50 protein-coding genes and 1 pseudogene are annotated in these 57,671 nt (G+C 41.4%); 16 read left to right on the forward strand and 35 right to left on the reverse strand.

Features of this window, described 5'->3' with window-relative positions:
- The first annotated feature begins 149 nt into the window (after positions 1-149).
- Positions 150-1,805: a dipeptide ABC transporter ATP-binding protein gene (locus NCWK1_RS14655; protein WP_103125217.1), complete on the forward strand. Its 1,656-nt coding sequence runs from the start codon at positions 150-152 to the stop codon at positions 1,803-1,805.
- Here the strand turns inward: NCWK1_RS14655 and NCWK1_RS14660 are convergent.
- From NCWK1_RS14660 to NCWK1_RS14715, 12 genes and pseudogenes are all read right to left on the reverse strand, one after another.
- On the reverse strand, positions 1,802-2,440 hold the full coding sequence (locus tag NCWK1_RS14660) for a restriction endonuclease subunit R (RefSeq protein WP_103125218.1): 639 nt from the start codon (positions 2,438-2,440) through the stop codon (positions 1,802-1,804). The two genes, NCWK1_RS14655 and NCWK1_RS14660, sit on opposite strands and share 4 nt — an antisense overlap.
- A gap of 37 nt (positions 2,441-2,477) precedes the next feature.
- Positions 2,478-3,587, reverse strand: a complete 1,110-nt coding sequence (gene proB / locus NCWK1_RS14665; RefSeq protein ID WP_103125219.1) for a glutamate 5-kinase — start codon at positions 3,585-3,587, stop codon at positions 2,478-2,480.
- 370 nt (positions 3,588-3,957) lie between these two features.
- Positions 3,958-4,497, reverse strand: a complete 540-nt coding sequence (locus tag NCWK1_RS14670) for a YqeG family HAD IIIA-type phosphatase (RefSeq protein WP_096581508.1) — start codon at positions 4,495-4,497, stop codon at positions 3,958-3,960.
- A gap of 302 nt (positions 4,498-4,799) precedes the next feature.
- The gene (locus NCWK1_RS14675; RefSeq protein ID WP_096581510.1) at positions 4,800-5,372 is read right to left on the reverse strand and encodes a DUF3727 domain-containing protein; all 573 of its coding nucleotides are present in this window, start codon (positions 5,370-5,372) and stop codon (positions 4,800-4,802) included.
- A gap of 131 nt (positions 5,373-5,503) precedes the next feature.
- Positions 5,504-5,977, reverse strand: coding sequence for a Holliday junction resolvase RuvX (gene ruvX, locus NCWK1_RS14680; protein ID WP_103125220.1), 474 nt, complete (start codon positions 5,975-5,977; stop codon positions 5,504-5,506).
- A 93-nt stretch (positions 5,978-6,070) separates the two neighbouring features.
- Positions 6,071-7,309 (reverse strand): GNAT family N-acetyltransferase, encoded by a 1,239-nt coding sequence (locus tag NCWK1_RS14685; protein ID WP_103125221.1) that lies wholly within the window; start codon positions 7,307-7,309, stop codon positions 6,071-6,073.
- Between the two features lie 223 nt (positions 7,310-7,532).
- Positions 7,533-7,733 carry a hypothetical protein gene (locus NCWK1_RS14690; protein WP_096585419.1) on the reverse strand — a complete coding sequence of 67 codons (201 nt, stop codon included), beginning with the start codon at positions 7,731-7,733 and terminating at the stop codon, positions 7,533-7,535.
- A 107-nt stretch (positions 7,734-7,840) separates the two neighbouring features.
- Positions 7,841-8,515 carry a response regulator transcription factor gene (locus NCWK1_RS14695; protein ID WP_096581516.1) on the reverse strand — a complete coding sequence of 225 codons (675 nt, stop codon included), beginning with the start codon at positions 8,513-8,515 and terminating at the stop codon, positions 7,841-7,843.
- A 165-nt stretch (positions 8,516-8,680) separates the two neighbouring features.
- Positions 8,681-8,767, reverse strand: a pseudogene (locus NCWK1_RS14700) (Mo-dependent nitrogenase C-terminal domain-containing protein); the annotation flags it as partial.
- Positions 8,768-8,918: 151 nt separating this feature from the next.
- Positions 8,919-10,085 carry a pyridoxal phosphate-dependent aminotransferase gene (locus tag NCWK1_RS14705; protein ID WP_103125222.1) on the reverse strand — a complete coding sequence of 389 codons (1,167 nt, stop codon included), beginning with the start codon at positions 10,083-10,085 and terminating at the stop codon, positions 8,919-8,921.
- 219 nt (positions 10,086-10,304) lie between these two features.
- Entirely contained in the window at positions 10,305-10,967 is a 663-nt protein-coding gene (locus tag NCWK1_RS14710) for a CAP domain-containing protein (RefSeq protein WP_096581520.1), read from the reverse strand.
- Positions 10,968-11,099: 132 nt separating this feature from the next.
- Positions 11,100-13,046, reverse strand: a complete 1,947-nt coding sequence (locus NCWK1_RS14715; RefSeq protein ID WP_103125304.1) for an APC family permease — start codon at positions 13,044-13,046, stop codon at positions 11,100-11,102.
- 188 nt (positions 13,047-13,234) lie between these two features.
- Here NCWK1_RS14715 and NCWK1_RS14720 point away from each other — a divergent pair, with 188 nt between their 5' ends.
- The gene (locus NCWK1_RS14720) at positions 13,235-14,275 is read left to right on the forward strand and encodes a ribonuclease T2 family protein (RefSeq protein ID WP_103125223.1); all 1,041 of its coding nucleotides are present in this window, start codon (positions 13,235-13,237) and stop codon (positions 14,273-14,275) included.
- Between the two features lie 93 nt (positions 14,276-14,368).
- Here NCWK1_RS14720 and kdpC read toward each other — a convergent pair whose 3' ends face one another.
- The 4 genes from kdpC to kdpA are packed head-to-tail and all read right to left on the reverse strand — an operon-like array spanning position 14,369 to position 19,217.
- Complete coding sequence (gene kdpC, locus NCWK1_RS14725; RefSeq protein ID WP_103125224.1) at positions 14,369-15,013, reverse strand: K(+)-transporting ATPase subunit C; 645 nt, start codon at positions 15,011-15,013, stop codon at positions 14,369-14,371.
- The gene (locus NCWK1_RS14730) at positions 15,013-15,264 is read right to left on the reverse strand and encodes a potassium-transporting ATPase subunit F (RefSeq protein WP_187308151.1); all 252 of its coding nucleotides are present in this window, start codon (positions 15,262-15,264) and stop codon (positions 15,013-15,015) included. Before NCWK1_RS14730 ends, kdpC begins: the two co-directional genes overlap by 1 nt.
- A 22-nt stretch (positions 15,265-15,286) precedes the next feature.
- The gene (gene kdpB / locus NCWK1_RS14735; protein ID WP_103125225.1) at positions 15,287-17,419 is read right to left on the reverse strand and encodes a potassium-transporting ATPase subunit KdpB; all 2,133 of its coding nucleotides are present in this window, start codon (positions 17,417-17,419) and stop codon (positions 15,287-15,289) included.
- Positions 17,420-17,471: 52 nt separating this feature from the next.
- Complete coding sequence (gene kdpA / locus NCWK1_RS14740) at positions 17,472-19,217, reverse strand: potassium-transporting ATPase subunit KdpA (RefSeq protein ID WP_103125226.1); 1,746 nt, start codon at positions 19,215-19,217, stop codon at positions 17,472-17,474.
- Between the two features lie 271 nt (positions 19,218-19,488).
- On the opposite strand from kdpA, the gene NCWK1_RS14745 reads away from it, so the two are divergent.
- From NCWK1_RS14745 to NCWK1_RS14755, 3 genes are all read left to right on the forward strand, one after another.
- Complete coding sequence (locus tag NCWK1_RS14745) at positions 19,489-20,592, forward strand: sensor histidine kinase (protein WP_103125227.1); 1,104 nt, start codon at positions 19,489-19,491, stop codon at positions 20,590-20,592.
- Position 20,593: 1 nt separating this feature from the next.
- Positions 20,594-21,283 (forward strand): response regulator transcription factor, encoded by a 690-nt coding sequence (locus NCWK1_RS14750; RefSeq protein ID WP_103125228.1) that lies wholly within the window; start codon positions 20,594-20,596, stop codon positions 21,281-21,283.
- Between the two features lie 292 nt (positions 21,284-21,575).
- Complete coding sequence (locus NCWK1_RS14755) at positions 21,576-22,415, forward strand: SGNH/GDSL hydrolase family protein (RefSeq protein ID WP_245894903.1); 840 nt, start codon at positions 21,576-21,578, stop codon at positions 22,413-22,415.
- On the opposite strand, the gene NCWK1_RS14760 is transcribed toward NCWK1_RS14755, so the two are convergent.
- On the reverse strand, positions 22,384-23,226 hold the full coding sequence (locus tag NCWK1_RS14760) for a methyltransferase domain-containing protein (protein WP_103125230.1): 843 nt from the start codon (positions 23,224-23,226) through the stop codon (positions 22,384-22,386). The two genes, NCWK1_RS14755 and NCWK1_RS14760, sit on opposite strands and share 32 nt — an antisense overlap.
- Positions 23,227-23,666: 440 nt before the next feature.
- Here NCWK1_RS14760 and NCWK1_RS14765 point away from each other — a divergent pair, with 440 nt between their 5' ends.
- The 3 genes from NCWK1_RS14765 (at position 23,667) to NCWK1_RS14775 (ending at position 26,390) form a co-directional block, all read left to right on the forward strand.
- Positions 23,667-25,001 (forward strand): TrkH family potassium uptake protein, encoded by a 1,335-nt coding sequence (locus tag NCWK1_RS14765; RefSeq protein ID WP_103125231.1) that lies wholly within the window; start codon positions 23,667-23,669, stop codon positions 24,999-25,001.
- 225 nt (positions 25,002-25,226) lie between these two features.
- Positions 25,227-25,922, forward strand: a complete 696-nt coding sequence (locus tag NCWK1_RS14770; RefSeq protein ID WP_096581543.1) for a potassium channel family protein — start codon at positions 25,227-25,229, stop codon at positions 25,920-25,922.
- An 84-nt stretch (positions 25,923-26,006) separates the two neighbouring features.
- Positions 26,007-26,390, forward strand: coding sequence for a DUF4346 domain-containing protein (locus tag NCWK1_RS14775; RefSeq protein ID WP_103125232.1), 384 nt, complete (start codon positions 26,007-26,009; stop codon positions 26,388-26,390).
- A 56-nt stretch (positions 26,391-26,446) separates the two neighbouring features.
- On the opposite strand, the gene psb32 is transcribed toward NCWK1_RS14775, so the two are convergent.
- Positions 26,447-27,181 (reverse strand): photosystem II repair protein Psb32, encoded by a 735-nt coding sequence (psb32, locus tag NCWK1_RS14780; RefSeq protein WP_096581547.1) that lies wholly within the window; start codon positions 27,179-27,181, stop codon positions 26,447-26,449.
- 312 nt (positions 27,182-27,493) lie between these two features.
- Between psb32 and NCWK1_RS14785 the strand changes: the two genes are divergently transcribed.
- Complete coding sequence (locus NCWK1_RS14785; RefSeq protein ID WP_103125233.1) at positions 27,494-28,684, forward strand: MFS transporter; 1,191 nt, start codon at positions 27,494-27,496, stop codon at positions 28,682-28,684.
- A gap of 197 nt (positions 28,685-28,881) precedes the next feature.
- Here NCWK1_RS14785 and lnt read toward each other — a convergent pair whose 3' ends face one another.
- Complete coding sequence (gene lnt, locus NCWK1_RS14790; protein WP_103125234.1) at positions 28,882-30,549, reverse strand: apolipoprotein N-acyltransferase; 1,668 nt, start codon at positions 30,547-30,549, stop codon at positions 28,882-28,884.
- Complete coding sequence (gene gyrA / locus NCWK1_RS14795) at positions 30,530-33,118, reverse strand: DNA gyrase subunit A (RefSeq protein ID WP_103125235.1); 2,589 nt, start codon at positions 33,116-33,118, stop codon at positions 30,530-30,532. Before gyrA ends, lnt begins: the two co-directional genes overlap by 20 nt.
- Before the next feature lie 458 nt (positions 33,119-33,576).
- Here gyrA and NCWK1_RS14800 point away from each other — a divergent pair, with 458 nt between their 5' ends.
- On the forward strand, positions 33,577-33,789 hold the full coding sequence (locus tag NCWK1_RS14800) for a hypothetical protein (RefSeq protein ID WP_096581555.1): 213 nt from the start codon (positions 33,577-33,579) through the stop codon (positions 33,787-33,789).
- 24 nt (positions 33,790-33,813) lie between these two features.
- Here NCWK1_RS14800 and NCWK1_RS14805 read toward each other — a convergent pair whose 3' ends face one another.
- A complete protein-coding gene (locus NCWK1_RS14805; RefSeq protein ID WP_245894904.1) occupies positions 33,814-35,109 on the reverse strand; it encodes a chloride channel protein in 1,296 nt (431 codons plus the stop codon).
- A 179-nt stretch (positions 35,110-35,288) separates the two neighbouring features.
- Here NCWK1_RS14805 and NCWK1_RS14810 point away from each other — a divergent pair, with 179 nt between their 5' ends.
- Positions 35,289-35,966, forward strand: a complete 678-nt coding sequence (locus NCWK1_RS14810; RefSeq protein ID WP_103125236.1) for a glycosyltransferase family 2 protein — start codon at positions 35,289-35,291, stop codon at positions 35,964-35,966.
- 56 nt (positions 35,967-36,022) lie between these two features.
- Here the strand turns inward: NCWK1_RS14810 and NCWK1_RS14815 are convergent, their stop codons facing one another.
- The 6 genes from NCWK1_RS14815 to NCWK1_RS14840 form a co-directional block, all read right to left on the reverse strand.
- Positions 36,023-37,168, reverse strand: a complete 1,146-nt coding sequence (locus NCWK1_RS14815) for a serine/threonine-protein kinase (RefSeq protein ID WP_103125237.1) — start codon at positions 37,166-37,168, stop codon at positions 36,023-36,025.
- Positions 37,169-37,297: 129 nt separating this feature from the next.
- A complete protein-coding gene (locus tag NCWK1_RS14820) occupies positions 37,298-37,531 on the reverse strand; it encodes a hypothetical protein (protein WP_096581561.1) in 234 nt (77 codons plus the stop codon).
- A 305-nt stretch (positions 37,532-37,836) separates the two neighbouring features.
- Positions 37,837-39,681, reverse strand: coding sequence for a tetratricopeptide repeat protein (locus NCWK1_RS14825; RefSeq protein ID WP_096581563.1), 1,845 nt, complete (start codon positions 39,679-39,681; stop codon positions 37,837-37,839).
- A 217-nt stretch (positions 39,682-39,898) separates the two neighbouring features.
- On the reverse strand, positions 39,899-40,591 hold the full coding sequence (locus NCWK1_RS14830; RefSeq protein ID WP_103125238.1) for a DevA family ABC transporter ATP-binding protein: 693 nt from the start codon (positions 40,589-40,591) through the stop codon (positions 39,899-39,901).
- Positions 40,592-40,742: 151 nt separating this feature from the next.
- Positions 40,743-41,915 carry an ABC transporter permease DevC gene (gene devC / locus NCWK1_RS14835; protein ID WP_103125239.1) on the reverse strand — a complete coding sequence of 391 codons (1,173 nt, stop codon included), beginning with the start codon at positions 41,913-41,915 and terminating at the stop codon, positions 40,743-40,745.
- 106 nt (positions 41,916-42,021) lie between these two features.
- Positions 42,022-43,218: an ABC exporter membrane fusion protein gene (locus NCWK1_RS14840; RefSeq protein WP_103125240.1), complete on the reverse strand. Its 1,197-nt coding sequence runs from the start codon at positions 43,216-43,218 to the stop codon at positions 42,022-42,024.
- 464 nt (positions 43,219-43,682) lie between these two features.
- On the opposite strand from NCWK1_RS14840, the gene NCWK1_RS14845 reads away from it, so the two are divergent.
- On the forward strand, positions 43,683-44,300 hold the full coding sequence (locus NCWK1_RS14845; protein WP_096581569.1) for a TetR/AcrR family transcriptional regulator: 618 nt from the start codon (positions 43,683-43,685) through the stop codon (positions 44,298-44,300).
- Here NCWK1_RS14845 and NCWK1_RS14850 read toward each other — a convergent pair.
- The 4 genes from NCWK1_RS14850 to NCWK1_RS14865 all read right to left on the reverse strand — a co-directional run bounded on the left by NCWK1_RS14850 (position 44,284) and on the right by NCWK1_RS14865 (position 49,566).
- The gene (locus NCWK1_RS14850) at positions 44,284-45,897 is read right to left on the reverse strand and encodes a glycosyltransferase family 39 protein (protein WP_103125241.1); all 1,614 of its coding nucleotides are present in this window, start codon (positions 45,895-45,897) and stop codon (positions 44,284-44,286) included. The two genes, NCWK1_RS14845 and NCWK1_RS14850, sit on opposite strands and share 17 nt — an antisense overlap.
- A 665-nt stretch (positions 45,898-46,562) precedes the next feature.
- On the reverse strand, positions 46,563-46,988 hold the full coding sequence (locus tag NCWK1_RS14855) for an ATP-binding protein (RefSeq protein WP_096581573.1): 426 nt from the start codon (positions 46,986-46,988) through the stop codon (positions 46,563-46,565).
- Between the two features lie 3 nt (positions 46,989-46,991).
- Positions 46,992-48,662 carry a SpoIIE family protein phosphatase gene (locus NCWK1_RS14860; protein ID WP_103125242.1) on the reverse strand — a complete coding sequence of 557 codons (1,671 nt, stop codon included), beginning with the start codon at positions 48,660-48,662 and terminating at the stop codon, positions 46,992-46,994.
- Between the two features lie 187 nt (positions 48,663-48,849).
- Positions 48,850-49,566, reverse strand: a complete 717-nt coding sequence (locus tag NCWK1_RS14865; RefSeq protein WP_096581577.1) for a response regulator transcription factor — start codon at positions 49,564-49,566, stop codon at positions 48,850-48,852.
- A gap of 651 nt (positions 49,567-50,217) precedes the next feature.
- Between NCWK1_RS14865 and NCWK1_RS14870 the strand changes: the two genes are divergently transcribed.
- Positions 50,218-50,970 carry a WecB/TagA/CpsF family glycosyltransferase gene (locus NCWK1_RS14870; protein WP_103125243.1) on the forward strand — a complete coding sequence of 251 codons (753 nt, stop codon included), beginning with the start codon at positions 50,218-50,220 and terminating at the stop codon, positions 50,968-50,970.
- A 262-nt stretch (positions 50,971-51,232) separates the two neighbouring features.
- Positions 51,233-51,982, forward strand: a complete 750-nt coding sequence (gene ftsE, locus NCWK1_RS14875) for a cell division ATP-binding protein FtsE (RefSeq protein WP_103125244.1) — start codon at positions 51,233-51,235, stop codon at positions 51,980-51,982.
- Positions 51,983-52,019: 37 nt separating this feature from the next.
- Here ftsE and NCWK1_RS14880 read toward each other — a convergent pair whose 3' ends face one another.
- The gene (locus NCWK1_RS14880; RefSeq protein ID WP_103125245.1) at positions 52,020-52,811 is read right to left on the reverse strand and encodes a hypothetical protein; all 792 of its coding nucleotides are present in this window, start codon (positions 52,809-52,811) and stop codon (positions 52,020-52,022) included.
- Positions 52,812-52,974: 163 nt separating this feature from the next.
- Positions 52,975-53,550 carry a hypothetical protein gene (locus NCWK1_RS14885; RefSeq protein WP_096585435.1) on the reverse strand — a complete coding sequence of 192 codons (576 nt, stop codon included), beginning with the start codon at positions 53,548-53,550 and terminating at the stop codon, positions 52,975-52,977.
- Positions 53,551-54,008: 458 nt separating this feature from the next.
- Here NCWK1_RS14885 and NCWK1_RS14890 point away from each other — a divergent pair, with 458 nt between their 5' ends.
- Positions 54,009-54,911 (forward strand): alpha/beta fold hydrolase, encoded by a 903-nt coding sequence (locus NCWK1_RS14890; RefSeq protein ID WP_103125246.1) that lies wholly within the window; start codon positions 54,009-54,011, stop codon positions 54,909-54,911.
- A 143-nt stretch (positions 54,912-55,054) separates the two neighbouring features.
- Here NCWK1_RS14890 and NCWK1_RS14895 read toward each other — a convergent pair whose 3' ends face one another.
- On the reverse strand, positions 55,055-55,588 hold the full coding sequence (locus NCWK1_RS14895) for a DUF4330 domain-containing protein (RefSeq protein ID WP_103125247.1): 534 nt from the start codon (positions 55,586-55,588) through the stop codon (positions 55,055-55,057).
- A 337-nt stretch (positions 55,589-55,925) separates the two neighbouring features.
- Between NCWK1_RS14895 and NCWK1_RS14900 the strand changes: the two genes are divergently transcribed.
- A complete protein-coding gene (locus tag NCWK1_RS14900) occupies positions 55,926-56,780 on the forward strand; it encodes a M48 family metallopeptidase (protein WP_103125248.1) in 855 nt (284 codons plus the stop codon).
- Positions 56,781-56,812: 32 nt separating this feature from the next.
- On the opposite strand, the gene NCWK1_RS14905 is transcribed toward NCWK1_RS14900, so the two are convergent.
- Positions 56,813-57,571 carry a metallophosphoesterase family protein gene (locus NCWK1_RS14905; protein WP_096581591.1) on the reverse strand — a complete coding sequence of 253 codons (759 nt, stop codon included), beginning with the start codon at positions 57,569-57,571 and terminating at the stop codon, positions 56,813-56,815.
- Positions 57,572-57,671 lie beyond the last annotated feature (100 nt).

Consider the following 57,671-nt stretch of genomic DNA (forward strand, 5'->3'; position numbering starts at 1 on the left):
GAGGAGAGCGCCTTTTTAGTTTGGGTTTGTGAGCATTTTAAAATGCAGAGTTTTTTATCAGTCACTGAGAGCAGGAACTTTAGGGAATTTGATACACTAGCTAAAATTTGAAATTATTCCAGCTGGTAGCTCTAGGCTGATAAATAAATATGAGTGACGCTTTATTTTGTATAGAAAATTTACGAGTTGCTTATCCTCAGCGCTGTGGGGAAGAACTTAGTTGGGCGGTGGATGATGTATCTTTGACACTACAACCTGGGGAAAGAATGGGTTTGGTGGGGGAGTCTGGGTGTGGTAAATCTACTTTGGGAAGGGCAGTAATGCGGTTGTTACCGTCATCCAGCCGGATTGAGGGACGAGTAACTTTTCAAGGAGAGCCAGTATTTGATTTAACACCAACTCAGTTGCGGAAATTTCGGGGAGAAGTAGTAGCATTAATTTTCCAAGATCCGATGACGCGCCTTGACCCGTTAATGACGATTGGTAAACATTGTCTGGAAACTTTGCAAGCACATTCACCAGAATTATCAGCCAAGGAAGCAAAGGAAAAAGCGCTGGCGACTTTAGAAAAGGTAAAAATTCCGGCTAGTAGGTGGAATCAGTACCCTCATGAGTTTAGCGGTGGGATGCGACAACGGGTAGCGATCGCCTTGGCACTGCTTCTTAATCCTAAGTTAATTGTGGCTGATGAACCTACCACTAGTTTGGATGTGACTGTCTCAGCGCAGATTTTACAAGAATTAACCCGTTTGTGTGCTGAAGAAAATATGGCGCTGCTGCTGATTTCTCACGATTTGGCAATGGTAGCAGAATATTGCGATCGCATCGGTGTAATGTACCGCGGCAAAATGGTAGAAATGGGGGCAACTACATCGGTATTTGGCAATCCTCAGCATGAATATACGCGATCGCTTCTACAAGCCGCTTTGCATATTCAAACAGTAGATGAGGTAACTGAGGACTGGGGATTAGGTAATGATGAAAGTATTTCCGAATCGCCTATCTTGAGGATTACAGAACTAAAGCAACACTACACAATCGAGCCTAATTTGATTGAACGGCTGTTTAAAGCGGAGAATCAAACAATCAAAGCAGTAGATGGTATTAACCTTGATTTATTTCCCGGAGAAATTTTAGGCTTAGTTGGTGAGTCGGGCTGTGGTAAAAGCACACTGTCGCGGACTATCTTACAGCTAATTCGTCCGACATCTGGCAAGGTGGAATTTTTGGGTAAGGATTTAACCAAGCTATCACGGCAAGAAATTCGCTCTTCCCGCCGACAGATGCAAATGGTGTTTCAAGACCCCCATGCTTGTTTAAATCCAGCGATGACTGTAGGGCAGAGTATAGGAGATCCTTTGTTAATTCACAATCTGGCTGATGCGGCTAAGGCCAAAGAAGAAGTATTGTGGATGTTGCAAAAAGTTGGGTTAACACCGCCAGAAGTTTATTATCAACGTTACCCATCAGATTTATCTGGCGGACAGCAGCAAAGAGTGGCGATCGCGCGGGCTTTAATTACTCGCCCTAAACTGTTGATTTGCGATGAACCTGTGAGTATGTTAGATGCAAGCGTGCAGTCGCAAGTGTTGGATTTGATGTTGCAGTTAAAAGAAGAATTTGAGTTAACTTATCTATTTATTACTCATGACTTGTGGTTAGCACGATTTTTATGCGATCGCATTGCGGTGATGAATGGCGGCAAAATCGTTGAACTCGGCCCAACAAAACAAATTTTTGCCAATCCGCAACATCCTTATACTCAAACACTATTAGCTGCGGCTCCTCTTTTGGCTCGTACTTAATCCAAATGGTCTTGTCCAACAATCTCAGCCAAGCGCTTTAAGATTTGCAACACTCGCTCTAGGTCATGATCTTGTCCTAAGATAAACTGGCGTGATCGCCCATATCTTGGCACATCTTGACAAAGGAGTTTCAAAAATATGAAATCTGTGCAATTGGTAACAAGCCCATAACGGGAACGATTACCGTTGGGAGCCGCCAGCATATAGGGCAATACTTGCGGGATACCGACCTTGAGAGAAAATTCTTCTGCTCGCTTTGACTCAATCACTAACACCCAAAGTTGTTCTTTGAGAACTAGGACATCGATTCGCCCCCGGACTACGATATCCTCATCAGTGGTAGCAATTTCTACTGAGTCTTCTGTGCTAACGTAAAACGGAGGCAAAAACAGCCCTGATAAATCCAACAAGGGAGCAACTACAGCCAGCTTAACTGTATTTTCTAGCACTGAACGCCGTTCTAAATTAGCAACTATGGCCTCTACTCTTATAAGCCGCTGTTTTTCAGTATCAGTTAGCTCAGGTAAACTTTCTTGCCATTCAAAGAAAAATGACTCATCTTGCGTTTGTTGCAATTTGAAACGCTGCTTCAAATCATAGAGCGTTATCCTCTCCGCAGCGATTGTTTGTACCATTTGGATGTATCTATCTTTCCCGATATTCTAATTCTATTTAAGTCAAAACCAAGTTATCTCGATGCACTACGGTATCTGTGCCAACATACCCTAGAATTTCGGGAATTTCTCTGGAGTGACGGCCACAAATTTTTTGCAGTTCATCGTTGCTGTAGTTTACTAGCCCTCTAGCAATTTCGTTACCGTTGGTGTCGCACAATTGCACAGCTGCTTGGGTGTCAAATTCTCCTTCTACTGCTTTGATACCTGCTGCTAATAATGATTTTCCGGCTTGCGATATGGCTATAATCGCACCTTGATCTAAATACAATTTTCCCGCTGGCACAAGTCCGTAAGCTATCCAGCGTTTTCTGGCTGATGTGGGTTCTGGTTGCGGTTCAAAGTGCGTTCCTAAAGGTTCCCCTTGTAAAATTTTTTCGAGATTGCGGGGAAATCGCCCTTGCGTGATTACCGTTCGTACTCCCGCCGCGATCGCAATTCTGGCGGCAGAGATTTTTGTTACCATCCCACCAGTACCCCATTGTGAGCCTTGTCCGCCTGTTTGGATTTGCAGTTTTGCCAATTCTTTAATATTACTGACCAAGGAAATGGGTTTGGCATCGGGTACAGAACGGGGATCGGCTGAGTATAATCTGTCTACGTCGGTAAGTAAAAATAGCCAATCGGCTTCTACTAAACTCGCTACTAATGCTGATAGGGTATCGTTATCACCAAATTTCAGTTCCTCTACAGCTACGGTGTCATTTTCATTAACTACGGGAATTACACCCAGTCCCAGCAATTCTTTAAAGGTGTTGTAAACGTTAAGGTATCGGCTACGCTGTACTAAATCGCTGCGAGTTAGCAAAACTTGGGCAATCGGCTGTTGCAAGGTAGTAAACAAATCATCATATATCCGCATTAACCGCCCTTGACCAACTGCGGCTACTGCTTGTTTGAGGGCGATCGCTTTGGGGCGTTCTGTTAAACCCAATCTTGCACAACCAACACCCACTGCACCAGAGGACACCAAAATCACTCGATTGCCCTGCTGCCTTAAATTGCAAAGTGTTTCTGTTAAAGTTGCGATCGTAGAAAGTGCTAATTGCCCTGTTTCTGGTTGGGTCAGGCTAGAAGTGCCGATTTTAACGACAATCGTTTTGGTCATGGTCAATGGTCAATGGTCAATGGTGAGCCAGCGCGGTCTTCTCCCAAAGGGAGAGGCTAACGCCAAGGGGGTTTCCCCCATGAGCGACTGGTGTTAGCGCAGCGTTAGCGACGTTAGGAGCGTCACCCCGAAGGGGTCAATGGTCAATGGGTCAATGGTTACTTTTGACTTTAGACTCTTGACTCTGGACTAAAAAGTAAAGCGCCAATCCTTCTATAGTGAAGGTGACGCTTTACCAGTTTATAGTTATTTGCTATTTACTAGGGTCTTTTTTGGCTGACCCCATGTTATTAATACTTATAATCTCCCATTTTGTGTGTTTCTAAATCATCCTTAATTATTTCTTTAGCTTTCTTTTCCTGACGATTTGTTACTTTTTGTGAATTGTGTTTTGCTTGGGAGTGATAGAGGCTCCCAAAATTTCGGAAAACCAAACTTCAAAATTTCTCACAGGATGGGAACGCAGTGCAGCATCAGGGTGAATAATCGGTTCTACGAGAATTGTAAACATTCCCAGACGATTCCCGGCTAAAACATCAGTAAATAAGCGATCGCCCACCATACCCACTTGATGTGCAGGTAAATCCATTGATTGCAGAGCCGCTCTAATTTTCCGGCGAGAGGGCTTGGCTGCACCTAAGTAGTAAGGTAAGTTCAAAGAACGGGCAATGCTGCCAATGCGAGATTCACTTAAGTTATTGCTCACTAACCACAAATCAACGTTCATGCGGATTTCTTCTACCCATTGTCTCAATTCTGGTGAAGGAGTCCCGACTGTAAAGGGAACTAAAGTTTCATCTACATCTAAAACTAGTCCCTTCAGCCCATATTGTTGAATAATTTTTTTAGTCAATCGCAATACTGAACCGTGTAAAATCAAGTCAGGCTGTAAGAGATTGTTCCAAGTCATAGACAATATTTAAGGATCACAATGAGAAATGCTCTTGCTTTAGAGCATTTGTTTAATATTTCAGAAGTAATAGAGAAATACCCATAAATCTGGTAATAAGCGCTTATGGGTATTTTAGATAATTGGTATTATTCAATTTTAATCAGGGGAGCAGAGCTTTGCTCTCCTATTTAGCGCCCAGAGAAAAATTGTTTTACGCGTTTTTTATGGAAAGTGCTTAAACTCCTGCGGAATTATGCTGATAAAAATTCGCAATTAAAAATCTAAGAATGTGATGTTTTTAATTTTGAATTTTTACAGTTTTATTCCACTTCGTTAAAAAGTTGTTCTTCTAGTAGTGGTTGTACTTGGCGAAATTCTTCTGGAGAGAGTAATTCAGGATTACCTTCTTTGGTAATCCTGGCAAAAAAGAGCAAGGGGTCGAGGGGGGTATAAATAGCATACTCCTGTTCTTCGTGATAGAAGCTGGCGAGTAACTGTAATTGCTCTGGCTCTAAATCTGTTTCGTCGTCTTCTATTTCTAATGTAAAAAGTTCCGACTCATCTACAGCAGGTAATTCACCAGCAACGGTTAAAGCGTAAGCTGTATTTTTGAGAATCAAGTTTTGCTCAGATAAGACTGCTTGGGCGGTGCTAAAAATTTCGTCAAGGATGGCATCATCTTCTACTAAAACGGCTTCTTCTTCCTCGTCTTCACCTTCCCAAGCGAAAACTTCTATGGGTGAGTCCACAGGAAGAAGTAAGACGTATTCTTGCCCATCTACAGAGAGCGAATGTTCTATGTAACATTCGAGAGTTCGCCCTGTGTCATCAGTCAAGGTGATGGAAACTGTACGATCGCGATCGTTATCTTCAGAAAATGGAGAGGAAAACATAGCCGATTAGTTAAACTTTAATCTTTACCCGCAACTGTGAAAACTGCTTTCCTGTTGAATGACAAATAATGTCAAGCCAATAGTTTCACATTCAGACACAACTACTAGGTAATTGCTTTCAGAATATCATGTCAAAAGCTATCCATACTCGACAGCATCTTAACTGCGGTAGCTCGTCGAGTATCCAGCCATTGTTGTAAAATTAGTGCTGCTGCTTTGCGGTCAATTAAACCTTTATTCCGAGATGGTGAGACTTTTTCTGCAATCAGCATTTGCTCTGCTTGATAAGAAGTCAAGCGCTCATCAACATATTCAATGGGTAGTTTGAGAGCCTTACCCAGTCTATTGGCAAATTTCTGCACTTGACGCGCCTGAAATCCCAAAGAGCCATCCATTGAATAAGGTAAACCAACTACTAAGATTTCTACCTCACGTTCATTAACTATATTTTGGAATTGCTCAACATCGCGCTCAAAAGATGAGCGTTCAACTGTTGTAATTCCGGTCGCAATTAAACCAGTGCGATCGCATCCAGCTACGCCGATGCGCTTGAGTCCGACATCTAATCCTAGTGCTGAAATATACTGCTTTGTGGTCATTGTCATAAGTTTTGAGTGACTTCGGCGTGAGCGCTCAGTCGAACGCTAAGTAGTGAGTGCTGCGTCATATATTCTTTCTTTACTATCCTGTTGATTTCACTACTTTTCCTGCTGACCATCTACGGATTCATTTTGGCAAGAGGCTTCAATGTTACAGTTGTTGCACTTAAAGGTAATAGGCTCTGATTTATTTGGCACTGGTATATCTGAAGATTGTGGCTGTACTGTTTTTGCCCAAGACATACCACCTGGAATTGGCTTACGCGCTGGTTGCAAACCTTGCAGTACATCAGTCCATTGAATGCCTTCTAGGGAGACAAATTTTGATTCTCGGAGTTTGTGCCACACTGAGCGAGACATGATCAAAGTGTGTTCAGTGCGTTTCGCACCAATCCGTTCTAAATATTCTTCTCGTTCTGGCTGGTAGTCTAAAGAAGCCAGCCGCAAACCCTGTTGGGGAAAGTCTTGTGCTATCCGCGCCAATTGCGACAGCAATTCTGGATACAACCAAGTGTATGCAGGATGAACTGTCAGCGTAGCTACATGAGGAGTTTCGCCTTTGCGGTCAAGCTGCACTTGAAAATAGCCAATTGCGGCTTTGCGTTGAGGTTCAAACACATAACCACTGACAACTTCAGTTTTGGTTATCCACTGCTTGACTGCATCAGTTAAGGCTCCGAACAAGCTGGTTTTAAAATCGCGGGTGTTGCGGTCAAATACCTGACGCACTAAAGGCGGCATGGATGCTGTATCTAGTTGATAGAGCAACTGAGCATCTGCGTTACTGACTGGGAGCAAGTTAGGTAAATCTGGTTCTGCTTGTGCTAATTCCGCTAGTAAATCAGCTTCAATTTTCCAGTATGTAATTTCTGCTAGACGTTGAAATCCATTTTGCCGATACAGTGCAAGGGCATCGACATCATTAATATTTACTTCTAATAACCAAGTCCGAGCTTCTAAAATCGACTCAAAACAGTGACGCAACAATTGTGAGCCAATTCCTTGCTTATCCGCGGTGCGATCTAGCAGCACCCGATCAATGCGCCAAGTACTACGGGTGCGGTTAAATGGTGACACCTGAATCATGCCTAAAAGCATCCGTCCCTGTTCAGCTACGAATGCACAGAAACGATACTGTAGGGGATTAGGAAACCAACTCAAAAATTTGAGTAATCCATACCAGCGACGCAGCGATTGCATCTGATGGTTGGCACAACTAGACTCGTTAGGAGTCATTGCAGTGAATGACTCTTGAGTTAATCGCTCAATTCCATCCAGATCCCGAAAGTGGACTGGCCGGATGACAACGCTGAGATTTCGAGGAAGTAATGAAGTCATTTTGATTCAAGCGGCCATGTAGCCTTAACTAACTGCTCTTGGGTGGAACTGATGCAATAATAATTTTAACGGCTTTCCGTTGTGGGCTATTGCTTCAAAAGGTTGATTTTGGTGATTAAATATTTAAAAAAGCAAAAAAAGCAGATTTGATGAGTGCGCTATAGGCGTTAACCCAACAATACCTGCTTTTATTTTATTTGACTTTTAGTTAAATTTCCTATATTTACAAACCTTGCCGAGAAATTAACTTTTCAAAGTTGGCTTGGGTTTGATGGAGGAGTTGTTGTCTACTATCTTCTACGGTATGGTGGAGGGTTGGAACCAGATTGCGAGCTTGTAGAGTCATGTGCAGCTGTAAGTGGGCGACATATTCGCTAAAATCTTCGTTTTGTACAGCTTTGCCCGTGAGTAAGTTGGATTCCATTGCCACTGTGTTCTCCTTATAGCGCTGTTGCTTCACATCATCAAAACTTATCATGTTGCTCGGATTACCTTTTTATTTTGCAATGAAGTTTAACGGTTGTTTGCAATCTACTCTCGTAGGACGTAGCCAACACCGCGGACGGTTTGAATCAGGCGCTTTTCTTGATTGATTTCGAGTTTGAGGCGCAAGTAACGGACATAAACTTCGATAATGTTGGAATCGCCCATGAAGTCGTAACCCCAGACTTCTTCTAAAATGCGATCGCGGGTAATTACCTGTCGGGGATGGGAAAGTAAATAATCGAGCAAGTCAAATTCTTTGGCTGTTAATTCAATTAATCTGTCACCGCGATAAACTTCTCTAGTCCGGCGATTTAAGCTGAGATCTTCAAATTCTAAGATATCGGCTGCGTCTGCTTCTTGATTGCGACGCAGATGAGCGCGGACTCTGGCTAAGAGTTCTTCAACGCTAAACGGTTTTACTACATAATCATCAGCACCAGCATCTAAACCGGCAACGCGATCGCTGACTTCATCTTTAGCAGTTAATAATATTACTGGGACTTTATCACCAGTACTCCGTAGGCGACGACAAATTTCTAATCCTGATAACCCAGGTAACATCCAATCTAAAATAACTAAATCTGGATGTAACTCCCGCGCCGCAGTCAGCGCAGTTAATCCATCGTAGGCGACACTGACTTGATAACCTTCGTAATTCAGTTCCAATTCGATAAATCGCGCCAGTTTGACCTCATCTTCTACAAGTAAGATGTGTGTCATATTGATGATTTTAATGATTTCAGCAAGGTAAGGCAGTAATTGATACAGACTGAGAACCAGTTCGACACATATCTAATTAGTTCTAAAATAGCTTAGTATAGATTGAATCAGATAACAAGTGTGCGTCTGTAATTACCGATAGCTGCTGTTTGTGACTTTCAAAGTTTAACAATAAACAGTTACATCTTCACCACATTCATCAGTAAGATAACACAGCGCTCGAAAACGCAGACTTACTAGTGGCTGATACAACAACAAGGTTCAGATAAGAATATTTAACCGCCGATGTACTTTAATAGACATCTCTGGAAAAGATTGTAGAGACGTTTCATGAAACGTCTCTACAAGGTTTCTAAGAAACGCACATTTAACTTTCAAAGATGTCGAATAACAAATGACAACTCTAAATGTGAGTCCGCACAAATTTTTCTAACCTATCTAATCCCTTTTCGATTGTGGTTAAATCAGTGGCGTAGGAAAGACGAATGTTATTATCTGCACCAAAGGCAATTCCAGGAATGACTGCAACTTGATGTTCTTCAATCAAAGCGTTGCAAAAGTCTAAGGATTTCAGTCCGGTTTTGCTGATATCGGGAAACAGATAAAAAGCACCATCTGGTTTGGGACAATTCAGTCCAGGAATGGCGTTGATTCTCTCTAGCATAACTTGTCGCCGTTTGGTGAAAGCTGCCAGCATTTCGGCTACACAGTCTTGAGATTCTTGTAAGGCTGCGATCGCCCCATATTGAGCAAAGGTACAAACATTAGATGTACTATGCCCTTGTATGGAATTGGCGGCTTTAATAATTTCTATTGGCCCAGCTAAGTAACCCAAGCGCCAACCTGTCATAGAGTAAGCTTTAGCAAAGCCGTTACTAATAAAGGTGCGCTGAAAAATTTCTGGACTGAGAGAACCAATGCTAATGTGTTCTGCACCGTCGTAGAGAATTTTTTCGTAAATCTCATCGGAAACTACATAGATATCTGCATCAACTACTACTTGCGCCAAAGCTTTAATTTCCTCTGGCGTGTATACCATCCCTGTTGGGTTAGATGGAGAATTGAGGACAAATAACTTAGTTTTGGGGGTAATGGCTTGGCGCAGTTGTTCCGGTGTAATTTTATAGCCTGTGGAAGCATCAGTGTTGACAATTACTGATACACCACCTGCCAAAGTTACCATTTCGGGATAACTCAGCCAATAGGGAGCCGGAATAATTACCTCATCACCTGGATCGATGAGTGACAAGATCAAGTTGTACAAAGAATGTTTACCGCCATTGGTGACGATGACATTTTCTGCTTTGTAATCTAAACCGTTATCAGTTTTCAGCTTTTGGGCGATCGCTTCCCTTAACTTTGGTTCTCCAGCTGCGGGGCCATACTTGGTTTTGCCTTCTTCCAAAGCTTTTGCTGCTGCGGCTTTAATATGCGCTGGTGTGTCAAAATCCGGTTCGCCAGCGCTAAAACTACAAACATCTATACCTTCTGCCTTCATGGCCTTAGCTTTAGCTGCGATCGCTAAGGTTAAAGAAGGTTTTACCTGACTTACTCTTGCTGCCAGTTTCATTCTTACTTATTCTTTGGCAAATCTCTCACTTATTTAAGGATATCCCAGAAACTCTACCGAGTTTTGCCTTTGGGTGAATTCCTTTGCATCTGTGTGTGCATCACAGAAATCTCGCAAAATTCTGTGGCTAATCACACGCATTTAAATTTCTTTAATTGTCTGTACATTTTTACCTCCCTATGAAGCTAGATATTATGTTTTGAGTCTATCATCCAAAAATTAATCGCTAAACATTTGCACTGCATAAATTTGACCAGTTTTACCGACTGCTATACCATAGCCAAATTTTTTGTATTCACGGGTGAGGAGGTTGGTGCGGTGGTTGTTGCTGTACATCCAACTGCGTTGAAAATTTTCGACTGTGCCGTAAGTTAACCCTAAACCTTGCACACTATCTTTAATAATATTTTCGCCAACTCCGACACGCCGATTACCGCTAACGGCAATATAGCGATCGCGGGGATTTTTCCCATCGAGGGAAATATGATTAAAATATTGCTGCTCCAGCATATCTTGGGCGTGGAGTTTTGCGGCTAATGAAAGTAAAGAGTCGGCTTTTAGTGGTTTTAAATTATTGAGGGTGCGATCGCGATTTACCAATTCTAAGGCAAACTGTCTCAACTCTGGCTCATCACGCAACTGTTGGGCATTCCAAATGGTAACTTTTGGCTGGCCAATTTTCCAATCAGCGCCACCATTCCCGTTATAAAGACCTTGTTTTAGCAGTCCAAAGGGAGAAAGTTCTGTCCAAAAATAATTAATATCCACTGGGTGTCCCCGCAAAGCCTGGTGGATGAAATAGGTAGTTGGCCTAAATGCTAAAACTACCGTAAACAAAACAACGTATCTCCACCAAATGTTGACTTTGCTCTTTGTATCCATTGTCTTGATTCAAGGTTAGGGATGCACAAACCACTAAACTATTTTTACATCTGGGTACTAACTAATTACGTAAAAATTTAGCACTTGTTTAACCTTGATAGAGACGCTGCAAGGCAACGCCTCTATGATTTCTCAACCACCGACATGGATTCCTGGTCGCCTATGGGGATTTTTTTCGGCGCGACGCAGTACTTCACGGGTAACTACGGCAATATCACCTTCACCAAATAAAATAAACCGCAGTAAATATTGGATGGGATTTCCTTCTACCCAGCCGAAATAAGCGTGCGGAATTTTACCAGTTTGGTCACGAATATACAGTAATAAAGCGGCGATCGCATTGGGTACTGCGGCACTTTCAGCACGTAAAATTCGATAATCACCAACTTGTACACCTTTGACTCGAATCACATCAGTAAAATCTGACGCATCAGATATCAAAATTTCTAGAAAGATCACTGGATCTGTCGGCGGAATGTGGTTATCTTCCCGTACCTCTTTTTCCTTTAACAAATATTCTTGTTCATCACCCACATTTAATCGATTAGCAATGATGCGGATTGCACCTTGGCTTTCTTCAGCAATGAATTGGCGGGCATTTTCATCAACTTCTATTTGTTCTACTCGCAGTTCTGTGGAGCGCCAAACGCGGGAAACTAGGGAAGTACAAATAATTGCACCAATAAAGAACGCGGCGATTTTAATCCCTTCTGGTCTCTCAATAATATTTACAATTGTTGTATAGATAAAGACCAGTGTTATCAATGCAAAAATGAATCTTCCTTTTGGAGAATTTTGACGATGGGCTGATAAAGTAACAGCAAAGGCGGCGGAACTTATTAATACCAATACACCTGTTGCATAAGCACCACCCTGTGCTTCTACATTTGCCTGGAAAATCACTGTTACCACAAAGGCAATCGTGATATAAACCAATACTAAGGGTCTGGTTAGTAACGCCCAACTCGGTGCCATACCATAACGCGGTAAGTAACGAGGCACAATATTTAGTAGTCCTGCCATTGCGGATGCGCCAGCAAACCACAGAATAGAAATGGTGCTTAAATCATAAATGGTACCGAAGCCATTACCTAAATACAGATGTGCCAGATAAGCAAGGGCGCGGCCATTGGCTTTACCACCTGTGGCAAATTCTGTGGCGGGAATCAACAGAGTAGTGACAAAACTACTGGTTAGTAAAAAGAAGCTCATAATTACAGCCGCAGCAGTCAGTAGCTTGCGGGTATTCCGCACTCTTCCTCTGGGCATTTCTGGGGTATCGCTACTGCTACCTTGAACTAGGGGCATAACAGTTACACCAGTCTCAAATCCTGATAAGCCTAATGCCAGTTTGGGAAATAATAGGATAGCTAGGCCGATGAGAGCAAAGAAATTGGCATGACGGGCGAAAAGTGCTGTTTGCCAATTTGCGATCGCACCTGGGTTAATTGCAATATGATATAACCCAATGCTAATGACAACTAAATTTAACAGCAGATAAACTGCCACTAAAAATACCGCAATCCCAATTGCTTCTTTAAAGCCTCTCAAGAAAACTACACCGAGTAAAGCAATTAACATTAAGGTAATAGCAATGCTTTGACTGTGCAGCAGACTTGGTGTCAGCGGATTTTCAATGATATGGGCTGTGGCATCAGCGGCAGACAGAGTAATAGTAATAATAAAGTCAGTTGCCACAAAGCCAAGTAGACACAATACCAGTAATTTGCCTTGCCACCAAGACAGCAAATGCTCCAACATAGCAATAGAACCTTCACCATGTGGGCTTTTAGCAGCAATACGGCGATAGATTGGCAATGCACCAAAGAGCGTTAATAAAACCAAAATAAGCGTAGCAATAGGAGAAAGCGCACCTGCCGCCAATGCCGCAATTCCCGGTTGATAGCCGAGAGTAGAAAAATAATCTACACCGGTTAAGCACATAACTTGCCACCAAGGATGCTGGCGGTGTGCTTCTTCCTTCTGGTAAGGCCCTTCCTTTTCGCGGCGGTTTTCTGCCAGTAACCAGCGCATAAACCGTCTACTGAGCCGTTTTGTTGAGAACATTGATTTAGCCATCAAATCCGATTTTGTTATAAAAGTCGCTGCTGTGAGTGCTTTGAGTTTGGTAGTTTTATTCAAAATTTTGAACTACAAATCCACTTACAGAATAAAGAACAACAAGTTTTTACATTAGAAATTTTCCCCAAATAATTGATTTCCATAAACCAAGTCCTGACAAAAATCAGGAAAAGTATGACTTGTCTATGGATATTAGGTATAGATATAAGGAGTATTTTATGCTGCGATCGCTCAAACAAAAGTTAGCATTAGTTATCCTGTTAGCGTTTTCCTTGATCCTATTGCCTCATCCTGCTTTTGCTTTGGTTCCCACAGAAAGTCAATTCACCACTGCTGTTGGTGCTTGTGAAGCCGTAATCTCGATTAAAAAAGGCACAAACCCCGGCAATGTCAGATTACAACCGGGACAGACTTATCAAATCGTTGGTCAAAATAAAGATAACCCTTCTCACTACCTACTAGAAATTGCCAGTGCCAGCCCTTCCCGGCGTTGGGTTCCTACTAGTTGCGTTAGTGCCGATGGTTTGCCTACTGATACGACAGGAAAGATACCGCCTGTCATTCCTGTGGCTGTAGGTAATGACTATTTACTAGCAGTGAGTTGGCAACCAGCTTTTTGTGAGTCCAAACCCGAAAAAACTGAGTGTAAAAATTTAGCGAAAAATCCCAACCGTCCCGAAGCTACCAATTTTGCTTTACATGGTTTGTGGCCTCAGCCTGAATCTAATATTTATTGTGGAGTCAGTCAGACTGATATCACCTTTGATAAAGCCAGTGCTTGGTCAAAGTTACCTGCGGTAGAGACAGAACTGTCACCTGACACTTGGGCAAAGCTACAAGTTGTGATGCCAGGAACTGCTTCTAATTTGCAAAGACATGAATGGATTAAGCATGGTACTTGTTATCAAGGTACACCAGAGGAATATTTTACTGAGTCTATTGCTCTAATTGATACCTTTAACAAATCTCCTATTCAAGCATTAGTAGCTAGTAATATTGGTCGTCAAGTTACACTCAAGGATATTGATCAGGCCTTGTCGTCTTTGGGTGTGAATGCTGGGGACAAGATAGAAGTCAAATGCACCAATGCAGTATTAGGTGAACTTTGGGTTAACCTCAGAGGCGATATTACCCCTAACACTTTAATTAGTGACTTGTTAACCAATAGCCCAAAAGCCAAACTTGAGAAGTTCAAGTCTTGCTTAATTGACGATGCACGTAATTAATTAAAGTTGTTGGGTTAAGTATAAAAGATAAAGGCGATCGCTATGTGTGATGCGATCGCCCAATCAAAAAAATATTTTGATATAAAATTCTGGCTAACTTGCTGACTTCAACCCATCCAAAGCTAAGTTCAATTTCAAAACATTAACTCCTGGTTCACCAAAAATACCTAGAAAGCGACCATCAGTATTTTGAGCAATCAAAGTTTCTAACTGCTGGGGTTGGAGTCCTCGCACTTTGGCTACACGGTTAACTTGTGCTTTGGCAGCTTCCGGGGTAATGTGGGGGTCGAGGCTAGAACCAGAAGTGTAAACTAAATCGGCGGTAGGTTGGATACCTGCTTTTTTTAACCGATTTAAATCACCTTCAACACGTTTGCTGGGGTCAGGGTCATCTTTACCTTTGATACGTTCTATTAATGCTGAATTACTGGGGGCTAAATTACTCGCACCAGAAACCCCAGTTTTTAACACTCCCGCTTCATCTTTTTTCGGGTCAGCAGTGCTGTAACTGGTGGTACTAGGACGACTATTAAAATATCTTTCGGAAGTGAAAGGTTGACCAATTAAACTAGAGCCAATTACTTGACCTTGGTTATTTTTAATCAGGCTACCATTGACTTGAAATGGCAAAATAATCTGTCCAACACCGATCATCACAAAGGGATAAATAATAGCGCCAATTACCCAAAGAACTAAAGTAGAACGAATGGCTCGGTTAACTTCGCGTGCAAAACTCATTAGAATTTCTCCGGGACAAACATAACAAAAAATAAATAAGTAGAAAGGCTTAAAGTTACTAGTCCTAACAGACCTAATGACCAAGCTTGAATATGGGAAAAACTTTCTCCAGTGGCGGCATAAACAACAGGTGCGATCGCCAGATTCAAACACATTCCCAAAAAGATATATAAGGGCAGTTTTGGAATGCGGTAATCAGCCATAGAATCAATTATCTCTACCAATATTTGAGGTAAACGAAAAGATTTCATAACATTGATGAGTCGTTAAAAATTAAGAAAAAGGTAAGATGACATCAATTAATTTAATGGCAATAAAAGGTGCAACAATTCCGCCCAAACCATAAATGAAAATGTTGCGTCTTAATAATTGATCTGCTGTCAGGGGACGAAATTTGACTCCCGTCAGTGCTAACGGAATCAGTACCGGAATAATTAAGGCGTTGTAAATTAGAGCTGAGATAATGGCTGATTGGGCGCTTTTCAGTCCCATAATGTTGAGTGCGCCAATTCCCGCCGCCGCAAAGATAGTGGGAATAATGGCGAAATACTTAGCAATATCATTGGCAATAGAAAAAGTAGTTAACGCCCCACGGGTAATAAGTAACTGTTTACCAATAGTGACCAAATCAATTAATTTGGTGGGGTCAGAATCTAAATCCACCATGTTAGCGGCTTCTTTAGCAGCTTGTGTCCCAGAGTTCATTGCTAAACCCACGTTGGCTTGAGCTAATGCGGGTGCATCATTAGTACCATCTCCGGTCATCGCTACTAATTTACCTTGAGATTGTTCGGCGCGAATTACACCAATTTTGTCTTCTGGTGTAGCTTCAGCGATAAAATCATCAACACCTGCTTCTTGAGCAATCACACCAGCCGTAATGCGGTTATCACCTGTGAGCATAATTGTCTTGACACCCATCCGCCGGAGTTGGTCGAATCTTTCACGTAAACCGGGTTTAACAATATCTTTGAGATAGATAACCCCAAAAATTTGGTCATCTTGACAAACGGCTAAGGGTGTACCGCCTAACCGGGAAACTCGCTCATAAGCTGCATCAACATCACTAGCAATATGGCTTCCACGAGAGCGAACAAAGCTTTTAATTGCATCTACCGCCCCTTTACGGACTTGCTTACCGTTGGGGAGATTTGTCCCACTCATCCGGGTTTTGGCAGAAAATTCTACCCCTTCTGCTTGATTGATATCGAAATCTACACCAACGTGATAAGTATCTGCCAGTTTGACAATTGATCTACCTTCTGGTGTTTCATCAAATACACTGGCAGCATGGGCAACTCTGGCGACATCTTCAATGGTGTAACTGTTAACAGGGATAAACTCATCCGCCATCCGGTTGCCCAAGGTGATTGTACCTGTTTTATCTAGCACTAGGGTATTGATATCACCACAGGCTTCAACGGCGCGTCCAGAGGTGGCAATCACATTAAATTGCGCTACTCTATCCATCCCTGCAATGCCGATCGCACTCAGCAAACCGCCTATAGTTGTCGGTATCAAAGCAACTAATAATGAAATCAAAATCGCCACACTCGCACCCGCCCGTAAGCTGTTGCTGGCTTCTGTACCAAATACCGTACTGATAAAGTGAGCAATAAAGTTAACAAAGGGCGGCATCGTTGCTACCACAATTAAAAACACTTGGGTTAACACGGCTAACAATACTGTTAGGGCAATTTCATTCGGTGTTTTAGTGCGTTCTGCGCCTTCTACTAAAGAAATCATCCGGTCAATAAAGCCCTTACCAGGATCAGCTGTAATCCGAATTGTTAATTCATCAGAAAGTAAGCGCGTACCGCCTGTAACTGAACTGGCAATATCTGTACCTGGTTGTTTGAGTACCGGGGCTGATTCTCCGGTAATTGCTGATTCATCCACTGAACCAATACCTTGAATCACTTCGCCATCGGCGGGAATCATGTTATTAGCTACTACTTTGACTAAATCCCCGCGTCGCAGTTCTGTAGAATTAACTTGTTGAATCGAACCATCGGGGAGAATTTTACTCGCAACGGTATCAGAACGGGTGGAACGTAAGGAATCAGCTTGGGCTTTACCGCGTCCTTCAGCTACGGCTTCGGCAAAGTTGGCAAAGACAACGGTGAAAAACAGGATGAGTGTAATTAACCCGTTTAATAAGCGTTGTTGATTAACATCTGCTTGAATTGTGCCGAATAAATTGGGGTCGAGGGTAACGAGAAAGGTAACAATTGTTCCTACCCAGACGATAAACATGACTGGGTTACGGACAGCTATTTTGGGGTGGAGTTTAAGAAATGACTCTTTAATCGCTCTTTGGTAGAGTCCCCGCATATCTGCTTTGGGGGTATGTTTGCGCGAGTCACGGGTTCCTTGAGGTAGACGAGGTGTTGTGTTGGTTTTCATAGAAAGAGGAATTTTTTCACGCAGAGACGCAAAGGCGCAAAGGAGTATTGAGTTAGCCGATGCCTTTGGCTATCCAGAAGGCTTCACCGATGGGGCCGAAGGCGAGGACGGGAAAGAATGTGAGTGCGCCGAGAATTAAAATTACGCCTGCGGTTACGCCTGTAAACAGTCCGGTGTCGGTGCGTAATGTGCCAACTGTGAAGGGGACTTGGGGTTTGCGAGACATACTATCAGCCAGTAAGAGTAAGCCGATGATGGGGATATAGCGTCCGGCGAGGAGGCTGAAGCAAGTACTGAGGTTCCACCACAAGGCGGTTGCAGTGGTTTTTGCCCCTGCTGCAATGGCGATGGGTGATGGTTGGGAGTCACCTAAGCCTTCAAAGCCTGAACCGTTGTTAGCCGCAGCCGAAGCATATTCATAAAGGACTTGGGCAAAGCCATGAAAGCCAGGGTTGCTGATTCCTGCTAGTTGGTCGGGGAAGGCTAAAGCAATACCGGCAGGAATCATAATGGAGATTGGGTGAACTAGGAGAATCAAGAAACTCGCTAGTACTACCTCGCGCTTTTCGATTTTGCGTCCGAGAAATTCTGGTGTGCGTCCTACCATTAAGCCTGTGACGAATACTGCCAAGATGAGGTAGGCAAATAAATAAGCTGTACCTGTGCCTTGTCCACCCCAAATGATTTGTAAAAACATATTGGAGAGGGTGACAAAACCACCGTTGGGCATAAAGGAGTCGTGTAAACTGTTGACTGCGCCGCACATGGTTCCGGTGGTACTGACGGCAAATAAGGCTGATTGCGCCCAACCAAAGCGGACTTCTTTACCTTCTAAGTTGGGTTGGGTGCTACCTAACAGTGTGTTTACTGCTGGGTTGCCGTTATATTCACCAATGGCGGTGATGATAATAAATGTGATGTAAATTATGCCCACCATCCCGTAGACTAACCAGGCTTGCTTGGTGTTATTGGCAAACAAACCGTAGGTATAAATCAAGGATGTGGGAATTGATAACATCGCCACAATTTGAATTAAGTTAGAAAATCCGTTGGGATTTTCAAAGGGGTGGGCTGAGTTGATCGCAAAAAAACCGCCGCCGTTTTCTCCGAGTTGTTTGATGATTTCAAAATGGGCAACAGGGCCAAGAGCGATCGCTTGACTTACACTAGAATCTTCTAAAGTCGGGAATACAACTGGCCCTGCCAAGGTTTCGGGAACACCAGCCACCATCAAAGCAATTCCACCAACAATACAAATAGGTAATAAAATTCGCGTAATTGAGCGAATCAAATCCACATAAAAGTTACCTAATGGTCTACCTGTTAATCCACGAATAAAAGCAATTCCCACTGCTAAACCAGTGGCGGCTGAGGTGAACATGTGATAACCAAGTCCCCACATTTGACTGGCGTAACTCAGATATGTTTCACCAGAATAATGTTGTTGGTTGGTGTTAGTAATAAAGGAAATTGTTGTGTGTAGGGCTGTATCCCAAGTTGGTGCAGGGATTTTGGTTGGGTTAAAGGGTAGCCATCCTTGATTCATAATAATCAAAAATATCAGCAAACCCATGACGATATTGCTGTAGAGAATGGCTCTGGCGTATTGCCAGCCTGTCATTTCTGCTTTAGTTTGTACCCCAACTAAAGTGTAAAGTATACGTTCAATTGGGTTTAAAATAGGGTCGAGAAATGTGCTGCGTTCTTGGTAAACACGCGCCATATATCGCCCAAAAAATGGAGTTATGGCTACTACAATAAGTAGCGTTAGTCCAATTTGAATCCATCCTTGGAGCATAAATATTAATTATTTAGACAGTTTGTAATTACTGGGATTAATTTAGATCATCGATTTTTTATGAGGGAAAAACAAGAGATAGAAGATATAAATTTATACATATTTTTGAAATATACAGCGTTTATTTTTTCTATATCTAGCGTTTAGTTAGCTACTAAACGCCGAGTTGAAACAACAAATCAGATCCCCAACTTCTTTAAGAAGTCGGGGATATAAACCTCTATAGTTTTAGTATATTAAATATAATTTTAGAGAATCTTACTTAAATTAAATGAGGTTATTTACCGAAAATATACTAGCTAATAACTCACGATTTGGCAGATTTATCATCATATTCGGTCTGTTTATTGGTGTGATGGTGATGGAGTTTAAGACACCAACAGAATATGTATTTGGATATCTGTATACAGGCGCAATCTTATTAACAAACTATTGGTTTGGGGGTATGGCAACTTTTCAGGCGACTGTAGTTGCTGTGTGCTTAACTCTGTTGAATCTGGTTGTACCAGACAATGAATTAGTTAAGGTATCTACGGTCGCCAGTCGATTAATTGCGGCGATGGCGTTAATTGTGACTGGTATTTTAAGTGATCGCCTGCGTCGTTCTCAAGAGGCGATCGCAGTAACTCGCGCTAAGTTAGAATCGCAAGCGGAATTGGTCAAGGTACGAGAAGATTTTGCTTCTACTCTTACCCATGATTTAAAAACACCGTTGTTAGGGGCGATTGAAACTATCAAAGCTTTTCAACAAGAAAAATTTGGCCCAGTTGTACCAATGCAACAACAAGTCTTATCGACAATGGCACGTAGTCACCAGACTTCTCTACAACTGGTAGAAACACTTTTAGATGTTTATCGCAACGATACCGAAGGTTTAAAGCTGGACTTAGCACCAGTAGATTTAACTATCTTGGCAGAAGAAGCAGCTGGTGATTTGATGGATTTAGCTGCAAATCGTCGTGTTCATCTGTCGGTAAGTTATGGCGATTCTAATTGGCGACAATCATTGTGGGTGTATGGTGATGCGTTGCAACTGCATCGGGTGTTTAATAATCTGTTAGTGAATGCCATTAATCATTCCCGGCGCGGAGGGAAGGTGGAAGTTTTTTTAGAACCACAAACTTCTTATCAAGTCGTGAAAATTTTAGATACGGGTGCGGGTATTCAATCAGAACAGTTTTCTCACTTATTTGAAAGATTTTATCAAGGTCATAGCGATCGCCAAGCTAAAGGTTCAGGATTGGGGCTTTATTTATCTCGGCAAATTATTGAAGCCCACGGGGGTATAATCTGGGCAGAGAACAAAGTGCCGACTGGTGCTGTGTTTGCTTTTAGACTACCTGTTTATCCATTTCCATCTCCGCCAACTGCGTGAAATGTCTTCTACCCCAATCAAAATTCTACTAGTTGAAGATGATGAACTTTTTCGCTTAGGTTTGCAAGTACGGTTGCAACAAGAACCTGGGTTAGAAATTATTGCTGAGACGGAAGATGGTGAAACAGCTATTGAGTTAGTCAAAGAACATCCTCTAGATATTGTGTTGTTAGATGTGGGTTTACCGGGAATTGGTGGAATTGAAACTTGTAGACAAATTAAGCAGCAAAATCCTGCACTGCCAATTTTAATTCTCACTTCCCACTCGCAAAAGCCTTTAATTTTCAAGTTAATTGAAGCAGGCGCTCAAGGTTATTGCCTGAAAGGCATTGCTGCGGAAAAATTAGTTTTAGCATTGCGTTCTGTGGCGGCTGGCGCTTCTTGGTGGGATGAAACTGCAACAAGAGAAATTCGTTCTTCTTTTGTTTCTGAACTGCCTCAATTAGAAAATATCTCCAAGATTGCCAATCCCTTAACTCAGCGTGAACAAGAAATTTTATCGCTGTTAGCAGCAGGTAAAACCAATCAAGAAATTGCATCTGCACTATATATTGCACCTGGGACAGTGCGAGTGCATATTCATGCCATTTTACAAAAGTTAGAGGCGAGCGATCGCACCCAAGCAGTGATGATTGCTTTAAAAAAGGGTTTGATCAAAAACGACATGATTGGGAAAGATCATCTGTCATAGGTATTACATAACTGGCAGAATAAAAAGTCCAATTCCAATGGTCAAAAAGCAGACTTTTCTGGACTATTTACAGCCTCAAGCATAAATCTATGAGATGCAGTTTTAGTCCTAATTTAGCAAAATCCACACCTAAAAGTATTCGGTTATACTCACAATCCCTTCAGGTAGCTTGTTAGCCTAGAGAAGCAATTAGCTAACCAAATATTAGTTGAAAAACTGGCAATAAAACCGCACATTCATGCCAAAAAAGAATTCATTTTTAGTAATAGGACTATCATTTTTAGCTTTTATCATGGTTCTACTCACAAATTCTTTTGCTAGTACTCATCCGATCGCCGGACTCTATGTGTTTGGCGACAGTCTATCGGATGCAGGTAAGGTATTTCAAGCAACAGGGGGAATGTACCCCCCTAGTCCAACATACTTTCAGGGGCGTTACTCTAATGGTCGGGTGTGGATTGAATATCTTGCCGATCGCCTGCATCTATCCAGTCAGCAAACTAACAATTTTGCTTACGGAGGTGCAACTACTGGTAATGTGGGCAACAATTATGTCCCGAACTTATTAACTCAAGTCAAGTCATTTACCCAGACACATCAAAAGACTAATTCAAATGCCTTATATGTAGTTTGGGCGGGGGCGAATGATTATTTACAAGGAGTAAATAATGTAAATGTCCCAATTGAAAATGTCACACAAGCGATCGCTTCTTTAACTGATGTCGGTGCGAAAAAATTTCTGGTGGCGAATCTACCAGATTTAGGCAAGTTACCAGCAACAAGCAGCAACACAAATTCCTTCAATCTGAGTTCATTAACCCAAGCACATAATCAAGGTTTGCGGCGATCGCTGAAGATACTAAGCCAGCAGCATCCTGACTTAGAGATTGTCAGTTTGGATGCTAACACCTTGTATCGCAGTGCGATCGCTAATCCGGCTGCATTTGGTTTGACTAATGTTAGCAGTTCATGTTTATCTGGTTCTCAAGTATGTGGTAATCCCGACCAGTTTTTATTTTGGGATGGTATTCATCCCACAACTATGGCGCACCGCATCATTGGGGAAACAGCTTTTTCGGCAATTCAAGAAGCCGGAATCTCTACTTATTCCCGCACACCAACCCAAACTTAATTAACCCACGTTCATAACCGCGACCCATTAATCCCAGTGCTAAGGCTCCTTGAATGGTACTCCAGCCAGAACGCAACAACCCAAAAATGGCACTGGGGGTGAATGCGGAATCAATAACTATATTCCAAAATGGTGCAACCGCAACTGACCAATCAGCAGTGCGGATATTTTTTAATGGTAATTGATGGGCGATCGCTTCATACTCTGGTAACGAAATCACATAAGGCAAACAATACACGCGGTAAATATCTTGCAAATGCTTTTGTTCATCTGCTGTTAGTGGCGTTTCATCCGTAGCGCGATGGCACCAAGTCGCCATAATTAAAGTACCACCTGGTTTTAATACGCGATAACACTCCTGCAAAAATTTAGTTTTATCAGGCATGTGTTCGCCACTTTCCAGCGACCAAACCAAGTCAAAACTATCATCTGCAAAAGGCATTGCTTGAGCATCAGCCACTAAAAACTTACTTCTCAGATTTAACAGCATTTCTTGGGCGCGTTCTGTTGCTCTCGCCGCCTGCACAGGACTTAAAGTAATACCTGTAGCTCTAGCATGAAACTTTTCTGCCAAGTATAAAGAACTACCGCCAATACCACAACCCACATCCAAAATATTAGTTGCTGTTTTGACATCTGCCCAATTCAGCAACTCTTCAATTAAATCAATTTGTGCTTGACGGCGCTCTTTTTTTTGCGTGCCATCCGCACCGTAAAAACCGTGGTGCATATGTTCGCCCCAAATTTCTTCCCATAAACCCGAAGAAGCATCGTAAAACTGCTGAATTTGCTGATATAGTGTTGTACTCATAAAACAAATAATGTTAAGACAAGACAGAGTTTAAATAAACATACTGGTAGGCTACCATGTGTGTTTTTAATTAAATCAGGATGTTTTTCTTTTCCAGGAAAGAGTCAAAGCTTAGATGATGTTTGCCAAAATGCAAATTCTACTAAAAACCCCTCTCCAAACCTCTCTCCTTTTAGGGGCTGCCGTGTACACACAAGTAATCTGATCTCCCTAAATCCCCCTTAAAAAGGGGGACTTTAACTCCTGTTCCCCCCTTTTCAAGGGCTAGGGGGGATCGAAACGCTGTTGGGTGACTTTCTAAGACTTGTGTGTACACCGTAAGCCTTTTAGGGGAGAGGCTTTGATTTCTCCCTCTTCCATCGTAGGGAAGGGGCTAGGGGGTTAGGTTTTCAAACTTTCCTCAGACCCTCCCTGGAATAATTTAGAGGCTCTACCTTAATATGACTGTTTCGCGGACAATTTGTTTGGGTTTTCTGGCTGTCATCACTGTCGGGACTATTTTGTTGATGCTGCCGATTTCAACTAGCGATGGAAGTTGGAATAATTTAGTTGTGGCGTTATTCACCTCAACATCTGCTGTTTGTGTGACTGGCTTATCAGTGGTTGACCCTGGAACTTATTTTTCTTTTTGGGGTCAACTGTTTATTGCACTGCTAGTTCAAATTGGTGGGTTGGGATATATGACAACTACTACCTTTTTGATTTTGCTCATTGGACGCAGATTTGATATGCGACAAAAAATTGCAATTCAACAAGCTTTAGATAGGCCAGGAATGCAAGGTAGCGCCCAAGTCATTCGCTCAATTATTGCCACTACTTTAATTTTTGAAATTACAGGCGTATTTCTACTGTTGCCTGCTTTTGTGCCGAACTATGGTTGGTCACAAGGATTGTGGTTAGCGATTTTTCATAGTGTTAATTCTTGGAATAACGCAGGTTTTAGTTTGTTTAAAGATAACTTGATTGGTTATCAAACATCTGGGTTAGTTGTTTTCACCGTGACTACATTAATTATTTTTGGTGGCATTGGTTATCAAGTAATTTTAGAAATGTACCTTTGGTTGCGCGATCGCTTCCTCAAACAGAAGACAGCTTTAGTCCTTTCTTTAGATTTTAAAGTTGCTACCAGTACAACTATAATTCTTTTAATTGCCGGAACAATTGCTTTTTTATGTATAGAATTTAGAAATACTGAAACATTTGGCAAACTAGATTTTGGTAATCAATTATTATTAGCTTGGTTTCAATCTGTAACGCCCAGAACTGCCGGATTTAACACTATTGATATTAGCAAGATGACCACTGCTGGTCTATTTATTACTATAGCGCTGATGTTTATTGGTGCTAGTCCTGGTGGTACAGGCGGCGGTATGAAAACTACAACGTTGCGAGTTCTTACTAGTTGTACAAAAGCAATTCTTCAAGGTAAAGAAGAAGTTTTGTTATATGACCGAAAGATAGCCATAAATTTAATTTTGAAAGCAGTTGGGGTTTTAGTTGGTTCTGTCGCTACCGTAGTTTTGGCAACTATTATCATCTCCTTAACAGAGCCAAAATTAGATTTTATTCAAATTTTATTTGAAGTAGTATCTGCTTTTGCCACTGTTGGTCTTTCTACAGGTATTACAGCTAGTGTTTCCAGCGCAGCCAAGCTGATTTTAATTATTACGATGTATATAGGCAGAGTTGGAGTTTTATTACTAATGTCAGCTGTTCTTGGCGACCCTCGTCCTAGTAGAATTCACTATCCTGAAGAAAATTTATTAGTAGGATAATCTAGTAAAAATATAGAAGCTAACATCCCCGACTTATTAAAGAAGTCGGAGATGTTTTTGTGCTTGACGAAAACTTACTGGTGAGATAACCGCACTTAGTATCAATGTCATTAACTTAAACTGATAAAATATGAAACACTAGGCAAAAAATAAAAATTGTTACTTTAAGTTAAATTTAAGTATTTTTTGTCCTAAATCCAGGGAGCTTTAACAAGGATAGCAACTGTGAATCTTGCATCATTAGGGTTTTTTCGCAGTTTACGTAAAGATAACAACCAATTTGCTGTTATTGGTTTAGGTCGGTTTGGTCGTTCTGTCAGTTCAACACTGCATAAATTCGGTTATGACGTACTAGCCACAGATATTGATGAAAAAAGAGTTTGCGAGGCTTTGACAGAACAAATAGTTGGTCATGCTTTGCAACTAGATTCCACAGAACCAGCCGCACTCAAAGAAGCAGGAATCTTTGAATTTGATACGGTCATTATAGCGATCGGTAATTATGTTCAAGAAAGTATTATTACCACTCTCAACGTCAAAGAAGGTGGTGTACCTCATGTTGTGGCTAAAGCCTCTAGTGAAGTTCACCGCAAGTTATTAAAGAGAGTCGGTGCAGACCATGTTGTTTTCCCTGAATATGAAGCCGGCTGTGCTTTAGCGCGGACTCTAACAAAACCATCTATATTAGACAGATTTGACCTCGACCCAGATCACAGCATTGTCGAGATGATTGTCCCAGATGAGTTTCATGGCAAAACTATCACAGAAATTCAACTGCGTAACCGTTATGGTTTAAATTTGCTGGCTGTGAGTCAAGAGGGAAAATTTGCCATTAATCCCGAACCTAATAGGCGCTTAGAACGTGGTTCAGCAATGGTAGTAATTGGCTGCAACAAAGATATTAATCGCTTACCGATTTAATGGTCGTACTGAGGAAAATAAGAATTACACTTAAGTATATGGTGTAAAAACCCTGAAGAAAGAATTTTGTTTTTGATAGTGGTTATGGATTTAATAGTTCAAGATTTAGCAGCAATTGATGATAGACTTTCTCAGCGTCATATTGACCTTGACCCCGCTGGATATTTCATCATCTATGTAGATAGAGGCGAGGGATTAATCTATGCAAAGCATTTTACCAATGTAATTGATGAGCATGGTTTAGCTGTAGATCCCGAAACAGGCAAAGTAATTCCTGCACGAGGTAAGGTGGAAAGAACTCACACCACAGTTTTTAGTAGTAGAACAGCCAAGGAACTTAGCGTCAAAATTTTTGAACAAACTCAGCCCTGTCCAGTTTCTCAGTTAGACCATGCGGCCTATTTAGGACGAGAATTTGTCCGCGCTGAGATGGCTTTAGTGACAGGACAAGAGTATGTTCAAGACTAAGAAAAGTATGGAGTATGAAGTAAAAAATTTCAGACTTCAGACTTCATACTTCAGAATTAGCCGTTAGATGGTGGTTGATAGACTAGATAGATGTAGTAAGTCGCCATCGGGATAATGGTTGCAGCAATTACTAGTCCTATCACCCAAGCCGTAGCATTACCTTTGTCGGTATCTTCTGCTTTGGTGAAAGTACCTTCTACCTGAACGTTTTCAGTAATTTTTGGTGGGCCTGGGTCTGGTTCACCAGAGAGAACTGTAACAAGGCGATCGCTCGCATCCAAAAATGCCTGATTATATTTGTTCCCATCCCGTAATGGTACAGCTAAGGTTTCTGTAGCTACACTACCGGCAATAGAATCAGTGAGCAAAGATTTGACTTTATCTCCGCTAATAATAGCCGTGTTATTAGTAACAGTATCTAGCACCAACAAAGTTTGGTTAGCTTGTGCTTCTTTTGTGGGAAACCATTTTTCAAAAAGCCCTTGAGTAAAGCTTTCTGGTGTTTCACCATAGTCTAAACGGCGAATGGTCACAAACCTGACTTCATTGCCAGTTTTCTTTGCCAAATCTTCAAAGGCACTACTAATCTTACCTTCGTTGATCCGACTAATCACTTCACCTTGATCTACAACCCAGTCACCGCCGGGGTTTAAATTGGGAATTTGATACACGCCAGTAGCTAACGCCGGGGTAGCCAACAGCGATGCACCAAGAATAATTGCCAGTATTGGTGTCAGCAGCCAAATGATGTATGTTTTAATGCCAAATACTGTTCTGAGGAACTGCTTCATTGGATTGATCCTAAGACAGACTAGCACCAAAAATACTACACAATCAATGACAAAATCATCCTGTTGAGTAATTTATCTATGTAAAAAATTGCCAGTAGCAAATAAATAATTTAGTAATTTTGCGACTTTAAGGCTAAATTCAAATGTTTACAGCGGACTTTGCCAAATATTCCAGAACTTTATGATATAACCGAAATTCTGTCTTAGCTGCTACAACCAGCAATTTCGCCAAAACAGGGTGGTTTTTTCAACTTCAAATCTAGCAATAAAGACAGAATTCTCTAAAGTAGCAATTTGCATATAAACAAGAATATGGCACAGAAATCAGCCGCCTTGAAGTTTGTGATTTTACTTGGTTTTGTTAGTCTCTGTGCCGATGCCACTTATGAAGGGGCGCGTAGTATTACGGGGGCTTATTTACAGGTTTTGGGCGCAAGCGGCACTGTGGTAGGGCTAGTAGCGGGTTTTGGGGAACTGATTGGGTATGGTTTGCGCCTAGCCATTGGTTATCTCAGCGATCAGACACGCAAATATTGGGGGATTACAACTTTAGGATTTATTTTGAACACTGCCGTTGTCCCATTATTAGCCTTTGCCGGCAGATGGGAAGTAGCAGCTGGTTTGATGATGGCAGAACGCACAGGTAAAGCCGTGCGGACTCCCCCGCGAGATGCACTCCTGTCTCATGGTGTGAGTCAAATTGGCAGAGGTTTCGGCTTTGGTTTGCATGAAGCAATGGATCAAACCGGTGCTGTGATGGGGCCTTTAGCGGTAGCAGCAATGGTTTATTTCCAAGGAGAGTATCGCAACGGCTTCACGATTTTGATTGTACCTGCGGTGTTGGGATTGATTGTGTTATTAGTTTTGCAATTTTTATATCCCAACCCCAGCGACTTGGAAATTGAACATGAAATGAGTCAAGAAGACGGAATACCGCGAGTATTTTGGATTTATTTGGGTGCGGTGGCGATTATTGCGGCTGGTTATGCAGATTTTCCCTTAATCGCCTTTCATTTTCAAAAGGGAAATGTTGCTTCCGGTCAAACAATTCCTTTATTTTATGCCTTCGCAATGGGAGTCGATGCCGTAGCTGCACTGATATTTGGCTATCTGTTTGACAGAGTTGGTATTTCTATTTTGATGGTTGCTGCTTTTGTTTCCTCCTTTTTCGCGCCGTTGGTATTTTTTGGCGATACACAAATGGCGCTGTTAGGCATAGCATTTTGGGGTATTGGGATGGGCGCACAAGAGTCGATTTTGAAAGCTGCGATCGCTGGACTTGTCCCTAAAAACAAACGCGCCACAGCTTATGGTATCTTCAGCACAGGCTACGGTTTTGCTTGGTTTTTAGGCAGTACTTTAATGGGTGTTTTGTACGATCGCTCCATTACCCTATTAGTAATATTTTCTGCCGCAACTCAACTACTAGCAATTCCCTTCTTTGTTTGGGTGCAATTGCAAGCTAATAAATCTCAACCAGAGTTAACAGATAAACCTGTTTAAATCAAAGAATCTGGGTCTACACCCAGATTTCTTAATCTTTCTGCTAAGATTTGAGCGCGTTGTTCAACTTTTTGCACTTGTTCTTCTGGTGTTAACATTCATAATTGTTGTACCGTTGGTTCCACTTCCTCCTGATTTTCTCAACTCAACTCCTCTTCCTCTGCGTAACTCTGCGCGGACTTTGCATACCTTTGCGTTTAAAATACTTTTCCCACAAACCAACTCACAACACCCAAACCTAACAACAACGGTGTCAACCAATCACCCCAACGCACATATAAAGTCTGCGTTTGACGGCGATAAATAGTCTCTGCGTGAGTTTGGTAGATGTTATAGCCAGATATCCACAAAGTTCTGCCGTGGGGGTCGACAAAAGCCGAATAACCGGTATTAGTTGCCCGTGCTGACCATCTATCAGTTTCAATTGCCCGCATGATATCCTGAGCATGATGCTGAAATGGCATAGCTGCACTGTAATGGGCATCGTTAGAAGAACTGAGGATAAATTGCCCACCCGCCGCAGCTTGACGGCGAAATACTTCAGGAAATGCAGATTCGTAGCAAATACCGACAATTGCCCGTCCAAAAGGTGTATCAAATATTTGGTTGGCTGCACCGTGAACTTGATGTTCATCCAACGGTGACAAGCGGCTAATTAATTTACCTAAAATCTCTTCAAAGGGGATATATTCTCCCAAGGGTACGAGTTTAGATTTATCATATCTGCTGGTAGTTTCACCCTGGCTATTGACAGTAAACAAACTATTTGTATAACTTCGTCCCTTTTCCCCAAATGCACCAACCCACACTACTACACCTTTTTCCTGTACTGCTGCAAATAGAGGTGTGTCTCCAAAATTGCGCTGAAAAATTGGTAACGCGCCTTCGGGTGTGAGGACAGCATTTACACCTTGTTCGGCTAGAGTTAAATAACCACTGGTATAGCCTGTAATCGCGCGAAGATATCCTTCAGGTTTGATTTTGATTTTGTTGGGGATGTTACCTTGAACAACGCCTATTTTTAAGGCTGCTGCTGGTGGTTGGGCGATGGGTTGGCTATATAAAAACCAGCCGATGAGATGTAAGGTGATGAATAGCCCTGTGGCTAGTACTAAATATTTATTGACGAAGCGCCGAGGTGTAGAAGATAGGTAGGCTTCGGCGATTAGACCATTGAAGGCGGCGATCGCAGCTGTTACAGTATTAGGGCCAGACAGTTGCCCAAGATGTAAAATGACTAAGTTATGTGGTGATTGAGTATAAGCGAGAGAACTCCACCACAAAGAACCGGAACTCCATAAGCTTTCTAAACCACACCAGACGGCTGTACCAATCAGAACTCGTAACCAAGGTTTTGATTGATTCAGGCGCATCATCACAGCACCCCAAAGAATGACAAATAACCCGCCCCATAGGCTAATAAAGCCCCAGCAAAATATAGTAATAGCCAAACTCGGCCACCAAGGCACACCCAACCAATCCATCGGGTGAATCCCGGTAATCCAAAAGAGGGCGACGCTGTGATAACCAACACCCCAGAGTAAAGGTAAAAGGTAAAAGTGAGCCAGCGCGGTCTTGGGGGTTTCCCCCATGAGCGACTGGCGAACTCCGAAGGAGGTAAAAGGTAAAAGGAAGGGTTTTTGCTTTTTAGCTTCTAAATAAGAGTTACTTTTGTGAACAACTAATACCCAAAGTGGGGCTAAGGCTATCCAAGCCAAAAACCATGCACCCACAGGGGCGACGGTTAGCCCCATCAAAACACCGCTAATTAGCGAAAGTAAAAGGTAAAAGGCAAAAGTAAAAAATGAATTCTCGCCTTTTCCTGTTTCCTTTTTACTTTTGCCTTCATTCTGTTTCTTCTTCATCACCAGTATCAGGCGGAACGATCGCAACTCCAGTAATTGCGTCATCTTCGTCTAAGCGTTGGACTCTTACGCCAGTAGCTGATCGCGATTGGATGGAAATTGCATTGGTAGCCTGACGGATAATGATACCGCGATTTGTCACCATCATGATTTCATCGTCGCTGTTGACAATTTGCAAGGTGGCTAATTTGTCTTTGGTTTTGCGGTTTTTGAATTTGGTAGCCATTAAACCTTGACCTGCACGGTTTTGCAAACGGAATTGGGCAACGGGTACGCGTTTGCCGTAGCCGCCCATTGTAATAACTAGCACCCAAGGGCCAACATTACCTGTTACTTCTACTTCTGTGGTTTCTTCCACATTTTCGATATCTTCGGTTTCGATTTCTTCTATTTCTGACTCTTCCGTTCCCGTGTCGAGTGTGTCTAAAATAGCGGCGGGAATAATATCCATCCCTACGAGTTCATCACCCTTTTTGAGTTTCATAGATTTCACACCCCGCGTCGCCCTACCAAGAGGCCGCAGTTGTTCGTGGGTACATCTAAAGTGTATTGCCATCCCCAGACGGGAACCAATGATGATACTGTCTTCAACTCTAGCGCGGCGTACCCACCGCAGTTGATCCCCTTCTTCTAAGGAAATAGCAATTAAACCGTTAGCCCGAATATTACTAAAAGCGGCTAAGGCCGTTTTCTTAATATTGCCACCTTTGGTGAGCATGACTAAATATTCGTCGTCGCTGAATTCGTCAACGGGGACAATGGAGGTGATTTTTTCTTCTTTGGGAATGGGTAGCATTTGGACAATGGGTGTACCTCGACTGGTGCGGGAACCCACGGGAATTTGATAGGCTTTGAGGCAGTAAACTACGCCGCGATCGCTAAAGAATAAAACACTATCGTGATCGCAACAAGTTAAGAAATGTTCTACGGTGTCATCGTCTTTGACCTTGGCGGCGGCTTTACCTCTGGTGGCGCGGCTTTGCGCCTCGAAGGTGTTTACGGGCATCCGTTTGATGTAACCTTGCTGTGTTAACAGAATAATTGCTTTTTCGTTGGCAATTAGGTCACGTTCATCGATTTCCCCTTCGGCGTGGGTAATAATTGTGCGTCTGGGTGTGGCAAAGCTGGTTTTAATTTGGGAAACTTCGGTTTCAATGATTTCTAAAATTCTTTCTCGCCGTGCCAGAATATCTCGCAAATCGCCGATGCGCTCTTGTAATTCTTCGTGTTCTAGGCGAATTTTATCTGCTTCGAGGGCAGTCAAGCGGCGCAGTTGCATTTGCAAAATTGCGTCGGCTTGCACTTCGGAGAGTCCGTAGTTTGTAATCAATTCACCTTTGGCTGTGGGTGCATCAGGGGCATGGCGAATTAAGTTAATAATGGTATCTAAATGGGCTAAAGCAATCAATAACCCTTGCAACAGATGGTCGCGTTCTTCGGCTTTTCGCAGTTCGTACTGGGTGCGTCTGGTAATGGAGATGATGCGGAAATCGAGGAAGACTTCTAAAAACTGCTTCAGGGTGAGGATTTGCGGTTCCCCGTTCACCAAAGCCAGCATGTTTGCCCCAAAGTTGGCTTGCAGTGGGGTTTGCTTGTAAAGGTTGTTCAAAACCACGCGGGGATAAGCATCGCGCTTGAGTTCGATGACAATTCGCATCCCGTCGCGATCGCTTTCATCGCGGATATCTGCAATGCCTTCAATCCGCTTGTCGTTGACTAATTCGGCAATTTTCTCAATTAATGCGGCTTTATTGGTTTGATAAGGCAATTCGGTGATGATAATTGCTTCTCGTTCGGGACGACCACGCTGTTCGATGGTTTCTATGTTGGCGACACCACGCATGGTAATGGAACCACGCCCTGTGGTGTAAGCTTCTTTAATAGCTGATGTGCCAAGAATTTGCGCCCCTGTCGGGAAGTCTGGCCCGTGGACGTACTGCATCAACTGGAGGTCGGTGATTTCGGGATTGTGAATTAAAGCGACCAATCCATCAATCAATTCGCCTAAGTTGTGGGGCGGAATGTTGGTAGCCATCCCCACGGCAATTCCCGATGAACCATTGAGTAGGAGTTGGGGAATGCGCGACGGTAGAACTGTAGGTTCTTGTTGGGAACCGTCGAAGTTATCTGCAAAGTCTACGGTTTCTGATTCGATGTCTTGGAGTAGGGCGGCGCTGGTTAAAGCTTGCAGGCGACATTCTGTGTATCGCATTGCCGCTGGGGGATCGTTATCTACGGAACCAAAGTTACCATGTCCGTTAATTAAAGGCGATCGCATGGAAAAATCCTGCGCCATCCGCACCAAGGCATCATATACTGCTGTGTCGCCGTGGGGGTGATATTTACCCAAAACTTCCCCAACCACACGAGCGCACTTTCTAAAGGGGCGATCGTGGAGTAAACCTAGTTCGTGCATGGCGTAGAGGATACGGCGATGCACAGGTTTCAGACCATCCCTGGCATCTGGTAGCGCCCGACCCACTATCACGCTCATGGCGTATTCCAGATAAGACCGGGACATTTCGTTCCGCAGATCTGTGGGGATAATCCTCTCCTGTGAGGTTGTCATAACCTAAATAACTCCAAAAATCGTAGGATTTAGCCTTTAAAGTTGGCAAAGCGTAAAATTATTCCAAATTACTCTTGAATAATTGACATATTTTGATACAATTCTAGCACGTATTGTTTTTTTTTGCCCGAAAAACTCACCTAAAGTAACTAGAAAAACGCCTCTTTTAGAGGCGATAAATAAGATTTAACGAAGATAGTTTGAGCTAAAAAGATTAATTTAGTAAATTTACCCCAAACTAAAGCTAATTTGCCTAATTACAAGTTATGACTGAGCCTGCATCAGTAATAAGTAGGACATAGCATTTAGTTATGAATTGAGATAGAAACGGTAAGCAAAAAAAGTGGCAATCTAAAGGTAGTTGGATAAAATCTTGGGTTCTTGGTTTATCCGGCTTATCATGGTTAAGTTCATTAATCAATCGTGATTTTCCCTGTCGTTATTCATTTGAGGCTCTGATGACATTTCAACAATTAGCCATAGGTAGCTATTTCCGTCTGCCTGGTGTAAGTTATGCTTGCGTGTATCGTAAGGCTAGTCATTCTTGTGGCAGCCTAAACGCATTGTTACAGACAATACGCCCAACAACAAAAGTGATCCCGCTAAATGCCGCAGCGATCGCTAAATATTTGGCAGCCAAACAAGAATCCCAAAATCATCTGAAGATGTAAAGAATTGATTGACTGTTTTTTGAGTTAATCAATCGCTTCTTGTTGAGACTTCAGTTGAGCAGCAATCAAAGGCACTTTCGGAGCCAGAAAAAATCCTACCAAACTGGCAAATAAAATTGGTGTAAACGGACTAAAGCTAGTTAGTTTCGATAGCAGTAAAGTCGTACTAATCGGTGTACGTGTCACAGCCGCGTTAATCGCCGCCATTGTACAAATCATTGCTAAAGCCGGATTGATCCCCGGAATCAAAACTACTACTGCTTTGCCAATACAAGCACCAGTGAAAAATAAAGGGATAATAAATCCACCGCGCCACCCGCCTGTAACTGTCATACTAATGGCTGCCATTTTACCCAAAGCCAGCGTTAACAAGAAAACACCAGAAAAGCTGGTTTCTAGAATAATTTCTAACTCTTCATGGCCAAAATAACGGGTGAGGGGTAAAAAAGCCGCTAAACTACCAATTCCCAATCCTGCTAGAGTCGTGCGGACATAAATTGGCCCAGGAATCCGGTGAAAGGCGTTATCGCAAGTGCGAAAAATCCACATAAAAATCCATCCAGCGATCGCCCCAATGATCCCAAACAGAATTGCGAAGGCAAAATCATCGATATTTTCCAAGCGATATTGGGGAAAATGCCAAGTTGGCGCAATTCCTAAATGAGTAATCGCCGTAAATACCAAATAACTAGCACAACTAGAAACAATAGCTGGCATTAAAGCTTCGTAATACTCCACTATATGCTGATGGTGCAAGATTTCTAGGGCAAACATCGCCCCACCCAAAGGTGCGCCAAACAAAGCCGTAAAACCCGCCGCCATCGCCGCCAAACTCATAGAACGCAAGTCTTCACCTTGAAGTTTGAGGCGATCGCCTACCCAAGTCCCAAAGGAACCTGTAACCTGTACTAATGGTGCTTCTGGGCCAGCACTACCACCAGCAGCAATACTAATTAGGGAAGCCAAAATCATCGAGGGATTTTTTCGTCCATCCAAGCGTCCACCACGAAAATGAATATTATCCACAATCACGGCGATTTCCCCAGGATTTCCGAGAAAATGAATCACTAGCCCAACAATTAAACCCGCTAGTGGCATGACAATTAACAAACTTAAACCTTGAAACCTTTGCAACTGATGAGTTAACAGTTCTAAAACATTCCAGTACAATCCGGCAAATAAACCACTCACTGTCCCCACCATAACCCAACGCAGCACCCATCGAGAAATCATCAACGGATTGCGACTTGCTAGTCCGAACAGTTGAGTAAATGTCCAGCGTTGGGTTTGATTGTTGGGAGGTGGCTGATTTAATGGCACTGTTGATGTCCTATTGATAAAACCTAAAATATTGAATAACCATTAATTATCCTGCCTGATTTTTACTATCTTTGCAAAAGCCGGGATGTTCCCTTGCATACTATCTACTATCCTGTACAATAATTGCGTTATACCTGCTCACTATTGATGAGCAATGAAGTATTTTTGAGCTATTGAATATGAGTAGTGTAATTTTTGACGTACTGCCTGAAATATCAATTATTATTTGTACTTACAATCGGGCAAAACATTTAAACCATTGTATTAATAGCGTGATTGCCCAAACTTTTCAAGATTGGGAACTGATTATAGTGGATGATGGCAGTACCGATAATACTTTTGAAATTGTCGATCAATATATTAATGTTTTACCAAACATTCGTTATTTAAAACATCAAAATAAAAAACAGTGTCATGCTAAAAATGCTGGTATTCAAGCATCTTTTGGTAAATACATCACATTTTTAGATAGCGATGATGCCTATTTACCAGAACATCTAGATACACGCATTAAATATATGCAGCAACATCCAGAAATTGATTTAATTGAAGGGGGGTTTGTTACAGATGAAGAGATTTGGGTAGCAGATTATTTTCAACCAGGTAAAACAATAAATCTCCGAGAATGCGTACTTGGCCCCACTTTTTTTGGCAAGAGACAAGTATTTTTTGCATTGAAAGGTTTTAATAATATGATTTATGGAGAAGATACAGATTTTTGGGAACGTGCAGAGAAAATCTGCCAAACTCGAAAATTACCCGATTTGCAAACTTATGTTTATACAAGGGCAGAAACTAGTGTTACTAAAAGTTTTTTATCTTCTCAATCCACATCATCAAAAATAGTTCAAGACTAGCATAAAACCGAAAAATCAAGGATATGGGTGTGTATTTTACGCATCACCCTCATCATTCATGGATTTTGTGAGTTATTGTTACCTAAATATTTCGCTTTCAATTCTTCTAACTCTTGATCTATTTCGCTTTTACTTGCAGGTTGAGATGTTGGATTTGTTGGCTGGACTTGATTTGCTTGAGGTTTCCCGCCCATAAATTGAGTTTTTAATTCTTCTAGTTCTAAATCAATTTGGCTAGGTGTGTTGCTCACAACCGTCGGCGGTAAGGTAGGTGATGACTGAACATGAGGTTTTACAGGTATCTGTGACTGATTAGCTACTGGCGACTGTGTATTTAAGTCTTGCAGAACTTCATCTACTGTTTGGTAACGTCTAGCTGGGATACTTTCGAGCATTTTATTGAAAATTCGGCTCAAGTGATCACTCACGGGAGTTGTTAAGTATTTCTGCCAAACCCAAGTATCGTTATTAGTGTCATAAGAATCGAAAGGCGATCGCCCAGTTAATAAGTTAATGCAGGTAGCTCCTAAACTATAAATATCACTGGCAAAAACTGCTCTACCTCTAATTTGCTCTGGTGCAACATATTCAGGACTACCAATACTAGTACCAGTTTGATTTAATGCTGCGCCAGTTGCAGATTTAGCAGCACCAAAATCAACTAAAACTAGTTTGCGATCGCTCTCACGTAAGATAATATTTTCTGGTTTAATATCGCGGTGGATGACTTGTTTTGTATGACAAAACTGCAATACTAATAATAAATCATTCAATAATTGGTAAATCCGCGTTTCACTAAAAGTTCCATTTTTTGCTAATTCCTGTGCTAAGTTCAATCCATTGATAAATTCTTGGACTAAATACTGTCGATCATCTTGAGTAAAGTATGCCAAAAGTTCAGGAATTTGTGGATGTTTACCCAATTCATCCAACTGCACCGCTTCTTGGATAAATAATTCCACAGCTTTTTTGACTGTGTTTGTGCCTTGGGCTTGAGGATAAAATTGCTTAATTACACAACGTGGTTTTGACGGTTTATCTTCATCTACAGCCAAAAAAGTTCTGCCAAAACCACCTTGTCCTATCGGCCTAATGGCGCGGTAGCGTTCTTTAAGTAGCAACTTAGAACCACAAGTCGTACAGAACTTAACATCAGCCGGATTTTCAGGTTTGGGACATCGAGGATTAAGGCAGTAGCTCATGCGTTGCGGACTGAGGGATACTTGTTTTTATTGTCCCCTTTCCGTGGCAGAAGAGTGCTGATATTTGCTAAATGTAATTTCAATTGACGACAATGGAGAGAAATGCTTGCTTTTCCTCTTTTGAAAATTCTATGCAGCTTTTTCTTCTTGGTTCAACACCTGCAACCAGTTAACCAGCCTTTGACGTTGCACCTCTTCTACCTTAATACTTGCCGAACGCAAAGCAGACCTAGGAAATATTTCCCGTAAGTCAGCTACCATTTCTAGAGTTTCACAAGCCTCTAAGCATTCGGTAATGTAATCAATTGATTTTATTTTGAGCCATTCTGGAGTCGCTTCCAAGCCGCAAATGTGATAATTCATAGTTTGATGTTTGGACTAGGCGATCGCTTGATAATTTTTAAATCAAAATCTGTGGGTAGTATCAGTATAAAGCCAGAAGTGATGAAAGTCTTGGCAACCAAGGATACATGTCTTTCATTTTTTTACAAATGACATTAGATTATATAGCAGAAGGACGACAGTCGCTTCTCCTAATCGGAGACGCTGCGCGAACAAGTCGGGCATTGCCCGCCCAATGCGCTGCCTCCAAAAGGCAGAAGGAAAAGTCTGACTTTTCCTGGCATTCAAGCTTTCAAGTTGTCCTAACATATCTGACTACATCTATATTACATATCTTGCTGATATGTGGTTAATAATGCTGGGATGTGATCATAGCCATCAACACCAATAATCGCCATGATTTTAGAACGGTGTTGTTGTAACATACTTTGGAATGCTTCTTTGCCTATTTGTCCTTGCAAAATTGTTAATAAACCTGCTGGCTGTTTCCATTCATTAGAGGCAATCTGCTCTAAAAGATACATTCCTAAACCACCAGTATAAATGGCTTTTTCGGCATTTTGTAGTTGATAATAAGCTTCAGCTAAATATGCTAAATTTCGTCCTTGAAGATATAAGTCTCCACAAGTTTGTGCTGTTTTAAAACCATCTTCTAAATATTTAATCGCAGTTGGCGCTTCATCAATCACAAGATAGGCAATGCCTAAACTACTTAAACACAAGGCTTTACTTTGGATATCTCCTAATTTATCTAATAACTTTAAACCTTGTTCTAAATAATTAATTGGCATCTCATAGCTTTCTGGTTCAATTTGTTCTAATTGTTGCGCCTGCATAACTTCGCTGTAACCAAGATTGACCAAAGCGTTGGCTTCACCTGTACGATCGCCTGCTTGCCGACTCAAGATTAACGCTCGTTGGCTATAATTAATCGCCTCACCATAATCTTTTTCCTGCACATAGGTGCGGCTGAGGTGGTTGAGATTGGCAATTTCACAGGGGCGATCGCCTGCATATCGCGCTATTTCTAATGCTTGCTGATGAAAATTAATTGAGCGTTGATATTGTCCTAAAGCTCGCTGCGAATAACCCAATAATGTCAAAATTCTAGCTTTTTCTTGGGTTCCCTCAACTTGGCGTAACGGTTCATCTAAATAATCTAAGGCGTTGCGTAAATAACTACCCGAAAAGGAAGCGAATATTCCACCATATAGGGGAAAATATGCCCGCTGGGCAAAGTTCCGCAGAATTTGCAGCATGATTTGGGAACCACCATCACCATAAATAGCCGCAGTGTTACCAAAACCACTCGCTAACTGACTCCAAATCACGGCAAAGGTCAAAAAAGTCGAAATCGATAATTTTGAGCCTGCTTGCACATTATATGGTTGTTGGTCAAACCAACTCACTAACCCGCGTTGCAAATACTGTAATATCAACGCCATTTCTACCCAGTCACTCAAGGTAAGACGGCGTTGTTGTTGGGCAAATTCAATTGCCGATTGTTCCAAAGCTAAACTGCGAAACAGTGCTTGCGGAAACTCGCTGTTAACTTTTTTTGCCCAAATTGCCCAAGGGCCGTTTTCTCCCGGTACGCCGCCAAATCCTAATTCTCGATTTTGCTCATACATCCAACTAATCAAGTGGTCTTGGAGTTTTTGCCAACCCGCCAAACCACGCATAATGCCTTGTAAGATTTGTTCAATATCAGTATCTAATTGAGCAAATTGTTGTAAGCCTTTGGCTAACTGGTGTAATTGTGATGAATTAAATGGTTGTTTTTGATTGGGGTCAGTGAAACGCAAGAATGTAGCGAGGCGTTCATCTGCGGAAGCGGTGGTAATTTCTCGAACTGCTAAGGCGATCGCTTCTATGGCTTTATTCTGTTCCCAATAACGTTGCCATTGGTTTTGAATTGTTTTAATTGCTCTGAGACTGCGGTTAGCCTTAGCTTTTTTGAGTTCATCCTTTTCGCTGTCTACCTGACTTTGGATGTTACTCAAGCGATCGCTCAACGCCAACTCAAATATTTCCCCTGTACCAGATGTTATATTTTTTTGCAACATTTGGTACACCATCTCCACAGAGCTAATTTTGCCCTGGAGGGTGAGTTGCACAATTTCGTCAATTAAAGCGAGGTAGCGATCGCGCAATGGCAGAGAGTCTGACACTTTGGCTATGGGATAACTTTACATTAATCTCCATTCTAATGTTAGGGGAGGAAGTAGGAACTTTAATTGCATGAAAAGAGCGATCGCACAAATAAAAAAAGGTAGGAAGCCCTACCTTATACCCAAAAAAAAGCATTTTGTAACCAAATACAGCATTTAATATCACATACAGTTGTGACGACCATATTGCGAACACACGACGATGTTGTGAATAATTTTATCTTGTGGCTGCTTGCACTAACTTGCCATCTTCCATCTGCACAATGCGATCGGCAATGTCTAAAATCCGATGGTCGTGAGTCACCATCAAGATGGTACAGCCTTGTTCTTTAGCGAGTTTTTGCATCAGGTTAACTACATCTCGACCGGATTGGCTATCAAGGGCGGCTGTTGGTTCATCGGCTAAGACAATTTTGGGATAACTCACCAAAGCGCGGGCGATCGCTACTCGTTGTTTTTGTCCGCCTGAGAGTTTATCAGGATAGTAATGCAGGTGATTTCCCAAACCAACCTGTTCTAGCATCAAGATTGAGCGCGTTTGAATTTCTTGGTGACTAATATGTGGGTGTAATTCTAAACCGATTTTGACGTTCTGCACGGCAGTCAAACTACCATGCAGGTTGTGTGCTTGAAAGATATAACCGTTATGGCGGCGTGTCTGCACTAATTGTTCGGCTGTACCGCTGCAAAGTTCTTTTCCTAAAACCTGCAAGCTGCCAAATTGTGGAGAGCGCAACCCACCGACTAAAGTTAATAAAGTAGTTTTACCAGAACCAGAAGGGCCTGTCAAAATAATAATTTCGCCAGCGTTAATTTCTAAGTTGATTTTAAACAAGACTTGCTTACGTAACTGTCCATAACCAAAATAATGGTTGAGATTATGGATAGAAATAATAGGTTTGTTTGTCATAAGTAATGTGTGGGGTTCAAATCATCGACTTTTTCAAGAAGTCGGTGAATTAGTTATCACGAATGATTGAGGATTGCTATACAAAAACGATACTAAAATTGAAAAATATATTGCTGCTTTTTGTACTTGTTTTAGATTTGACGGAAATATTTTAAAACATATCCGCAGGGTCAGCAGACTGTAGTTTACGAGTAGCGATCGCCCCAGAAATCGCACACATCATAAAAGTGAGAATTATGACTTGTAATCCTCGCATTAAAGTCATATACATTGGTAGATTTGTCGCCGCGCGAGTTAGCTGATAAAGTCCCAATGATACACCTACACCGGGGATAAAACCTAGCAAGGCTAAAATTAAGGCCTCTTCAAAAACTACACTTAGTAAATAGTAATTACGATAGCCAATAGCTTTAAAGGTAGCATATTCCCTAATATGGGCATTAACATCAGTCGAAAGAACTTGGTAAACAATAATTACTCCCACAACAAACCCCATTGATACACCAAGACTAAAAATAAATCCAATCGGTGAATTTGTTCGCCAAAAGTTATTTTCAAATTCAATAAATTCGGCATGAGTTAACACCTTGACATCATCTCTAAGGTGTGATTTCAAAGCTATTGCCACCTGTTTTGCATCATAGCCAGGTTTGACTTTAATTAACCCCAAGCTAATACTACTGGACTGTCGCCGGGGAAATATCCGCAAAAAGTTCTGATCACTAGTAATCAGACTACCATCTGCCCCAAATGATGCACCAACTTGGAATAATCCACTAATTCTAATAGTGCGTCGTTCTATTTCTGTAGTAAGAATTTTACCTTGATCAATTTGGGCGATTGCTTTTTGGTAATCACCTCTCGCACCACGGTCAAATAGTACGTTATCAGGTAAAGCAATGGTTTGTAATTGTTGGTTGACATCGGGTAAATCAAAGGCTGGCTTATTAGGATTAAATCCAATTACTAACACCCCAGTTTCGCGTCGGGTTTGGGGATTCTTCCAAATACTGTTACTAAAATAAACTGGTTCGGCTGATTTTACTCCAGGTATATCCATCGCTTGATACAAGCGTCGCCGCGAAAACGAAGACATACTTTGTAAGTTACGAGCTTGAGGGCTGAGTAACACAATATCTGCTTGTAAACTGCGATGCAGTCTTGTATTACTGTCATATAGTGCAGTCTCAAAGCCAAGCTGCATAAACATCAGCACATCAGCAAAAGCAATGCCTGATAATGCTACTAACAGCCGACTTTTTTCATGACTCAGTTGCAGCCATCCTAAAGGTGTGCGTCGCTGTATTTGTTTGATAAGCCACATCATAAATTAATTGCTAAGTAATGAGTGCTGAGTAAGTATAACGACTCAGAAAAACCGAACTATGTGAAGAAAAAATACTAAAACCCTCTTCACTCCTGCCTTCTTCTCAAAGTTGAATCACTACTTTGACTTGCAAATTGCTGAGAGTGGCTGCTTTTTGGCAGGAAGCTTGATCTAGTCGGATATGCACTTCTACTACTCGGTTATCAATATTACTCAGAGGGTCGGTATTAACTAGATTTTGTCGCCGCACTTGTAAGCCTTTACGTTCTACTGTCCCTTGCAATTCAATGGGCAAAAAATCACCAACTATCTGCACTTTTTGTCCTGGAATGACTTTGCCAATATCGCTTTCGTAAACTTCCGCAACAACATACATCTGGCTGGTTTGTCCGATGTCCGCAATCCCATCATTGCCAATTAATTCTCCTGGTTGGGCGTGAATTTCAATAACTTGACCATCTTGGCGCGATCGCACGTAAGCTTGTTGTAAATTTACCTTAGCTCGATTCATTGTGGCGATCGCACGATTAACTTCGGCTTGGGCTGCTTCGACATCAACTTTCGGTACATCGGTAATTTGGTCTAGTGTGGCTGTGGCTTCTTTAAGTTGTTGCTGACTAGATGCTTGAATGCGTTTTAACTGGGTTTGGGCTTCTTGGAGAGTTTTTTGGGCAGTTTCTAAATTTAAGCGTTTGCTATCTCGTTGGGAAATCGAAATTGCACCTTCTTTAAACAGAATTTGATAACGATTATTTTCAATTACAGCGTTTTCAACTTCGGCTTGCAAACGGGAAACAGTTAATGCTTGAGAAGCAATATTGCCTTGGCGTTCTGCTTCTAGACTGGCAATTTTTGCTGTTTGGGCAGCAACTTCGCCACGTTTTGCCCCTGCTTGGATACGATTTAGATTTGCTTGGGCAACTTTTACTTGTTCTTGTGCTTCTTTAAATGCTGCCTCTAAGCGATCGCGATTATCTAAAATGGCAATTACTTGTCCTGCTTTTACCTTATCCCCTTCATTAATTAACAATTGTTCGACTCGACTAACTTCAGTTGATGTCGCAGCGGAAAGTTTTATCAGTTTTCCCTTCGGTTCGATGCGCCCCAAAGCTGTGACTGTTTTGATTTCAGGTAATAATACAACTGGAATTTGCGCCCTTTGATTAGCCGTTTCCCGAAATTTTAATACAGTAAAAATACTGCTACCAATTACGGTTAAAGATACAATAGTGGCTATAAAAAAGGGGGGACGGAAAATTGACTGACGAGATATCGGCCTGCCTAGCTTTGAGTTCTGCACGATAGCATACCTTTGAAACCATTCCAAATTGGTTGATTCAAATTCGGGAGAAATCGAGTTCTGGTAAATGTCTTAACCTAGTACAGGTCGGCGTAAATAAACAGACCATCTGGAATTGCTAAAAGGCTTGTGATATCACTATTCTTTCTTTTTCCTTTTGCCCTTCGGGTCGCCATTTGCTTTATGCCGGGAAACCCGTCCACCGCAATGGCTCACTTTTTACTTTTGCCTTGTTGTACTAGTTCTGATGTAGATGCTCAACGGTTATAAGAGAGCAATGAAGCGGGAAATACAAAACTAAACCGTATAGTTATATAATTAGGATTATACTAAACCGAGTAGTTTAGTCAAGCGATCGCCGAAAAGTATTTACTATTTAAGAGCATTGCCAAAAAGGCTTCCGACTCAAGTGTTACAGCTACAGAAATTTTTAAGGTAGATTGCAAAATAAGGAATATTAAAAAATGGCACGCCCAAAAGTGGGGGAAATTGACCGTTCAAATTCAACCGAAAAAGTAGAAAAGATTCTCCAAGGAGCAATGCAAGAGTTTCTCGCCCACGGCTACGCGGCTACGAGTATGGATAAAGTCGCAGAAGCCGCCAGTGTTTCTAAAGCCACGGTATATAGTCATTTTCAAGATAAAGAAGGGTTATTTCGGGCATTAATCGAAAAGCTGGCCATAAAGCGGTTTCATTCGATTTTAGGGACACAACCCCTTCAGGGAGAACCTTACATTGTGCTGCGGCGGTTAGCCAAAACAGCATTAGACCAGATGGTGAATGACCAAGAATATCAAGCATTTGAAAGGCTGTTGATGGGAGAGTCAGCCCGTTTTCCTGAATTGGCGCAGGTATTTATTGCTAGTATTGCCAAACCTGCAATTGAGACTATCAGTAAATATTTAGCCTCTTGTTCCGAATTGAACATCCCTGACCCGGAAGCCACAGCCAGGATACTTATTGGTTCATTAGTGCATTTTGTGATGACACAAGAAATTATGCACGGTAAGAATATTATGCCAATGGAGAGCGATCGCATAATCGATGCTTTAACACACCTGATTGTCAATTGTGCTGATTAACAGCGTCTAATTTCCATAAACCTAGAACTGGATTTTTCCCTATGTAAACAGGTGATAAATTATAGTTAATCTTTAGATATTTGTATAACTTTCTTGATGGATAAAATAAAAATAAATTCTCTTTTGTTTTTGGAATCAGCAAATCTTGAGGCTGAGTAGCTAATTGAAAATTCACATCAGACTTAAGTATATGAGTTAATCCTAAAATATAAGGAAATTTAGCATCACTTACTACTACAGAATCAGAAGTTTGATTGATGACAACAGCGACTTGATCCAACCTTAAATTATTTGCCGCACCTTTATTCCACCAAATCCCAGCCGGAGAGATAATTACACAAGATACAACACCACAAGAAATTATAAAAATAGTAATTAATCTCCAGATTGTTTGCCATTTTAGACTCTGAATCAAGACTAATTTACTAGCTAATAAATAAGCTATTACCAGTTGAATTCCTAAAAATGAAGGTATCAGATATCGAATAACTCCCGAACTTCTACTGCCAAAGATAATATCAGGAATTATTAATGCTATCGCTGTTGTAAAAATCAATGTGAGTATAAATAGCCATGTAGTTTTAGGAGTTGAACGACAAACATAGTACAATCCATAGCCAATCAAAATGAGAAATCCCAAAGTGAATGGTATCAACCAAACTATTGCTTTAATTGATGTATTTTCGTTAATAATTATCAAATCTAAAAAAATTCGTGTAATATTCAGCAGCCACTTCCCAATTAAAGCTGGTAAACTAGTCTTTTCTATCAACCAATCTAATCGCTGAATTCTGCCAGATGTTTTACCTTGGTAAATAACTATTAGCCAAGGAGCAAAAGTTATAATTGCTGCTACTAGAGATAATAAATACGCAATTAATATCTTAGTTGTTTTGTAACTCTTGATTCCTAATATATAAATTCCATGACCAAGGGCGACAAAGATTGAGAACAAAAATGTGTAAAAACTTATAGTGAGTGTGATTGCATAAATTAACCAACTGAAAAATGATTTTTTTCTTAAAGCTAATAGTAATGAATAATTAGAAATTATAATCGTCAATGTCCACAGACTATATTCTCTAGCTTCCTGGGCATATAATAGATGAAACGGCGAGATAGCTATCAGTGAAATAGCAACCCACTTTGTTAAAGATAATTCAAATAATTCTTGACATAAATAATATATACCAGCTAAAGAAAACACACTAATAATGGCAGATAGGCTTCTAATTGTAGCTACAGAATTACCAAACCAAGCTGACCAAAACCAAGCAAGACAGTAATATAGTGGTGGATGCTGAGAGTCTTCTAAAGCCAGACGAGTAATTGCACTACTAATACCTTGGGCAATATTTATCTGTTGATATTCTTTTAATATGCCAAGATTAACGATTTCACCATGATAAAATTTTTCGATAATCTCTAAACTAGAATGACCAGAAAGCCATAATGATGTATAGACTTCGTCTGTCCAATAAACTTTGTGACCAATATTAGCAAACCGAAAGCAAATTCCTAAAAGTACGATAGAAATAACCAAAATTTTCAGCCAGAAAAAGTCTCTTTTATGATGTGGAATAGCTAGAGTTTTCATTATAAAATCAGTAGGCAAAACATAAATTTTAGTTATCCCATATCTTGCATCATACCCAATCAGGGTGTACTGTCATAAGTAAGCTATCTAAAGTTTCTTGATCAAACAAATACTAAACAGGCGCATTATTGATTTCGGTTTATACCGTAATGATCAATCCCTTCTATAGAAATCCGCTTTGATTCCTGAAATGATCTGGGTAGGAAGGGAACAGGGAACGGGGAACAGGTAAGCAGGAATAAAAGTGTACTGAGTTTTTTCTCCAAATCAAATATGAGTGCTATGGCTAAGGCAACTCATCATCAAGACTGTAACGGGGAGACAAACAAAATAAAGCTTCCATAGGCGGAATCACGACTTTGGTTGTAATTTAAGGGCAATCAAGGCTAATAGTTACCAAAATAACTGTTGGTAACTATTCCTTTACAGGATTTGATAACTAGCCCCTATAAATCAAATAATTTTAGTAAAAGTTAGTATTTTACTTAACTTTTTGTCATATCACCAATTGCCTTGATTAGCCGTCAGCAATCTAAAGTCCCAATGATTCGTCATTTTTTTTGATGAACAGACATTTAACTTTTTTGCTGTTCCCCGTTGCTTTTTATCTACTCTTTCCACACGGAGTTCCAGTCATCAAACTGGATTCCTATAATTAATTCGGGCTATTTCACCAATTCTGGAATTGTAGCTTCTAATTTTAAACAATTAGCGCCGTTAACTTGTAATTGGTACTCTACCTTATCCATTAGACGATTCATAATTAGCCATCCATAACCCCCTTCTTGCTTGTCTACAGGATTGGGTGCTAAGTAAGTAGACATATCATAGCCTTCACCATAGTCCCAGATTTCTAGGGAAATGTCTCGGTCTTTGAGTTCCAAACGCAGTAATACTGGTAAATTTGGCTGCTCTTTGTGGGCATGACGTACCACATTAGAGTAGGCTTCTACCAAAGCCAGTCGTAAACGACTGGATTGCCGAGACCAATCAACAGATTCTCCTAGCTTGACTTTCAAGCATCCCAGCAACCAGGCTTCGACGATATTTAAATAATTCAAATCACTTGGTATATGAAGCTCACTTTTCATTACTTATAAAACCTCTAGTGAAAGTATAGTTTGATCGTCTTCTTGAACTTGATTATTTGCTTGGATGCGAGCTAGTAAATGGTTGAGAGAAAGTGGTTGTGGCTCTGTTTGGAGAAGTTGCCACAGGCCTTCTTGATTCAGCATAGAGTGAGTACCTGCCGAAAAATTACCATCTATTTTTTCGCATTTTAGTAACTCATTTGATACTGTTGCTTCAGTAATCCCATCACTAGCTAACAATAAAGTATCTCCAGAAGAGAGATGTAATCGTCCTGACTGTGCCTGCCAGATAGGTAAAATACCTAGAGGAATGCCACGGACTTTCAGATAGTTGGGTTCTTGTGTTGAGGTAGCTTGGTGTGACCATAGCAGAGGATAAATATGCCCGGCATTGGCGTAGACTAGTTCTCCTGTAGTAGGGGTATAACAAGCTAACACAAGAGTAATAAAGCAATTATTGCTAATTAAGTCATTACACAGGGCATGATTAAGATTCTGGACAATCACATGGGGTTCGGCTGGTGTTTCTTGAGATAATTCGCGGCGCAATACAGAAATGGCACTAGCCATGAATAAAGCCGCAGGTACACCTTTTCCAGAAACATCGCCCACAGCCAACCATAAATCTCCTTTGGGGTGGACAAATACTTCAAAAAAATCGCCTCCCACTTCTCGCGCCGGATAGCAGCAGGCTTGTAGCTTCGCCTCTTTAATATCAGGTAAACTTTGCCGCAGCAGATTATTTTGAATTTGGCGTGCTACTTCCAACTCGGCTCTAATTTGCTCTTGTTTTTCTTGCAGGCGTTGGTAGAGTTTTGCTTGGAAAAGGGCTAATGCTGCTTGATCAGCTACACCTGTAATTAATTTAATGTCTTCATCTGGCCAAAGTTCATCTCGTCCTACCTGATAAAGAGCCAGTACCGCTAATAATTGCTGCTGATAGGTAAGAGGTACTACCAGATAGTTACAAGGGTGGCCGTCAAAGGTTTCTTGATTCAGTTGATAGTGACGAGTTTCGACAACTTTTTCAAATAGACTGTGGTCAAAAGCAAAATTTAATATAGAAGAGTTGGCATCTTGATAAGAGAATTTATCCCCAGTCAAGCGATCGCCTTCTACAGGTATCAGCAAGCAACAAGTAGCATCAAATGTTTGTCCAATAGTGGCGACAATTTTTTGCAACATATTGCCATAGTCGAGAGACTCTCGAATTGCTGTCGTCACCTCATTAAATAAAGATTCTCGTCGCAGAGAACGACGCAACTCTTGAGTGCGTTGCTTGACTAAGCGATATGTCTCAGTAGCTTGTTCAACTAGTAACTTTAGCCGTTCAGGATTCCAAGGTTTTGTGATGTATTTGAAAACTTGACCGGAGTTAATTGCATCCACCAAATCTTCAACATCAGTAAAACCAGTCAGAAGAATCCTAATCGTATCGGGAAACCGTTCTACCGTGCGACTGAGAAATTCGGTGCCATTCATTTCTGGCATTCTTTGATCTGAGATGATCACGGCCATCTCACCTTCTTTCTCCAATATGTCCAGCGCACTTAGGGCATGATTGGCTTTAAATACTTGAAAATCTCGCCTAAAAGTGCGGTAGAGTAAATCCAAATTATCTAGCTCATCATCAACAATCATGAGCTTGAGTTTTTCTACCTCTGTCTCAGTCATATTTGACTTTAATTTCCGATACTTGTGTGGCGAGATAGTACAATTTTTATCCCACCCGATGACAACCTACAAAAAAATTAAAAAACTAGCCCTAATCCAGAGAAATCACCTGCTTTGAACTGATAAATTCACTCAAAGTTAGCTTCTTCCTCAATATATTTCAGGGTTTCTACATCCTGAAATCACCTTATCCAACCAACCCAGAACGCAAAGCTCTGACTGCTGCTTGAGTACGGTCATCAGCGCATAGCTTATTTAAAATATTACGGACATGTGTTTTTACAGTCCCAACTGTAATATAAAGTCGTTCAGCTATAACTGCATTGCTACAACCTTCGACAATTAACTGTAACACTTCTAACTCGCGTTCTGTCAGGGTATAAGGGTCAATTATTTCCTCACTTTCCCCAAGACCTTGATTTTGGGGGATATTTTTGTTGTCTGTTGGAACTGTTTCCTGTTTAGGAGAATTTTGTTGTGCCTGTTGTAACACAATTCTGGCGATCGCTGGATCAATCCAAGCGTTGCCATTGTACGTAACTCGTACTGCTTCTAGCAAATTATCAAATTTAATATCTTTCATACAATAAGAGTCTGCTCCAGCTGCAAAAGCTGCAAGTACGGCTTCTTTGTTATCTCGAAGTGTTAAAATTAACACCTTTGTAGCATCTTCTCCTGGGGCAATAGCTTTAATTTCTCTGGTAAGGGCGATACCATCTTTATCGGGTAAACCAATATCAACGATCGCAATATCTGGTTGTAAGATTTTTAACAATTTTAAGCCTTCCGCAGCATTGCCAGCTTCGCCAAGCACTTCAATCTCGTCTTTTTGCTGTAGTGCTGTGCGAATACCAACACGGGTGAGGTCATGATCTTCAATCAAAACAATCCGAATTTTACTCATTGTCAACTTCCGCCCGTTAAACTAACTGAACTGTCAAACCGAGTTAATGCAAAAATCTTAGTAGATTGTCGTTGAACAACATTCGTAAAAAGTAAATATAGAAGTTTTGCCTAGATAAGCCTAGTATTTAGTAGTTTTGCTGACTGATTGGGTAATTAATTCCCACTTGAACCTTTCCCTTGAATATGAAATGTCAGGTTATACCTGAGATACAAGTACTGTTGCCAATTAGTTAGATTTTGTTGGATATTTTGACTGGTAAGCAAACTTACTTAGGTTATGTAAAAGCCAACCTCCTTTTTTATGAGTATACTGGTTGATTTACGACAGATTCACATTTTTCAACTACTGATTGTGATAGCTAAAATGCGATCGCTAGTAAAAATTACATGCCGATGAAGGTTCGCTATGAAACATTGCAAATCAATAGAATACCAGAAGGTCTAAACATTAGAAATTTTTATCGCCAAAAATCCTGGTATACATCACAACTTTCTGGTGTACTCTTCTCTGAGAGAAAGGACTGAAGGACTTTTATCGATGTAACTTTCTCACTAATATTTGCCCAAAATTGCCTAGGCGACTGATTAAAATATTTGATAAACTATCGTTCGAGACAATCTGGTGTGATGCGAGGCTAATCAATAGGCTATGTCTAAACCGCCTAAAGTTTTTTCGGTATTAGGAATACCAGTTCATGTCATGAGTAACTATCCAGGCTGGTTGCTAGAATGCCTGCAACACAGCAGAGGTACTCATGTAGTGACGCTGAATGCAGAAATGACGATGCAAGCAGAACGAAACAGCGCACTAGCCCAGGTAATTCACGATGCTGAGTTAGTGATTCCCGATGGTGCTGGTGTTGTTTTGTATTTGCAGTGGCTTTTCTGGCAAAAAGTTCAGCGTTGTCCAGGAATTGAACTAGCAGAGACATTACTGCGAGAAATTGGACAAAAGCAAAAAGGTGCAAAAGTATTTTTTTACGGCGGCGCACCAGGAGTCGCAGCCAAAGCCGCAGATTTTTGGCAGCAACAAGCCCCAGATTTAAATATAGTTGGTACTCATTCTGGATATCATTCTCCAGACGAAGAAGCTCAACTACACCAAACTCTCACCCAACTACAGCCTCAAGTAATTTTGGTTGGTTTGGGAGTACCACGTCAAGAATTATGGATTGCCAAAAATCGCCATTTATGCCCCCAAGCAATTTGGATTGGTGTTGGTGGTAGCTTGGATATTTGGTCAGGAAGCAAAACCCGCGCTCCCGCTTGGTTGGGTAATAATAATCTGGAATGGCTGTATCGGTTATATCAAGAACCTTGGCGTTGGCGACGGATGTTAGCTTTGCCAGAGTTTGCACTCAAAGCATTTGTTTACCGCTTGACCGCCAAAAGTGCAGTCTAGAAAATAGGGAGTAGGAAGGCAAAAGGCAAAAATCAGAAGGTAAAAGTCAAAAGAAATCTAGTTTTTTACCTTTTCACTTTTTGATTGATTTCTACCAAATCCCAAATTAGGCTTGCGGTTAGTACTGAAAACTTCCAAAAAATTTAATTTTTGCGCTTGAACTTGAGATTCCTAGGCCTGTCCTGGGAATCATTATTTTTAAGACAATCTTAAATTGAAATTTTTTGAGTGTTTAGTTCTAATCAGGTGTATACATTTTCCAATGAGAACAGTTGTAAAAACTCCAGTTAAAACTGATCAAAATATTCCCGCAAAGGATAATAAGCTTCCACAGGAAAGCGGTAGTCATACTCCCATTGTGCAGTTACGTTCTGTGACAAAAACATATAACAATGGCTGTAATGGATTGTTAGATGTGAGTTTAGAGGTTAAAGCAAAAGAATTCTTGTTTGTTACAGGGCCAAGCGGTTCTGGTAAATCAACACTTTTGAAACTCTTATATGGTGAAGAGTTACCGACTCAGGGAGAAGTGATTGTTAATGACTGCAATGTAACAGATTTGCGGGGCGATCGCTTATCACTGTTACGGCGACGGATTGGCATTGTCTTTCAAGATTACAAACTCATTCCCCAAAGAACTGTAGCAGAAAATGTGACATTTGTACTGCAAGCACAAGGTTACACTCGCAAAGAAATTCAGCGACGTTTAGAACCGACTTTAAAGCTGGTGGGTTTACTTTCTAAAGCTGACTGTTTTCCCGATCAGCTTTCGGGGGGAGAGCAACAACGGGTGAGTGTTGCAAGGGCGATAGTAGGGACACCACCATTACTTCTAGCTGATGAACCCACAGGAAACCTCGACCCAGACAATTCTTGGCAAGTGATCCAAATTCTGCAAAAGTTAAATTCTTTTGGGGCTACAGTTATTGTGACCACCCACGATGAACAACTAGTGCGTCGGTGCAATCATCCTGTGGTGCAAGTTCGTAATGGCAGACTGTATCGGAAATAGTCAAGAGTCAATGGTCAAAGGTCAATCAAGCTTTGACTCAAAACTCAGCACTCAGCACTTTGCTGTGAGACTTTTGGGTTTGGACTTTTAACTTGACTGGTTGTAAAGGCGTAGCTGTGCTGGATGGTAGATTCTGTAGCTTATCTAAGGTTTGTAAACTCTCAAAAGCCACCTCTCGAATGATCGTTTCTTCCTCTTTAGTTAAAAGAAGTTGCAAACATTGGACAACTTCTTGCTGTAGCGCAGCATTAACTGGTTGACGAGAGACAAATTTAGTAATGCGGCGTACAGCTATTAATCGTTTTAATGGGTCTTGTTCGGTTAAGTTGAGTAGCAACTGCTCAAAGATGTCTGGTTCTTGATTGGAATAACGGCTGAGAATTTGCCAAAGCAGTAAAACTAACGTGAATAAAGTTCCCAAGCCTTGCAAAATCGCACCAGTCGCCATCCACCGGCTGTGATAGTCAACCCAAATAGCAGCTGCCATATAAGTGCTAATAGTAGCCAGACCACCACTACCGACAGCTAAGACTAACCGACGATTTGGCCCTTGGAGAAATTTCTGAATTTCTACCCAACGTAGTTGCCAGTTCCATTGTTGGGTTGAGTAGGTAATTAGCATCACCCCAACGCCAACAACAAGAGCTAATAGCAGTTTCCAGTTCCATAAAAGCATGGCAATGACTATTGTCAGTGAGCCAAGAATGCCTCCTGAACTGGAAAAAGGCTTGAAATTTTGCTGCTTTGGACTTCCTAGCAAAAATGCTGGAAGTGACCAGTTGGGTATCTGGCTAATTAGTTGCTGCAAAGAAAACGAAGCCTTTGCCACAGTATTTACCTAATTTGTTTACGAGATTTTCTAATATATCTTTTACCAGGGATTAGGCACATGATGAAGTCAAAATTACTGATTATTGATAAGTCTATATGACAAGTTTTGAGTTAAGTGGCTTACCTGTACCTTATACATCAAGTAGGAAACAGGAAACCGACTAAAGACAAAAACGAAAATCGTCGATGGTGAATTGACCGTCAAACGCACAGAAAGTCACAAAATGAATGTTGTTGGCTGTGACAGACAATAAGGTGTTCGGGGGTACTGCTGAGTCAGAATTAGCGAGATTAGCACCCGGAAGCACCGTTTGGTTGAGAAGTTGCCGATCTCCATCATAGGCAGACATTACTAGCCGTTGCGAACTAGTAACATAGGCACTAACGTAGTTGACTGGATTGACAAAACTCGCTTCGAGAAATCCGCCTTTTGGTGAACCCATCAATACTATCTGACCAGAATGAGTGGGAAATGCCGGGTTTGAAGGTTGTATGGCAATCGAATTGCGGAAAGTTACACCCCAACGCTCATACTGAGTCTCTACAGATTCAAAACATTTTAAATCTTCTAAGTTTAAACACACACAAATAGGGATACCGACTTTGGCTGTTTCTAGAGTTTCTGCTAACTGTCCCCGCCAAGCTGAAGCTATATGCACATCGCAGTTTTCCAGTACATCTTTAAAATCTGCCAACGTTGGTGCTTTATCCGATTGAAGAGTAGCCTGCTTTACCACAACACCCCGCCTTACCATTACCTAGAGAACGATTTAGATAAGTAATTATATCTAAAGCTGCTTTTGCTGAACGCAGAATCGTTGTTAATCTTAGGTATTTCAACTATTCTGGACGCTCAAAACTTTACGTGAGTTTTCTGATAGATTACCATAAAAAACTGATGACCCTTATATGACTAAAGTAATACAAGCTACTTAGTTAAAGCCTTTAGCTAAAGTGTTTCCAGGCAAATACACGGCAAATGAGAGACAAAAAAATCACTGAATCTTTACACGTAAGCCAGTGATTTTACATCTGCTTAATCTGGCGGAGGCTAGAGGTGGAAAAATGAGGGTTTGCTAATAATAGCAATAGAGAATTTCTAGGAAATCTCATTAAAGTACGGGGTGTTAGGGGTAAAGCGAGTGTTAGTTCCACTCAATAACGTGATTTATTCATAAATTAACGACAAATATATATGTTTCAGCCACAGGGATTTGAGCAAAGCTCAATCATCACATCGCTAGGAAGAATGGTATATTACACTGCCACTGGCTCACTTTGGCAAAATAAAGCGATCGCCAAATCAGAAGCAGAAACTTTAGTATTTCTACATGGTTTTGGCGGTGGGTCTTCTGCTTATGAATGGTCGAAGGTTTATCCAGCTTTTGCTAGTGAATATCGCATTCTCGCCCCAGATTTAATCGGGTGGGGTAAATCAGAACATCCAGTGCGGAATTACCAAATTGAAGATTATTTAACAACGATTCGGGAATTTTTGCAGCAAACTTGTACAGCACCAGTGACAGTAATCGCTTCTTCCTTAACCGCGGCGTTGACAATTCGCCTAGCGATCGCTCATCCTGAATTATTCAAATCTTTAATTCTCACCACACCCGCTGGACTATCTGATTTTGGCACAGACTACTCCCGCAGTTTTTTTGCTCAGTTGGTCAGTGTGCCAATTATTGACCGTGTACTCTACAGTACTGGTATTGCTACAGAAGCAGGGATTCGCAGTTTTTTAGAGCAAAGACAATTTGCTCAAGCTAGTCGAGTCTATCAAGAAATTTCTGAAGCTTATCTCCAGTCTGCCCAGCAGCCTAATGCTGAATATGCAGCACTATCTTTTGTGCGGGGTGACTTATGCTTTGATTTGTCGCTGCATATTCAACAGCTGACCACTCCCACTGCGATTATTTGGGGGCAGAAATCCCAATTTACTGGCCCCGACATCGGTCGTCGTTTGGCACAGATGAACCCCCAAGCAATTCGCATATTTCAAGAATTAGACGATGTAGGATTAACACCCCAGTTGGAACTACCAGCAGTCACTATTGGATTAATTCGCCAGTTTTTGCCTTTAGTCAATGGTCAATAGTCAACAGTCAATGGTCAATTGACTGAACAATATGAAGTGTAAAGTATGTAGGCTTAAAGGCTCTGTCCATTAATGGATAATTCACACTTCATACTAGCCTGCGGCAAGCCGCTACGCGTCTACACACTTCATACTTCAGTTGTCTATTTTTCTTGCACGCGCACATCAATCACAGTGGCGTTGAAGTTGTAGTTATAGCCTTCTAACTCAAAAGGCATACCAATTTTGACTTTACTGTTACCTAAAACTGGGCCACTTTCCGTGACTTGAGCTTTACCTTCCAAAGTTAACAGCATATCTGTACTGAAATTGTTACTTCTAGGATCTGGTAATTCTTTCACAGAACCATCTGGTTGAGTTGCAGTCACTGTTCTTGGTAGCAGTTGCACAGATTTAATCCCAATTTGACCGTAAGGCTGATTGCGGATAATGACGTTAGTTTTACCGCCTTTTTTAAATCCATTGTCAAATAAGCGTTCAGGGTCACGCACATTCAAACCCCGCACGGCTAAATCTACCTCAATGGGGACAGTTTTTGACCCAACTTGGGCGACAGAACCAGAGGTTCCAGGAAAAATGAAAATTCCCACTATGACTAGCAGAATGACGAGTGCAGCGCCTAAATCAAGAATATTGATTTTCCCGAACAAGCGACCTTTGGAATCAAAAATAGCCATAAAAACTTTTCCTATATACAAACAAAGTATTTGATTTTAGCAACAAAGTTGATCAGGGACACGGCAGATTTTCCCACTGAAGCCAGACTGAAAAATGCCTGGGCGTATAGTCTTGCGACAGTGTATCACGAGTTGAAAAAATCGGCGTACAGTCGGCAATCCCATATACCTACACTTTTACCTGTCACCTATCACCTAATCTAAATACCTCTAGGGATAATATGGGCGATCGCCTCCGTAGTCATAAGATGAAAATGCAACTTCAAAAGCTGTAATTTCGTCTCATATTTTGTCTTAATTATTTTCCCTTGTCCCGAAACTATTATCAGAAATGCTTATGATGACTTGGAAAGGTTTTGCAGCAAATTATCGTCAGTGGCGACGTAGTTGGTTATACCCAATAATTTCGGTGGTAGTCGCCCTGAGTTTGTGTCTGAGTACTCCCTCGCCTGGACGAGCTATAGATTTATTACCGCTGTTGTTCCAAGGAGCGCAAATACTTCAGCTATCTAATATATCCGATCGCCAAGAAGTGGAACTGGGTAAACAGATGAATGATGAACTCAAAAATGGGGAAATTCGTCTGTACCGAAATGAAGCAGTGAATCGTTATGTGCAGGAAATTGGTCAAAAATTAGCAGCCAATAGCGATCGCCCCAATCTTCCCTATACTTTTCAGGTAGTAGAAGATAATTCTGTGAATGCTTTTGCCACTACTGGGGGTTTTGTTTATATCAACACTGGTTTACTCAAAACTGCCGACAATGAATCAGAACTAGCCAGTGTGATGGCTCATGAAATTGGTCACATTGGTGGTAAGCACTTAGTTAAACAAATGCGACAAAGAGCGCTGGCTAGTGGGGTGGCTACAGCCGCAGGTTTAGACCGGAATCAAGCGGTAGCTATTGGTGTAGACTTAGCCCTCAACCGTCCTCGTAGTCGTCAAGATGAGTTTGATGCAGATAAAAGAGGTTTAAGAACTTTAACAAGAGCAGGCTATGCCCAATCAGGTATGGTTTCCTTTATGCAAAAGCTGTTGAAAAGTGGTTCTGGCCCAACGTTCTTGAGTACACACCCGGCTACAAGCGATCGCATTACTAATCTCAAACGTGCAATTAACGCTCAACCTAGTAGTAGGCGTGATGGCTTAGATAATGCTGCTTATCGAGCTAATATCCGACCGTTAGTTTAGTTTTATTTTATTGTGCAATCAACAACCAAACACTATGCTCGCTGCGGATGGCGGCGAGCTTTGATTTGGGAAGGCTCAACCGTAACTACCCCATCTTCTAAAGCTAAGGTACGCACACTATCTTGAAAAACATTCACTTGATAAATTAGCTGATTGGTAATATCTAATCCAGTTAACCAACCACTGCGGGGATGATAGGCTCCCGTATCTATATCTAGCCAGCCTCTACCTTCTGCTAGTTTACCGGGAGTAACGTTTGGTAAAGTAAAAGTGATAGTATGCCCAACAATAATGAGCTTATCAGGAAAATACGGCTTTTCTATCCCGTGAAATTCGTCTCTAATCCAGCAAAACTGATCGGCCGTTTGTTCGGCTAGAGGCATATTAGGGTTTAATCCGGCGTGAGTTAACCAAATGTCACCCAAATCTAGATAAGTGGGCAACGCTTGAAACCAATCTAAATGGTCTTGGGGAACGGTAGATGTTTGGTAACTGCTGAGGGTTGCTTGTCCGCCGCTGTATAGCCAGGCTTGCATGGCTGGTGGGGGAACATTTTTTTGGGTGAGAATATTCAATAACATCTGCTCGTGGTTGCCTAGCAGACAGGGATAATTATTCTGTTTGACAAAGTTAACTACATGGTAGCTGTGGGGGCCGCGATCAATTAAGTCGCCGAGAAAATAAACTTGATCATTTGATGTTGGTGCGATCGCCTCTAACAGAGTCATCAAGCCTTCATAATGGCCATGCACATCCCCAATAACTATTCGCCGTTGCCTAGTTTCGCTCATCTGCTTTTAACTGGAATAAAATCAGTTTAATATTTTTGCTACAGTATAAGCGCTGGTTATTCCGTAAATAAAGATAAATATTACTTGAGTAAATTTAAAT

Origin of the sequence: Nostoc cycadae WK-1 (assembly GCF_002897135.1) — a bacterium.
In the GTDB taxonomy this organism is placed as follows: Bacteria; Cyanobacteriota; Cyanobacteriia; order Cyanobacteriales; family Nostocaceae; genus Nostoc_B.

Coding starts and splice junctions, on each gene's coding strand:
- NCWK1_RS14870 (WP_103125243.1), top strand. CDS start 50,218: ATGTCTAAACCGCCTAAAGTTTTTTCGGTATTAGGAATACCAGTTCAT.
- NCWK1_RS14895 (WP_103125247.1), bottom strand. CDS start 55,588: ATGGCTATTTTTGATTCCAAAGGTCGCTTGTTCGGGAAAATCAATATT.
- kdpC (WP_103125224.1), bottom strand. CDS start 15,013: ATGAGTTTTGCACGCGAAGTTAACCGAGCCATTCGTTCTACTTTAGTT.
- NCWK1_RS14695 (WP_096581516.1), bottom strand. CDS start 8,515: ATGACACACATCTTACTTGTAGAAGATGAGGTCAAACTGGCGCGATTT.
- NCWK1_RS14820 (WP_096581561.1), bottom strand. CDS start 37,531: ATGAATTATCACATTTGCGGCTTGGAAGCGACTCCAGAATGGCTCAAA.
- NCWK1_RS14675 (WP_096581510.1), bottom strand. CDS start 5,372: ATGTTTTCCTCTCCATTTTCTGAAGATAACGATCGCGATCGTACAGTT.
- NCWK1_RS14855 (WP_096581573.1), bottom strand. CDS start 46,988: ATGAAAAGTGAGCTTCATATACCAAGTGATTTGAATTATTTAAATATC.
- NCWK1_RS14815 (WP_103125237.1), bottom strand. CDS start 37,168: ATGAGCTACTGCCTTAATCCTCGATGTCCCAAACCTGAAAATCCGGCT.
- NCWK1_RS14800 (WP_096581555.1), top strand. CDS start 33,577: ATGACATTTCAACAATTAGCCATAGGTAGCTATTTCCGTCTGCCTGGT.
- NCWK1_RS14865 (WP_096581577.1), bottom strand. CDS start 49,566: ATGAGTAAAATTCGGATTGTTTTGATTGAAGATCATGACCTCACCCGT.
- proB (WP_103125219.1), bottom strand. CDS start 3,587: ATGACCAAAACGATTGTCGTTAAAATCGGCACTTCTAGCCTGACCCAA.
- ftsE (WP_103125244.1), top strand. CDS start 51,233: ATGAGAACAGTTGTAAAAACTCCAGTTAAAACTGATCAAAATATTCCC.
- NCWK1_RS14830 (WP_103125238.1), bottom strand. CDS start 40,591: ATGACAAACAAACCTATTATTTCTATCCATAATCTCAACCATTATTTT.
- NCWK1_RS14860 (WP_103125242.1), bottom strand. CDS start 48,662: ATGACTGAGACAGAGGTAGAAAAACTCAAGCTCATGATTGTTGATGAT.
- NCWK1_RS14845 (WP_096581569.1), top strand. CDS start 43,683: ATGGCACGCCCAAAAGTGGGGGAAATTGACCGTTCAAATTCAACCGAA.
- NCWK1_RS14730 (WP_187308151.1), bottom strand. CDS start 15,264: ATGAAATCTTTTCGTTTACCTCAAATATTGGTAGAGATAATTGATTCT.
- NCWK1_RS14710 (WP_096581520.1), bottom strand. CDS start 10,967: ATGGATACAAAGAGCAAAGTCAACATTTGGTGGAGATACGTTGTTTTG.
- devC (WP_103125239.1), bottom strand. CDS start 41,915: ATGTGGCTTATCAAACAAATACAGCGACGCACACCTTTAGGATGGCTG.
- NCWK1_RS14685 (WP_103125221.1), bottom strand. CDS start 7,309: ATGACTTCATTACTTCCTCGAAATCTCAGCGTTGTCATCCGGCCAGTC.
- NCWK1_RS14900 (WP_103125248.1), top strand. CDS start 55,926: ATGATGACTTGGAAAGGTTTTGCAGCAAATTATCGTCAGTGGCGACGT.
- NCWK1_RS14760 (WP_103125230.1), bottom strand. CDS start 23,226: ATGAGTACAACACTATATCAGCAAATTCAGCAGTTTTACGATGCTTCT.
- NCWK1_RS14785 (WP_103125233.1), top strand. CDS start 27,494: ATGGCACAGAAATCAGCCGCCTTGAAGTTTGTGATTTTACTTGGTTTT.
- NCWK1_RS14755 (WP_245894903.1), top strand. CDS start 21,576: ATGGTTCTACTCACAAATTCTTTTGCTAGTACTCATCCGATCGCCGGA.
- ruvX (WP_103125220.1), bottom strand. CDS start 5,977: ATGACAATGACCACAAAGCAGTATATTTCAGCACTAGGATTAGATGTC.
- NCWK1_RS14715 (WP_103125304.1), bottom strand. CDS start 13,046: ATGGCTAAATCAATGTTCTCAACAAAACGGCTCAGTAGACGGTTTATG.
- NCWK1_RS14765 (WP_103125231.1), top strand. CDS start 23,667: ATGACTGTTTCGCGGACAATTTGTTTGGGTTTTCTGGCTGTCATCACT.
- NCWK1_RS14670 (WP_096581508.1), bottom strand. CDS start 4,497: ATGACTTGGAACAATCTCTTACAGCCTGACTTGATTTTACACGGTTCA.
- NCWK1_RS14775 (WP_103125232.1), top strand. CDS start 26,007: ATGGATTTAATAGTTCAAGATTTAGCAGCAATTGATGATAGACTTTCT.
- gyrA (WP_103125235.1), bottom strand. CDS start 33,118: ATGACAACCTCACAGGAGAGGATTATCCCCACAGATCTGCGGAACGAA.
- NCWK1_RS14660 (WP_103125218.1), bottom strand. CDS start 2,440: ATGGTACAAACAATCGCTGCGGAGAGGATAACGCTCTATGATTTGAAG.
- NCWK1_RS14655 (WP_103125217.1), top strand. CDS start 150: ATGAGTGACGCTTTATTTTGTATAGAAAATTTACGAGTTGCTTATCCT.
- kdpA (WP_103125226.1), bottom strand. CDS start 19,217: ATGCTCCAAGGATGGATTCAAATTGGACTAACGCTACTTATTGTAGTA.
- NCWK1_RS14810 (WP_103125236.1), top strand. CDS start 35,289: ATGAGTAGTGTAATTTTTGACGTACTGCCTGAAATATCAATTATTATT.
- kdpB (WP_103125225.1), bottom strand. CDS start 17,419: ATGAAAACCAACACAACACCTCGTCTACCTCAAGGAACCCGTGACTCG.
- NCWK1_RS14750 (WP_103125228.1), top strand. CDS start 20,594: ATGTCTTCTACCCCAATCAAAATTCTACTAGTTGAAGATGATGAACTT.
- NCWK1_RS14720 (WP_103125223.1), top strand. CDS start 13,235: ATGGATATTAGGTATAGATATAAGGAGTATTTTATGCTGCGATCGCTC.
- psb32 (WP_096581547.1), bottom strand. CDS start 27,181: ATGAAGCAGTTCCTCAGAACAGTATTTGGCATTAAAACATACATCATT.
- NCWK1_RS14690 (WP_096585419.1), bottom strand. CDS start 7,733: ATGGAATCCAACTTACTCACGGGCAAAGCTGTACAAAACGAAGATTTT.
- NCWK1_RS14890 (WP_103125246.1), top strand. CDS start 54,009: ATGTTTCAGCCACAGGGATTTGAGCAAAGCTCAATCATCACATCGCTA.
- NCWK1_RS14850 (WP_103125241.1), bottom strand. CDS start 45,897: ATGAAAACTCTAGCTATTCCACATCATAAAAGAGACTTTTTCTGGCTG.
- lnt (WP_103125234.1), bottom strand. CDS start 30,549: ATGAAGAAGAAACAGAATGAAGGCAAAAGTAAAAAGGAAACAGGAAAA.
- NCWK1_RS14905 (WP_096581591.1), bottom strand. CDS start 57,571: ATGAGCGAAACTAGGCAACGGCGAATAGTTATTGGGGATGTGCATGGC.
- NCWK1_RS14705 (WP_103125222.1), bottom strand. CDS start 10,085: ATGAAACTGGCAGCAAGAGTAAGTCAGGTAAAACCTTCTTTAACCTTA.
- NCWK1_RS14745 (WP_103125227.1), top strand. CDS start 19,489: ATGAGGTTATTTACCGAAAATATACTAGCTAATAACTCACGATTTGGC.